The sequence below is a fragment of the Amycolatopsis sp. NPDC058340 genome, assembly GCF_042723975.1.
Taxonomy (GTDB): domain Bacteria; phylum Actinomycetota; class Actinomycetes; order Mycobacteriales; family Pseudonocardiaceae; genus Amycolatopsis.
The window spans coordinates 111,439-168,898 of record NZ_JBHXIB010000013.1 but is presented as its reverse complement, the minus strand read 5'-3'; the positions used below and the strand labels follow the sequence as shown (position 1 = coordinate 168,898).

Here is a 57,460-nt window from a genome sequence, read left to right as displayed (position 1 = left end):
CGCGGCTCTTCGGTCCCGGGAAGCACCAACGCGACGGCGTACTGCTCCCCGGCGGCGTCGCGTTCCTGCGCGATACCGGGGGAGAACCTGCCGATCAGTGTGCGGGCCGCCGGGTCCCAGCCTTCGCAGTAGACGACGTCGAGCGAGGTCCCCTCAGACATGGAGCGAAACCTAGCGGTTACCCCCGACAAAACCCAGGGGCTATTCGCGGATCGCGTAGTCGCCGAAGGCGGGCTCCAGCAGCTCGAAAGCCCGCTGGGTCGCCTTCGTCAGCGCTTCGGCGATCTCGTCGTTGCTCTCGCCGGCGTGGGAACGCCGCAGTACCTCGCGAAAGAGGACACGGTCGATCGCGTTGAGCTCGGCGGCCGCCATGACCGGGGTGACGTCGTCCGCGTCGGCTCCGGTCTCGGTCGCGAGCAGTTCGGCGAGCGCCGCTTCGCGCAGTTCGTGCAGTTCACGCAGCCGCGCGGTCAAGGTCGGGCTCTCCAGCACCATTTTCGCGAAGACCGGCCCGGTGAAGCCGATCACGGGAGAGTGCTCCGCCACCGCGTCCAGGAAGGTACGTCGTAGCGCGGCCAGCGCCGACTCACCCGGCTTCCGGTCGCGGACGGCGTTCGCCAGCCCGGCCGTGAATTCCTCGTGCTGATCGAGTGCCAGGTCCTCTTTGCGCGCGAAGTAGTTGGTGACGGTCTTCTTCGCGACTCTCGCCGCGGCGGCGATCTCGGCGATCGTCGTCTCTTCGAAGCCCTTCTCGATGAAGAGAAGCGTCGCTTGGTCGGAGATCAGCTGCCGTGTCTCCTGCTTCTTGAGCTCCCGAAGGCCCACATCCGCGCTGGTCATGAGCGAAGTTTACCACCGTCGTAAAAATACCCTTGACTTCCGGTAGTTCGGATGTAAACTTACGTCCGTACTACCGACCGCGAGAGAAGAGGCTCCTTGACCGCTCGAATCCCCCAAGGCAACGAAGGCACCAACCGCGCCCAGGTCCGCCGGAACGACCGCCGTCATCAGCAGCCGTTCCCCGGCCGCTCGATGCCGGTGCGCCGCTCGATCGGCGTCCCGCGCCGCCGGTCGTACTGACCGCTCAGCTCGTCCGAAAACTCATCGCCGACCGAAGGGGATCGCCCGTGAACGTCCTTGCCTCCACCATCTCGTTGACCGTCGACGACGTCGCCGCGTCCAGCCGTTTCTTCACCGAGCACTTCGGCTTCGCCGAGCAGATGGCCGCGGAGGGTTTCGTCTCCCTCGGGCACGAAACCGCGAAAGTGACCATCGTCCTGCTTCAGGCGGGGATCGAGGTCCTGCCGGAGAACCTGCGGCAGCGGCGCGCGTCCGGCGTGATCGTGGCCTTCACGGTCGAGAACCTCGAGGCCGAGGAGAAGCGCCTGCGCGACGAAGGTGTCGAGATCACGTTGCCGCTGCGGGAAGAGCCGTGGGGAGAGCGTCTCTTCATGGTCACGGACCCGAACGGTGTGCCCGTGGAACTCGTGGAGTGGGTGCAGCAGTAAGGAAGCGGTCGAGCCTCGTGAGTGGCAAGGACGGTTAGAACCGTCCTTGCCACTCACGAGCTTTCCGTTGCGGGGGTTACTTCATCGTGGCGAGCTGGATCAGGTTACCGCAGGTGTCGTCGAAGACGGCGGTGACCACGGGTCCCATGTCGACGGGGTCCTGGGTGAACTCGACGCCGAGCCCCTTGAGTCGCTCGACCTCGGCGTACACGTCGTCGACGGCGAACTGGGTGAACGGGATGCCGTCGCCGGCCAGCGCTTTCTTGAACGGCTTTGCCGCGGGGTGCCCGTCCGGTTCCAGCAGCAGTTCGACGCCGTCGGGGTTGGCCGGGGAGACCACGGTGAGCCAGCGGGCGTCCCCGGTGGGCACGTCGTGTTTCTTGATGAATCCCAGTTTTCCGGTGTAGAAGTCGAGTGCCTTGGCCTGGTCGTCGACGAAGACGCTGGTGATGTTGATCCGGATCACGGGTTCGGTTCCTCTCGGTCGATGGGCCACCGCTCGACGATCGACCGCAGTGGGCTCGTGTCGATGTGGTGGAACTTGTAGCGGCCCTGCCGCCGGGTGCGCACCAGGCCCGCTTGTTCGAGCATCGCGAGATGCTGCGAGATGGCCTGCCGTGACGAGGTCAAGCCATGCTTCATGGTCAGCCTGCCGCAGATCTCGAACAGGGTCTGACCGTCCTTTTCGGTCAGCTCGTCCAGGATGGTGCGTCGCGTCGCGTCGCCGATCGCCTTGAACAGGTCGCCGTCCACGAACCAGTTATAGGCAAGTCGTCGCTTGCCTGTCAACTCGGGGTCAGGACCCGAGGTAGCGCAGGATGGCCAGGACTCGACGGCTGTAGCCGGCGGTGCTGGTCAGCCCGAGCTTGTCGAAAATGGCGTTCACGTGCTTCTCGACGGCGCTCAGCGAGATGAACAACGACTCGGCGATCCCGGGGTTCGTGTGGCCCTGCGCCATTTTCTCCAGCACTTCACGTTCGCGGACGGTCAGTTTCGCGAGCGGATCGGTGTGCGTGGTCCGCGCGAGCAACCGTCGGACGACCTCCGGATCGAACGCCGCACCACCGGCGGCGATCCGGTCGAGCGCGTCCAGGAATTCGCCCACTTGGGCGACCCTGTCCTTCAGGAGATAGCCGACGCGTTCGCCGTCGCCGGTGATCAGGTCCGCGGCGTAGCGCTTCTCGACGTACTGCGAGAGCACCAGTACCCCGATCTCCGGCCAGCGTTTCCGGATCTCGAGCGCCGCGCGAAGGCCCTCGTCGGTGTGGGTCGGCGGCATACGGACGTCCGTGACGATCACGTCCGGCCTGTGGGCGGCCGTCGTCGAGAGGAGCGCGTCGCCGTCGCCGACCGACGCCACGACCTCGTGTCCTTCTTCGACCAGCAGCCGGACCAGCCCCTCGCGCAGCAGGGTCGAGTCCTCCGCGAGGATCACCCGCACGGCAGCACCGCGGTCACCACTGTCGGGCCGCCGAGTGGACTGTCCACAGTGAACTGCCCGTCCGCCGCCGCGACGCGCATCGCGAGGCCGGAAAGCCCGCCGCCCGACTCTCGCGCCCCGCCCGTTCCGTCGTCGGTGATCCGTACCCGCACCTTGCCCCCGTCCCGCTCCACTTCGATGTCGATCCGCGTCGCCGCGGCGTGCTTGATCGTATTGGTGACCGCCTCGGAAGCGACGAAGTAGATGACGGTCTCGATCGCCGCCGGTGGCCGCCCCGGCAGGTCGAGCCGCAGGTGGACCGGGATGCCCGAACGTTCCGCGAGCGCCTCCAACGCGGGATGCAGCCCGTCCGCGTCCAGCGCGATCGGATACACCCGCCACGAGACTTCTCGCAGGTCCACCAGGGCACGCTGTGATTCCTCGTGCGCTTGCCGGAGCAGATCCGCCGCGTGCTCCGGGTCGGTCGCGCGACGGGCCCGGCCGAGCAGCATCCCCAGCGCGACGAGCCGCTGCTGGACGCCGTCGTGCAGGTCGCGTTCTATCCGGCGGCGCTCACCGTTGACCGCCTCGACCACTTCGGCCCGGCTGGTCGTGAGTTCAAAGAGCCGCCGTCGCAACTGTTCGCTTTTGCTGGGGCCGAAAAAGCGCTTCGCCAGCCTGACGTCCAGCGTCGCGGCTCCGATGAGCCCTTGCAAGGAAAGGAATACGAGTAACCCGCCGAAGAGGGTGGTGGTGAGCGGGTCGTACCAGTCTGCCGGTGCGCCTCCTCCGGGCGACTGACCTTCGAAGAGCTGAGCGGCGATTATCAGCCCGGAAGCGGCGCCCAGCAGGATCATGATGAAGATCGCGGCGCAGAGCAGGCCGATGACGCACCGCGGGACGAGATAGGCCATCGCGCGGCGATCGGTGTAGTTCGTGGCGTTCTCTTCGCCGAAGTACTTCTCCAGCCGTCGCCGTTCCACTTCGGACAGTGCACGCGCGCCGGCGAACACGGGCTGCCGCAGCGCGGGGACCGCGAGCGCGATTCCGCCGAAGAGCACGTAGAAGAACTCCGCGACAGCGGTCATGGCGCCGATCGCCAGACCGAGTGTGCCGCGGAGTGCTTTGCGCAGATAGCGGCGCATCGCTGCCGGAACGGGCATAACGCCAGGTTAGCGGGGTAGCCGAAGATCGGTACTGCGGTTTACCGCAGTGATTTGTGCCGCTTCACCCCAGTGTGCGGAACCCGGGCGATTCGTACGTTCGTTGATATCCGCAGACGACCACGAAAGGCCGCCATGAACCTCCTCCTCGCCCAAACCGCCAGTGAACCGATGGGAGGACTCGCCGGCTGGGCGGTGTCACTGATGGACGCGCTGGGCGGTCCGGGCGCCGCGATCATCGTCGGCCTGGACAACCTCTTCCCGCCGATCCCCAGCGAACTGGTGCTCCCGCTCGCCGGGTTCTCCGCCAGCCAGGGCACGTTCACGCTGGTGGAGGCGCTGGTGTGGACGACGTTCGGCTCGGTGACGGGCGCGATCATCGTGTACTACCTCGGCCTGCTGCTCGGCCGCGACCGCACCCGCCGCTGGATGGCGAAGATCCCGCTGGTCAAGACCTCCGACTTCGACAAGACCGAAGCCTGGTTCCAGAAACACGGCACCAAGGCGGTGTTCTTCGGCAGGATGGTGCCGATCTTCCGCAGCCTCATCTCCCTGCCCGCCGGAATCGAACGCATGCCGTTCTGGCGCTTCCTGACCCTGACCACGCTGGGCAGCCTGATCTGGAACACGGTGTTCGTCCTGGCAGGTTACGGTCTCGGGGAGAGCTGGCATCTGGTCGAGGAATACGCCGGGTTCTTCCAGTACTTCGTGATCGCCGCCGTCGCGGTCGCACTGACCCTCTTCGTGGTGAGCCGTCTCCGCGAGAAGTCCCGCATCGACGCCTGAGCCGTGCGGGGGCGCCGGGCCGTCGGGGCCCCCGCACGCCGGTTTCAGGACCGGAAGGGGCCGGTCACCTCGTAGGTGATCCCGCCCGAGGACGAGCCGGAGGTGCCGCGTTGCGACGAGAAGTACAGCCGATTCCCCGCCGGGGTGAACGCGGGGCCGCAGATCTCCGACGAGCTTTGACCGTTGATCCGCAGGAAGGGGGCCACGATGTCGTTCGGTGTGATGATGCAGATCTCCATGTTGCCGCCGTCTTCGGCGACGTAGAGGTCGCCCGACGAGGTCCCGGTGACGTTGTCGACGCCGGTCAGCGGGGCCGAGCCGGGGCTGACCAGCGAGTCGTCGTAGGCCAGCTCGTAGGTGCTGTTCGTCAGGTTGAGCTGCCAGACGCGGTTGTCGCCCTTGGTGGTGAACCACGCGGTGTCGTTGGCGTAGTGCAGTCCCTCGCCGCCGTTGAACCGCTTCGCACCGGACACCTGGTTGCGGGTGGAGGTGGGGGAGCCGTCGGGGTCGGGGACGTTCGCCCAGGTGAAGCTGCCCGAGGTCGCCGTACCCGCCTTGAGCACCTGCAACGTCCCGGTGGAGAGGTCGCCCCAGGTCGTCGGGACGAAGCGGTAGAAGCAGCCGTCCGAGGTGTCCTCGGTCAGGTAGACGACCTTGCGCACCGGGTCGGCCGCCGCGGCTTCGTGCTTGAACTTCCCCATCGCGGGCCGCTGGACGGCGGCCGTGGCCGGGCCGTTCGGCTGGCATTCGTAGACGAATCCGAGGTCGGTCTCTTCACAGGAAAGCCAGGTGTTCCAAGGAGTCTTGCCGCCCGCGCAGTTCTGGCGCGTGTTCGCCAGGATGCGGTGGGCGCCGGTGATGTTCCCGCTCGCGTCGAATTTGACCGCGCTCGCGCCGCCGCCGGGGGTGATCTCCGAGTTCGACACGTAGATCCAGCCGCTGCCGTCGGCGAACACCGCGCCGCCGTCCGGGGCGCTGTGCCAGGTGTATCCGGTGTTCGCGACCTGCTGGCCGGACCTCGCGATGACGCGGCTGGTGAATCCCGCCGGCAGCTGGATCCCGTTCGCGTCGGCCGCCTGGAGCGCGCCGTACGGGCTGGGTCCGTTCTGGGCGGGCGCGGCGAGAGCCGCTCCCGAGAGCCTGTTTCCGAACGCCGTGACGCCGGCGCCGACCACGGCCGCGCGCAGGAAATTCCGTCGCTTCACTCGTGCCTCCGAGACATCCGCTGATGTGGTGGTGCGGGATGGAGCGGCTCGGAGAGTACGGGCGGAACGGGACATCCAGGTGAATTCGCGGCGTATTCACCGCGAGGAGGGAACTTTCGTAGGGAACCTTCGCGCAGCACTATTTCTTTCGCTTTGCGAAGGCCCGGTGCTTCGGTGCCGCCGCGCTGTGCGGCTATTTCCAGCGCGACGAGTATCCGGTCGAACGGTGCGCATCCGCCATTGCGGTGGTGGCGACGTCCGATCAGGTGACGCCAGTCGGCGAGATACTCGTCGACGCCGAGCTCGTCCGGGACCGTCCTGAGCAGGGCGCGCAACAGGACTCGCATCTGGTTTTCGTTGCCGGGCAAGGTGTTCCGGGCCAGCAGGTCGGCCAAGGTGCTGCGGGACCAGCCGGTCGCGGCGGCCAGCGCGCGGATGCTGAGGCCGCTTCGGTCGCGGAGCTCGCGCAGCCGCGCCATGAACTCCGTTTCCGTGTTCATCGGGGTGCCTTGGCGGGCACGGTGTGACGGAGAACGGTGCCGAACAGGGCGATGGCGATCCCCGCGGCGATAGAGGCGCTGGTGCCGGCGAAGGTCAGCGCCGTGGTGAATGCGGTGAGAATGCTCAGACAGACGATCTGACCGGCCGAAACGCACCTGCGCCTCGGCCGCAACGGGGAAAGAATTCCTTGACTCATGACCTTGCCCTCTCAAGGATCACGCACCCCGGCTGGGTGGCACGCAATCTACGTTATCAAAACGTGATAGGGAGTTTAAGGTGAGTCAATGTCCGGGTTCGTCCGGATCTGGACAGCCGAAAGCCCCGGATCCCGCGAGGGGATCCGGGGCTTCGGCCTCGCGCCGTTACGCCGCTTGGGCGACCGGAGCCGTCGCCGGGGCCAGCGCGATGTCCAGCACGTCGCGGACGTTCGCCACGGCGTGGACCTCCAGCTGTGCCAGCACTTCGGCCGGAACGTCGTCCAGATCGGGCTCGTTGCGCTGCGGGATGATCACCGTCTTCATCCCGGCCCGGTGCGCGGCCAGCAGCTTCTGCTTGACCCCGCCGATCGGCAGCACGCGCCCGGTCAGCGACACCTCACCGGTCATCGCGACGTCCGATTTCACGACCCGGCCCGAAAGCAGGGACGCCAGCGCGGTCGTCATCGTGATACCGGCGCTCGGCCCGTCCTTGGGCACCGCGCCCGCGGGGACGTGCACGTGGATGCCGCGGTCCTTCAGATCGCCGACCGGGAGTTCCAGCTCCGCGCCGCGCGAACGCAGGTACGACAACGCGATCTGCACCGACTCCTTCATCACGTCACCCAGCTGACCGGTCAGCGACAGCCCGGTGGAGCCGGACTCCGGATCCGCCAGCGACGCCTCGATGTAGAGGACGTCACCGCCGGCGCCGGTCACCGCCAGCCCGGTGGCCACGCCCGGGGTCGACGTGCGCTGGGTCGACGCGGGAAGCGAGGACTCCGGCAGGTGCCGCGGACGGCCGAGGTAGGTCTCCAGCCCGTCGGCGTCGATCGTCAGCGGCAGCGCGACCTCGTCCAGCGCGACCTTGGTCGCCACCTTCCGCAGGACCTTCGCGATGGTCCGGTTCGCGTTGCGCACCCCGGCTTCCCGCGTGTACTCGGCGGCGATGCGGCTGAACGCGCCGTCGGTCAGCGTGACGTCGTCCTTGCCGAGACCGGCGCGCTCCAGCTCGCGGGGGAGCAGATGGTCGCGGGCGATGGTGACCTTCTCGTGCTCGGTGTAGCCGTCGAGGGTGACCAGCTCCATCCGGTCCAGCAGGGGGCCGGGGATGGTTTCGAGCGCGTTCGCCGTCGCGAGGAACACGACGTCGGACAGGTCGAGCTCGACCTCGAGGTAGTGGTCGCGGAACGTGTGGTTCTGCTCCGGGTCCAGCACCTCCAGCAGCGCGGCCGTCGGGTCTCCTCGGTAGTCGGCACCGACCTTGTCGATCTCGTCGAGCAGCACGACCGGATTCATCGAACCCGCTTCCTTGATGGCGCGGACGATCCGGCCGGGCAGTGCGCCGACGTAGGTGCGGCGGTGACCGCGAATCTCGGCCTCGTCGCGGATACCGCCGAGCGCGACGCGGACGAACTTGCGGCCCATCGCCTTCGCCACGGACTCGCCGAGCGACGTCTTGCCGACCCCCGGAGGACCGGCGAGCGCCAACACCGCGCCCGAACGGCGGCCGCCGACCGGGCCGAGCCCGGACTCCGCGCGGCGCTTGCGCACGGCCAGGTACTCGATGATGCGTTCCTTCACGTCGTCGAGACCGGCGTGGTCGGCGTCGAGGATGTCGCGGGCGGCGGCGATGTCGTGGACGTCGGTGGTGCGCTCGTTCCACGGCAGTTCGAGGACCGTGTCCAGCCAGGTGCGGATCCAGCCGCCCTCGGGGGACTGGTCGGAGGTGCGCTCCAGTTTGTCCACTTCGGACAGTGCGGCCTTCTTGACCGCGTCCGGCAGCTCGGCGGCCTCGACACGGGCGCGGTAGTCGTCGTCGTTGGCCGTGCCGTCGAGCTCGCCCAGCTCCTTGCGGATCGCTTCGAGCTGGCGGCGCAGCAGGAACTCCTTCTGCTGCTTCTCCATGCCCTCCTGGACGTCCTTGCGGATGGTGTCGGTGACCTCGAGTTCGGCCAGCTGCTCGCGGCTCCATTCGAGGGCCTTTTCCAGCCGTGCGGAAACGTCGAGGGCGGTGAGCAGTTCGAGCTTCTGCTCGGTGTTCAGGTACGACGAGTTGCCCGCGAGATCGGCGAGCGCGGACGGGTCCTCGACCTCCTGTACCGCGTCGATCATCTGCCAGCCGCCACGCTGCTGGAGGATCGCGAGGACGACGCTCTTGTACTCGGAAGCGAGCTTCGCGGAGTTGTCGTCGGTGGTCTCGGTCGCGACCTCGGCGTGGACCCAGCGGGCGGCGCCGGGACCGTCGGCGATGCGGCCGACGACGGCGCGGCGGGTGCCGCGCAACAGCACCGCCGTCTTGCCGCCGGGCACCCGCCCGATGCGCTCGACGGTCGCGATGGTGCCGAGTTCGGCGTACTCGCCGTGGACGCGGGGGACGATCAGCACCTCGGCCTTGGCGGCGGCGCTGGACCGGATCCCCGGGAAGGAAGCCTGGGCAGGCGTGTTGGCCTGGGCGGACTCCACCGCGGCGCGCGTCTCCGTGTCGGCGAGGTCGAGCGGGACGATCATGCCCGGCAGCACGACGTCGTCATCGAGCGGGAGGACGGGCAGGAGGCGGTTGTCGGTCATCTGTGCACTCCTCGGTTAGTTGAGTCTGCCTAGCTCAACTCTCCGATCGACCCGTTTGTTTCCTTCGAGCGTTCGCCGTCAGCGATCACCTACTCATCCGACCTCTGCGCGGAACGCGTCGCCTTTAGCCCGCTAAACGCGACGCGAACCGGCGAGAGGTCGGATGTCAGGGGTGGACCGAGACACCGCACCAGGCGAACGGCCGGGCGCCTTCCTCGTCCCGCCGCAGCTCCCGCACGGGCCGCCAGTCCGGCAGGTGGACGACGCCGGGTTCCAGCAGCGGCCAGTCCCCGAAGAGCGGCACGATCTCTTCCCGGTCCCGCATCCACACCGGATTGCTCGTCTTCCGGTACTGCTCGACCATCCAGTGCAGCCCGTCGGCGTCCTTGCCGGTCTGGCCGCCGAAGCTCATATGCGACAGCCCCAGCCAGCTGCCCGGCGCGAGCGCGTTCCGGTACGTCGCGACCAGCGCGGGCGGATCGTCGTGCGGGCCGGCGAAATGCAGGACGGCCATCATCATCAGGCAGACCGGCTGGTCGAAATCGATCAGCCGCAGTGTCTCCGGATGCCGCAGGACGTCCTTCGGCCGCCGCATGTCCGCCTGGATGATCCCCGCCCAGTCGGTCGCCTCGTGGCGTTCGAGGATCAGTTCCGCGTGCGCCACCGCGACCGGCTCGTAGTCGACGTACACGACCTTCGCCGTATCGCCAGGCTCCAGTTCCTCCTGCACGATCTCGTGCACGTTCCCGGCTGTCGGGACACCGGAGCCCAGATCGATGAACTGCCGGATCCCGGCGTCCAGCGCCGCGCGCACGACCCGGTTCATGAACTCGCGGTTGTGCCGCGCGCCCGGTTTGACCCAGCGCCACTGCTTTTCGAGCGCGCGGGCGAACTCGCGGTCGACCGCCCAGTTGTGTGTCCCGCCGAGGAACCAGTCGTAGATCCTCGCCGCGGACGGCTTCTCGGTGTCGACCCCGGTCGGCGCCACCGGGGCCGCGTCATCGTCCCTCGTCACGGAAAGAAGCCTATCCGGATCACTGGACCGCCGGTCGGCGCTGCCAGTACGTCCAGAGCGGCCGGTAGCCCTGCGCGTACCAGAACGGCGTCGAGCGCGGGTTGGCCAGCGCGTGGTGCAGCAGCACGACCTCGGTGCCGCATTCGTCGAAGACCTGGTGCGCGTGCGCGGCGAGCGCCGTCCCCACCCCGCTCGACCGCGCCGGTTCGGCCACCGCCAGCGACGACAGATAGCCGACGCGGTCGGCCGCGACCCGGCCGCCGATCCACGCCGTCTCACCGGGGAACTGCACCCGCACCATGCCCAGCGGCCGACCGTACAGTTCGGCGATCCACAACGTCGGATTTTCCCGGCCGAGCTGTTTCGACAGATCCGCGGTGATCGTTTCCTCCGCGCCCTCGCGCAAAGTGACAGAACCGAACTGCGCGTCATATCGCTGCAATTCCAGTTCGAGTCCGACGGCGGTTTCGAGATCATCCGCTTCGGCGGGCCGGATGTGCACACCGGGAGTGGCGGGCGGCCCGGTCACGGCGAGCCGGTCGGCGGGGCGGACCGCGATCACCAGCACCGGCGCGAAGCCGCGGCGCAGCAATTCGGCCGAGCCGGGGGAGTCCCGGCTGGGCCGCACCACGGTCGCCGCCGTCTCGACATCCCCAGGTGGGGCCACGGTCTTCAGATGTTCATCCCATCGGGTGAGTAATGCGTCGAGGGCCGCTTCCGGGCGGGGTCCGGTGAGGCGCGCTTCGAGGCGATGCTCGACGAGGGCCCGCCACGGAGAGTCAACAGAATCCGGGCCCGCTTCAGTCCGTACCGACAATCCGGCGGCGGCCGAGTCGCCTGCCGTCGCGGAGAGTGACACGGAGCCCTCGACAGGCTCCAGTGCAGGCATTTCGGGGAGCAGGGCGTCCACGGTGGCGAGCCGCTCGGCATGCCCGGCGGCGATGGCGTGGCTATTCATAGGGCTATTCAAGCCCCTACTGACGGGTCCGCCGGGAACTTCACGAGATTGGCCGGAGCGTGGCGTCAGGTGACTTCCGGTAGTCGGAAGGAACGCGAATAACGCTCCCATTTCACCCCTTGGTCCACGCAGGTCAGCGCGACGCGCCCATTGTTAACCCTGGGGTGATCTCATACTGTCTCGAATGGGACTTGGGTACGCCCTCCGGGGTACTGTATTGCCCTCGTCCCCGAGGTCGCGGTAGGACAAGACCGGTTGGGCAGCCGGGAAGGAAGGTCGGATGCCGGACACGAACGGCAGGCCCGGGAGCGCCGCACAGGCGACAGCGGGCAAGGGAGGCGCCGTTACGGAGGCTCGTACCGACGAGCGACGGTTCCGCGTCTACACCTTCGCGGTACTCACCATGGGCATCGCCGCCGCGGCCGCGGTCAGCCTCTGGCTGGACTTCGAGGCCTCGGACGATCTGCTGTGGATCGGGCCGATCCTCGCCCTCGCGTTCCTGCTCGCCGAACAGCTCGGCATCAACGTCGACGTCCGCAGCGGTATCTCGTGGACGATCTCGTTCACCGAGATCCCGCTGGTCATCGGATTCTTCGTCGCTCCCTTCGAAGTCGTGCTCGCCGCGCATCTCGCGGCGGGGATCGGAACGCTGCTGGCCCGCAAGGTCGCGGGCCGCGTGCTCTACAACGCCGGCGCCTTCCTGCTGGAGATCACCGGCGCGTTCGCCGTGGCAGGACTGGTGAAACAGGCCTCCGGCGCCCACGACATGACCTGGATCGCCGCGCTGGCCGGGACGTTGACCGCGCCGCTGGTCAGCACGCTGCTCGCGCTCGCCGCCGTCCGCGTGCTGCGCCGCCGCATGCGGGTCAGCACCGCGATCCGGCTGACCGGGCGCATCCTCGTCGTCGGCTTCGTCAACGCTTCGGTCGGTCTTTCCGGTTATCTGGTCATTTCCGGGACGCCGAAGGCCTGGCCGCTCGTGCTGGCCGTCTTCCTCGGGCTCACCGCGTTGTACTGGGCGTACTCGGATCTGCTGCGCGAGCAACGCGACATGGAAGCGTTGTCCGACGTCAGCCTGATGGTCGCGCGCTCCGGTCAGCAGGCCGCCGCACGGCCCGCCGGGCGCGCGGACGAACTCGTCGGCGGCGTGGACGTCCGCGAGTGGGCGACCATCGCCGAACGCATCAAGGACCAGCTCGCCGCCGGCCGTGTCGTGCTGAGGCTCCGGCTGGAGCCGAAGGACACCATGCGGATGGTCGTCGCGGGCGACGAACTGCCGCCGGTCGACCCGGCCGCCGACGACCCGTTGCTGCGCCTGCCCGGCGCGCACGTCCGCCACTTCCGGATCACCGAAGCCAATCCCGACGTCCGCTCCGCGTTGCTCGACCGCGGCGCGCAGGAGGCGCTGGTCGTCCCGCTGCGCAGCGCGAACCAGCTCCTCGGCGTCGTCGAAGCGCACGACAGACTGAGCCGCTGGCGTGGCTTCGGCAAGTACGACGTCCAGCTGCTCGGCACGATGGCCAGCCACCTCGCGACGTCGCTGGACAACCGGCGACTGCTCGCGACCCTGCGTCACGACGCGTACCACGACCCGCTGACCGGTCTGCTCAACCGGCCGGGCTTCCGCCAGGTCGCCAAGGAACCGTTGCGGGAACAGGTCGACGCGGTCGTGCTCCGGGTCGATCTGGACGTCTTCTCCACCGTCAGCGACGCCCTCGGCTACGTCTGGGCGGACCGGATGGTCATCGCCGCGGGCCGCCGGATCCGCGACGCGCTCGGTCCCGACGTCCCGCTCGCCAGGCTCGAAGGCGCGTCCTTCGCGGCGCTCCTCGTCGGCTGCGCGCCGGAACGCGCCCAGGCCGCCGCGGAGCTGCTCCGCGCGGAACTCGTCGCCCCGTACCCGGTGGACCGGCTGTCCGTCGAAGCCAACGCGATGATCGGCTACGCCACCTCGTCGGCGGAAGACGACGACCAGGTCGACGTCGACGGGCTCCTGCAGCGCGCCGACGTCGCCGTCCGCGCGACCAAGGGCGGCGAAGAGGTCCGCGGCTACATGGCCAGCATGGGCCAGATCTTCATGCGCCGGTTCCAGATGGTCACGCAGTTCCGGCAGTCGCTCGAAGAAGGCCAGCTGAGCGTCCACTACCAGCCGAAGATCACCTTGCCGAACCGGCAGATCCAGGGCGTCGAGGCGCTCGTGCGCTGGGTGCACCCGGAGTTCGGCAGGCTCGGCCCGGACGAGTTCGTCCCGGCGATCGAAGCGGCCGGTCTCATCGGCGTCCTGACGTCGTTCGTGCTCGAAGAGTCGTTGAAGCGCGTGCGCAAGTGGCTCGACGAGGGCCTGCGCATCTCCGCCGCGGTGAACCTGTCGGTGCGGAACCTGGCCGACGAGGACTTCCCGACGAAGGTCGCGCGCGAACTCGACCGCTTCGGCATCCCGCCCGAGCTGCTCACCTTCGAGCTGACCGAGTCAGGTGTGATGTCCGACCCGCAGAAGGCGCTGCCGATCCTGCGGGAGCTGCACTCGCTGGGCATCGTGCTCGCCGTCGACGACTTCGGCACCGGCTACTCGTCGCTGGCGTACCTGCGGCAGCTCCCGGTCGACCAGGTCAAGATCGACAAGAGCTTCGTCCTCGGCATGGGCACCGACCTCGGCGACCTCGCCGTCGTGCGCTCCATCGTCGAGCTCGGCCACTCGCTCGGCCTCACGGTCGTGGCGGAGGGCGTCGAGGAGGACGTCGCGCGGGATCAGCTCGAGGCGATGGGGTGTGACGTGGCCCAGGGCTACCTCATCTCGCGCCCGCTGCCGGAGGATCGCCTCGAGGCGTGGCTGCAGGCCCGCACGGCGCGTTCGCCCGGACGACACTCCGAGACCGTCTTGACCCTGCTGACCTGAGGTTTTGCGGTAACGTACCCCCCTGTTTCAGGCGCCGGCGAGGACTTGCTAATCTTTCCAAGTCCTCGCGAGAGGCAAGGCCCCTTTAGCTCAGTCGGCAGAGCGTTTCCATGGTAAGGAAAAGGTCTACGGTTCGATTCCGTAAAGGGGCTCGCGACCTCAGCCGCGTCACGCAAGCGTGTCGCGGCCTGGTTCATGTAAGGGCGGTGTAGCTCAGTTGGCAGAGCAAGCGGCTCATAATCGCTGTGTCGCCGGTTCAAGTCCGGCCACCGCTACGCGGTAACCCTGGGTGTCCCAGGCCTAGTAGAGAAGGAAATGCTGTGGCTGCCACTGACGTGCGACCGAAGATCACGCTCGCGTGTGAGGAGTGCAAGCACCGCAACTACATCACCAAGAAGAACCGGCGCAACAACCCGGATCGCCTGGAGATGAAGAAGTTCTGCCCGAACTGCGGTACGCACCGGACTCACAAAGAGACCCGCTGAGCGTCTAGCGGTTCTACCTGTCTTACCGAAGCCGTCCTGGTCACCAGGGCGGCTTCGGTATTTTCCGGGTTCGGTAGCCTGCTCGGGTGGCCTTGGACCAGTCGTTCACCGGGCGGGTGTACCCGCCGACCAGTACCTATGAAGTGAGTCGCGAGAAGATCAGGGAGTTCGCCGACGCGCTCGGCGACACGAACCCGCTCTACCGCGACACCGAAGCGGCGAAGGCGGCCGGCTACCCCGACGTCATCGCGCCGCCGACGTTCCTGACGATCATCAACCTCGCCTCGATCAACGCGATCGTCTCGGACCCCGAGCTGGGTCTCGACTATTCGCGGATGGTCCACGGCGACCAGCGGTTCACCTACACGCGGCCGGTGCACGCGGGTGACGTGCTGTCGCTCACCACGCATATCGACAACATCATGGCCCGCGCCGGGAACGACTTCATCAACCTGCGCGCCGAGATCTCCGGCGCCGACGGCGATCTGATCGCCACCACGAACGCCCAGCTCGTGGTCCGAGGGGAGGACGCGTGAGCACGTTCACCGCCGGGGAAGAACTGACGCCGCTGACCATCGACGTCACCCGCGACCAGCTGGTGCGTTACGCCGGCGCTTCGCTGGACTTCAACCCGATCCACTGGAACGAGGCCTTCGCCAAGGAGGTCGGCCTTCCCGACGTCATCGCGCACGGGATGCTGACCATGGCGCTCGGGGCGCGGCTCGTCACCGACTGGCTGGGCGACCCCGGCCGCCTCGTCGATTACTTCGCGCGCTTCACGCGTCCCGTGGTCGTGCCGAACGAGGGCGCGGCGACGATCGAGTTCACCGGGAAGGTCGCCGTGGTCAACGACGACGGCACCGCCCGGGTCGACATCACCGCCAAGTTCGAGGGCAAGGCCGTCCTCGGCAAGGCGCAGGCGGTCGTCCGCAACTGACCTCAAGCCTCGTGAGTGGCAAGGACGGTTAGAACCGTCCTTGCCACTCACGAGGCCGGCTTGAGCAGCTTCTCGAGGACCTCCGCCATCCCTTCCGCGCCACGGGCGTTCGGGTGCAGCGGAGCAGCGGGCACCGAGGGCGTCGGGCCTTCGACCCATCGCCGGTTCGCGGCGCTGCACATGTCCCGCCCCTTGCTCGCGGTCGACATGTCGGCGAAGCCCGCTTCGTGTGCCTTCGCCCTCTCCTGCAGTGCCGTGTTCAGCCGTTTCAGCGAATCACGGAAGTAGGCGACATCCCCTGCGCCGACCGGCAGGACGGGCCAGCAACCGGCGTCGTCGTCCGGAAGCACGGTGGGGTACCCCACGACCACGATGCGCGCCGAAGGGGCCTTCGCGCGGATCTGGTCCAGGATTCCGCCGAGCCGGCCCGCCGCGGCGGTGATCCGTTCGGCGAGCTGGTCGCGTCCGCCCGCGGTCAGCTGGGTCTTGCAGGGCGAAGCGGTCTGCACCTGCGTCGCGCACTGGCTCGCGAAGCCGGCGAAGCCCACGTCGTTGCCGCCGATCCCGACGGTCACCAGCGTCGTGTCGCCATCGACGGCGTCGAGCTGTGGGGCGTTCGTGCCGTCCCGCGTCTTCTGCTCGCCGGTGAGATGTTGGGTCGTGGCGCCGCCGCAGCTGACGTCGACGAACTCGGCTGGACGCAGCTTCGCGGCGAGCAGGCTCGGATAGTTGTTGTCCGAGCGGTCGCAGCCCGCCGGCGCGCCCACCGGCCGCCCGGTGCCCGGCGAGGCCGTGTAGGAGTCGCCCAGCGCCACGTACCGGCCCGCGCCGTCCGAAGCGGTGACCCCCGCCGGTGTCACCGCCGTTCCACGCTCCCAAAGGTGGTAAGCGATCCCCAGTACGGACAGCACGATCACCAGGAAGAGGCAGCCGCCCCCAGTTCTCCGCTGCGTCACCCGTTCGTTGTACGCGACCTGGGTCACATTTGTCATCGGGCCGACCGTCGGTGAACTGAGCGTGAACGGGTGATCTCCGGTTGCCTGAGACGTGGATCACGTTCAGGGTGGTGCTCGTACCTGCCCCGAGGAAAGGCGAAAACCGTGGGCCTGAACTTGAACAAGCTGGTGGACAAGGCGTGGGAGGACAAGGGCGTCAACGAGCTGCTGGACGCGCCGCCGTCCGCTCTCGAAGGCCTCACCAAGAAGCACGACGAACTCCTCGCCGAACTCAAGATCAAGACGATCCGGGACCTCGGCAACTGGAAGTACGCCGCGAAGGCCCACGCGCTCGTCCAGCTCGCCGACGGCGAATCCTGAGCTCGCTGAAGGCCCTTCCAGGTGAACGGGGAGGGCCTTCAGCCCTTCGGGACGAGGTCGCGCAGTTCGGCGGCGAGATCGAGCGCGTGCGTGACGTCCCGCGCGAGATAGTGCGGGTCGACGAAGGCTTCGGCGATCCCGGTTTCGGCGGCCGCCTCCAGCTGTGCCGCGACGTCCTTGAGGTCCGTTCCCGCCTTCGGGTTGATCCGCAGTACCCGCCGCAGCGTTCCGGGGTCGCGGCCCGCCTTCTCGGCCGCGGTCACCACGGTCTGCCAGAGCTTCGCCAGATACGGCGCGGGCAGACCCGCCGGAAGCCAGCCGTCCGCGCGGCGGCCGACGCGGTCCAGCGCCACCGGGGAAAGACCGCCGAGCAACACCGGCGGATGCGGGCGCTGTACCGGCCGCAGCCCCACATTCGCCGCCGGGATCCGCCAACGGTCGCCTTCGTGCTCGACCGGGTCGCCGGTCCAGAACTTCCGAAGGACGTCGAGAAGCTCCTCCAGCTGTCCGCCCCGCCCCTTCCAGGGCGTGCCTGTCGCCGTGTACTCGTCGCGAAGCCAGCCGATGCCGAGCCCGACGTCCAGACGGCCACCGCTCACCTGATCCAGTGAAGTGAGCATGCGGGCGAGCACGACGGCCGGATACACCGTTCCGGTGAGCGTGCTCGTACCCAGCCGGACCTTGTTCGTGACGCTCGCCGCCACCGTCAGCAGGATCAGCGGATCGGCGAAGGTGACGAATTCGGGCGGGTACGGCCGTTCCGGTGTGCCTCCGGGGTAGAAATCCGACGGCGAGACCGGCGCCAGCACCCGGTCCCCGACCCACAAGGACTCGTACCCGAGCTCCTCGGCGGCCGCGGCGAAACCGGTGACGGCGTCCATCGACGCGAGGGGACCGTACTGCGGAAGAGCGATTCCCAAGCGCATCACGGTCACCGTGCTTCCGCGAGCAGACGGCCCATCCTGGTGATCCCTTCGGTGAGATCGTTTTCGTCCAGCGCATAGGAAATCCGGAAGTATCCCGGCGTCCCGAACGCCTCGCCGGGCACCACGGCGACCTCGGCCTCGCGCAGGATCAGATCCGCCAGCGCCACCGTGTCGGCCGGACGCTCACCGCGGATCTCCTTGCCCAGCAAGGCTTTCATCGACGGGTAGAGGTAGAAAGCGCCGAGTGGCACCGGAGTTTCGACTCCAGGGATCTCGGAAAGCAGCGACAGTGCCTTCTTCCGCCGGGTGTCGAACGCTTCGCGCATGGCGAAAACGGCGTCGAGCGGTCCGCTCACGGCCGCCAGCGCGGCGCGCTGCGCGACATTCGAAACGTTGCCGCACAAGTGGGATTGGTACGCCGTCGCGGCCTTGACCACGTCCTGCGGTCCGAGCAGCCAGCCCACCCGCCAGCCGGTCATCGAGTACGTCTTCGCGACCCCGTTGAGGACGATCGTCCGGTCGGCGAGTTCCGGGACCAAGACCGGCATCGAGGGCGCTTCGGCGCCGTCGTAGACCAGGTGCTCGTAGATCTCGTCGGTGATCACCCAGAGACCGTTCTCGTGCGCCCAGCGCCCGATCGCCTCCACCTGCTCGCGCGGGTACACCGCGCCGGTCGGGTTCGACGGCGACACGAACAGGAGCACCTTCGTGCGCGGTGTCCTGGCGGCTTCGAGCTGCTCGACGGTGACCAGGTAGCCCGTCGTCTCGTCCGCCGTGACCTGCACCGGGACACCGCCGGCGAGGGCGATCGACTCCGGGTACGTCGTCCAGTACGGCGCGGGCAGCAACACCTCGTCGCCGGGGTCGAGCAGCGTCGCGAACGCCGAGTAGACCGCCTGCTTGCCGCCGTTGGTCACCAGGACGCGGCCGGGATCGACCTCGAACCCGGAGTCGCGGACGGTCTTCGCCGCGATCGCCTCGCGCAGCTCCGGCAGCCCGCCGGCGGCGGTGTAGCCGTGATTGACCTTGTCCCGAACTGCCGCTTCGGCGGCTTCGAGCACGTTGGCCGGGGTCGGGAAGTCCGGCTGCCCCGCGCCGAACCCGATCACCGGACGGCCCTGCGCCTTGAGCTCCCGGGCCTTCGCGTCGACGGCCAGCGTGGCCGACGGCGTGATGCCGCCGATCCGGGCCGAAACGCGGGCGGCGGGCGAAGACGAGGGTGCGGGAGCGCTCATGGCGACATCGTGGCACGATCATTGGGTCGGCCGTGGGGGAGTTTCCCCGCGGAAGGCTGCTCCGCGCCGCTTTGAGGGGCGCGGTTGCGAAGCTGTTCGGGGGTTGCCGTAGACTTCTGGTCTCGGAACGCACTACGGTCATCCCCGCCACGGCGGTGGGGACGATGGAATGCGTCCTCGGGAGCTCCAGAGCATCGGGGTTCCAAAGGGGTGTAGCTCAATTGGCAGAGCAGCGGTCTCCAAAACCGCAGGTTGCAGGTTCAAGTCCTGTCACCCCTGCGTAAGCGAACTGGTGAAGGCGGAGGAGTGGTCGTGAGCGACAGCGACGCCAGCGGTGAGAAGGCGCAGGACGGCGCCGGGCAGAAGCCCGACGAGCAGTCCCGCCCGGTGACCGCCGCTGCCCGGCGTGAGCGCCGTGCGTCCGCGCGCCCGTCCGGTAAGGCCGACGCCAAGTCGGACGACAAGACCCGCCCCGCCGGCAAGGCGAAGGCCGGGGACAAGACCGAGAAGTCCAAGGACGCCAAAGGCACGGCGACCCCGAAGCGCGACCGCAAGCCGAAGCAGGCGTCGATCTTCGCCAGGCTCATGCGCTTCATCCGTGAGGTCTGGGCCGAGCTGCGCAAGGTCATCTGGCCGAACCGCAAGCAGATGGTCACCTACACCGCGGTGGTGCTGGTCTTCGTGGTGTTCATGGTGGCGCTGGTGAGCGGCCTCGACCTGGCCTTCAAAGAGGTCGTCGGTGCCGTCTTCGGCAGCTGAGGCAGCCGTCCGCGGTGCCTGAGCGCACCGCACGGTGGCCTGCGCCACGGCAACCGATCAACTGAGAGGACGGAACGTGACCTCCGACAACGGCACAGCAGCCGGTCATGAGCTGACCGAGCTTTCCGACGAGCAGGTGCACGCGGCACTCGGCGACGAGCAGTCCGGGCACCTGGACTCCGTCGAGGTGCCCGCCGCAGGCGACGAGGTCGACGAAGCCGGAGATGTCGCGGAGGCCGGCGAGGCGTCCGTCGAGACCGACGACACCGCCGCCGAGCCCGAGGCCGACGAGGACGTCGACCCGGTCGCCAAGCTGCGCGCGGAACTCAACGCCGCTCCCGGTGAGTGGTACGTCGTCCACTCGTACGCGGGTTACGAGAACAAGGTGAAGACCAACCTCGAGACCCGGACCCAGACGCTGGACGTCGAGGACTACATCTTCCAGATCGAGGTCCCGACCGAAGAGGTCACCGAGATCAAGAACGGCCAGCGCAAGCAGGTGCAGCGCAAGGTGCTGCCCGGCTACATCCTGGTCCGCATGGACCTGAACGACGCCTCGTGGAGCGCGGTGCGCAACACGCCGGGTGTCACCGGGTTCGTCGGCGCCACGTCGCGTCCGTCGCCGCTGACCGTGGACGAGGTGCTCAAGTTCCTCGCCCCCAAGGTCGAGACGGCCGCCCCCGCCAAGCCCGGCAAGGGCGAGGCCGCTTCCGCCGAGTCGCAGCTGGGTGCCCCCGCGGTCGAGGTGGACTTCGAGGTCGGCGAGTCGGTCACCGTCATGGACGGTCCGTTCGCGACGCTGCCCGCGACGATCTCCGAGGTCAACGTGGACGGACAGAAGCTGAAGGTCCTGGTGTCGATCTTCGGCCGGGAGACCCCGGTCGAGCTGTCGTTCAACCAGGTCTCCAAGATCTGACGGCCGCCAGACGGCCGGCAGTCCCCGCGTACTGGCAGGTGTGCGGGGGACTCAAGTCAGTAAGAAGGAACAAACGAAATGCCACCCAAGAAGAAGAAGCTTGCGGCGATCATCAAGCTGCAGATCAAGGCGGGTGCGGCCAACCCCGCGCCGCCGGTCGGCCCCGCGCTGGGTCAGCACGGCGTCAACATCATGGAGTTCTGCAAGGCCTACAACGCCGCGACCGAGTCGCAGCGCGGGGACGTCGTCCCGGTCGAGATCTCCGTGTACGAAGACCGCACGTTCGACTTCAAGCTCAAGACGCCGCCGGCCGCGAAGCTGCTGCTGAAGGCCGCGGGCGTGGAGAAGGGCTCCGGCGAGCCGCACAAGACCAAGGTCGCCAAGGTCACCTGGGACCAGGTCCGCGACATCGCGAAGACCAAGGAATCCGACCTGAACGCGCACGACATCGACCAGGCCGCGAAGATCATCGCCGGCACCGCCCGCTCGATGGGCATCACGGTCGTCGACTGAGTTCCACCCAGCACCACCGTGGGAGAGCCAGTGCTGGCTCCAACACCACACTGATCCGTTGAAGAGTTAAGGACAGAAGCAATGCCCAAGCACAGCAAGGCCTACCGCAAGGCTCTTGAGCTGGTGGACCGCGAGCGGCTCTACGCCCCGCTCGAGGCCGCGAAGCTGGCCAAGGAGACTTCATCCGCGAAGATGGACGCCACCGTCGAGGTCGCCATGCGCCTCGGTGTCGACCCTCGCAAGGCCGACCAGATGGTCCGCGGCACCGTGAACCTGCCGCACGGCACCGGTAAGACCGCCCGCGTCATCGTTTTCGCCGTTGGTGACAAGGCCGCCGAGGCCGAGGCCGCCGGCGCGGACGTGGTCGGCACCGACGAACTGATCGAGCGCATCCAGGGTGGCTGGCTCGAGTTCGACGCCGCGATCGCGACGCCGGACCAGATGGCGAAGGTCGGCCGTATCGCCCGCATCCTCGGCCCGCGTGGCCTGATGCCGAACCCGAAGACCGGCACCGTGACCCCCGCGGTCGCGAAGGCCGTCTCGGACATCAAGGGCGGTAAGATCAACTTCCGCGTGGACAAGCAGGCCAACCTGCACTTCGTCATCGGCAAGGCCTCGTTCGACACCGAGAAGCTGGTGGAGAACTACGCGGCCGCGCTGGACGAGATCCTGCGTGCCAAGCCGTCGTCGGCGAAGGGTCGCTACCTGAAGAAGGTCACGATCTCCACGACGATGGGCCCGGGTGTCCCGGTCGACCCGGCCCGCACCCGCAACCTCCTCTCCGAGGACGCGTGAGTCTGAGTTAGACATCACTGAGAAGGGGGCGGTCCCGCTACGGCGGGGCCGCCCCTTTTTCGTGTTTGCTGGAGAGCATGCCTACCTTCGCGTCCTTCGACGGGCTTCAGCTGAGCTACACCGTGTGGGAAGGCCGTGGGCGCCCGGTACTGCTGCAACACGGTTTCGCCGCCGACACGAACGCCAACTGGATCGCTCCCGGCGTCGTCGACACCCTCCAGGACGCGGGGCTGACCGTGATCAGCCTGGACGCGCGCGGCCACGGACGGTCGGCGAAACCGCACGACGAGGCGAGCTACGGCGACGACGCGATGGTGCGCGACGTGTCGGCCTTGCTCGACGCGCTGGACCTCGACGAGGTGTCGATGGTCGGCTACTCGATGGGCGCGATGATCGCGCTCGGCGCGGTGGCCGCGGACCCGCGGATCCGGTGCCTCGCGATCGGCGGGGTCGGTTCGGGGATCGTCGACTTCGGCGGCGTCGACACCCGCGTCGTCACGCCTGAGGCGATCAGCGAGGCGCTGCTCGCTTCGGACCCTTCGACGCTTCCGCCGTCTTCGGCCCCTTTCCGGGCGTTGGCCGACGCGCTGCGGGCGGACCGGATCGCGCTGGCGGCCGTCGCGCGCGGGACGGCGAATCCGAAACTGGACCTGACGGCGATCGCCGTGCCGACCCTGATCCTGGCCGGGGACACCGACCCGCTGGCCGCGGAACCCGAACGCCTGGCCGCCGCCATCGCCGGCGCCCGCCTCGTCCGCGTGCCCGGCGATCACATGGCCGCCGTCATGCACCCCGCCTTCGGCTCCGCGCTGACCGGCTTCCTCACTTCGCACGACCTCTGACGCGACCCGCGTTTAGCGGGCTAATCGCGATCTGGGGTACCGACCTGCGTTTCGCGGGCTAATCGCGATCCGGAGGGGCGCGTCGCCTTTAGCGGGCTAAACGCGATCCGGTGGGCACCTGCGTTTAGCCCCCTAAACGCGATCTGAGGGTGAAGACGCGCAGGTCAGTTGCCGGTGGGCGGGGCGGGACAGGGGTCGGGGGAGTTCGCGTGCCCGGTGATCAGCCACTGGCCCATCTCGACTTCCTGCAGGGTGAAGCTGCCCAGCAGGGGGCCACCGCGGATGTTGTACCAGCACGAATGGATCGTCAGGTTCTGCCGCGGGACCACGCTCGACATCGGGCGCACCGCGTAGATGTACGGAGTGATGTCGGTGACCTTGGCGTTCAGAGCCGGGACAGCCGTCGCGCAATCCGGATAGCCGAGGTCGCGGGCGAACTGCGCCTGCGCCTGCTCGCTCATCGACAGACAGACCTTCTCGACGCGGGTGGCGGGCGGGTACGGCTTGCCGATCGTGTCGTAGATGGCCCGCACGGCCTCCCACGGGTTGGTCGACAGCACCTGGTTGGTGCGGTGCTTGCCCCCACCGCCCTGGACGAACGTCGCCGTGTCCTCGCCGGCGTCGCTGGGGAAGATCTGCCGGTAGGCGATGGTCGCGCCGATGCAGATCAGCAGGATCACGATCACCCAGGCGAGGAGCTTCCCGCCCAGACGTCGCAGCCAGCGCGGCATACGCGGCCGAGGGGCGGGCACGAGCTCGCCGGGCGGCGGCCCCGGAGGTGCCGGAGGCTGACCTCCGTAGTGCTGGGTCATGGGCTGCGGGGGCTGCGACGGCACCAGGCCCTGCTTCTGCGCCTCGGTGAACTTCAGATAGTCCTGGAACTGCTGAAACTGCTGGAACTGGCGCAGTTGCTCCTCGTCCAGCCGGGGCGCGGGCTGACCTCCCGCCTTGGGCTCGATGTCCGTGCCGGGTTCGCTGCCCGGCTTTCCGTCATCACGCTGCTCCGCCACGTCACCATGATGCCCCGAGAGCCCTCCCGCGCACTCCGCCGGTCGCGTTTAGCCCGCTAAACGCGATCTGGGGGCCCCGTGCGGAGGGCGGGAGAGGGTCACGTACTCTTGTCAAGGTTCTACCGAAGACCGCTGGTCTTCTCCTGGTCATCTGGCCCGGAGAACGAAGGCCCCGCTAGGGCGGGCGACCCGCGCAGGAGGAACGAGGCTCGCTCGCGACGTACTCCGTCGCGCGCCCTGACGCCCCGCGCCTGTCTGCGCTGGGGCGTTTCGTCGTTTCAGGGCTCTCAAGGCCAGTGGACCACTAGCCAAGAGAGGAGGCGACCATGGCGAAGCCCGACAAGGAGGCGGCCGTCGCCGAGATCGCGGAGCGTTTCCGCACCAGCTCGGCCACAGTCGTTACCCAGTACACCGGCCTCTCCGTGTCCCAGCTGTCCCAGCTGCGCCGCGCTCTCGGCACCAATGCCAAGTACCGGGTCGCGAAGAACACCCTCGTCCAGCGTGCCGCCACGGACGCCGGAATCGAGGGTCTCGAGGACCTGTTCGTCGGCCCGACCGCGATCGCCTTCGTCGAAGGTGAGCCGGTTGACGCCGCGAAGGCGCTTCGCGACTTCGCGAAGGACAACAACGCGCTTGTGATCAAGGGCGGCTACATGGACGGCAAGACGCTGTCCGTGGACGAGATCACCAAGATCGCCGATCTCGACAGCCGTGAGGTCCTGCTCGCCAAGGCGGCGGGCGCGTTCAAGGCGAAGCTGTCCCAGGCCGCCGCGCTGTTCCAGGCGCCGGCGTCCCAGGTCGCCCGCCTGGCTGCCGCGCTGGAGGAGAAGCAGCGCAACGCCGGTACCGAAGCAGCCGAAGCACCCGCCGAGAGCTGAACACCCCCACCCCCGAACTTTTAGTTCGTTTCAGAGAGGAAAGCCACCATGGCGAAGCTGAGCACCGCCGAGCTGATCGACGCCTTCAAGGAGCTCACCCTTCTTGAGCTGTCCGAGTTCGTGAAGGAATTCGAGGAGACCTTCGACGTCACCGCCGCCGCCCCGGCCGCCGTCGTCGCCGCGGCCCCGGCCGCCGGTGGCGCTGCCGCCGACGCCGGTGCCGAGCAGGACGAGTTCGACGTCGTCCTCGAGTCCGCCGGTGACAAGAAGATCCAGGTCATCAAGGTCGTCCGTGAGGTCGTCTCCGGTCTGGGCCTGAAGGAGGCCAAGGAGCTGGTCGAGGCCGCTCCCAAGGCCCTCCTGGAGAAGGTCGACAAGGAGGCCGCCGACGCCGCCAAGGAGAAGCTCGAGGCCGCCGGCGCCAAGATCACCATCAAGTGATCCCGGGCGCGTCAGCGCCTAACGCAGCACCGCCGAAGGGGCGGGCATCCACCCGGGTGCCCGCCCCTTCGCTGTCTCCAGCCTCCCGCCCCGACCTGCGTTTAGCCCCCTAATCGCGACGCGTAGCAAGGCTAAGCATTCCGGCGCGCCCAGGGCACCGGATCGCGTTTAGCCCGCTAAACGCGATCTGTGCGGAACGGAGGGCGGCAGGGGCCCTGACCTGCGTTTAGCGGGCTAAACGCGATCCGGCCTGGGCAGGGGCAGGTCGTGGATCTGCGCACAGGAGTGACGTGCACTACGGTGCTGCAAGCGGTGCACGGGCAGGCGGCGGGCTGCGCGAAAAGTTACCCGCGGGTCTGGCCAGAAAAGAAAACTGGTGAGTAACCTGTTCGCACTCAGCTCGTTGCACCTGGTTGACGCGGGTATCGCTGCGCGAACGCATGCGTCCTCTCGGGCCAGTGGCACGGGAAGGCAGTGCGCGACGACGCGGAACAGCTCCTGGAGGTGCGATGGGTGCCGAGGTGGTCATCGAAGGTCTTTCGAAGTCCTTCGGTAAGCAGGCCATCTGGCGGGACGTCACGCTGACCCTGCCTCCGGGCGAGGTCTCGGCGATGCTCGGTCCGTCCGGAACCGGTAAGTCCGTCTTCTTGAAGTCGATGATCGGTCTGCTCAAGCCGGACCGTGGCCGTTGCATGATCAACGGCGTCGACATCGTGACGTGCTCCGAACACCAGCTCTACGAGGTGCGCAAGCTCTTCGGCGTCCTGTTCCAGGACGGCGCGCTGTTCGGTTCGATGAACCTCTACGACAACGTGGCCTTCCCCCTGCGGGAGCACACGAAGAAGTCGGAGACCGAGATCCGCCGGATCGTGCTCGAGAAGCTCGAGATGACCGGTCTCAACGGCGCCGACAAGAAGCTGCCCGGCGAGATCTCCGGCGGTATGCGCAAACGCGCCGGTCTCGCCCGCGCGCTGGTGCTGGACCCGCAGATCATCCTGGTCGACGAGCCGGACTCCGGTCTCGACCCGGTCCGCACCACCTACATCTCCCAGCTCTTCCTGGACGTCAACGCGCAGATCGACGCGACGTTCCTGATCGTCACGCACAACATCAACCTCGCCCGCACCGTCCCGGACAACCTTGGCATGCTCTTCCGCAAGGAACTGGTCATGTTCGGCCCGCGCGAGGTGCTGCTGACCAGCGAGGAGCCGGTCGTCAAGCAGTTCCTCAACGGCAAGATGGACGGCCCCATCGGCATGAGCGAGGAGAAGGACTCGGCCCAGCTCGCCGCGGAGCGCGCGATGTTCGAGGCCGGTCACCACGCGGGCGGTGTCGAGGACGTCAGCGGGGTGCCGCCGCAGATGCAGCCGACGCCCGGCGTGCCGACCCGGATGGGCGCGGTCCGCCGCAAGGACCGCGTCATGCAGATCCTGCACGGTCTCCCGCCGGAGGCGCAGCAGAGCATCATCGAGTCGCTCTCTCCGGAGGAGCAGCAGCGCTACGGCGTCCGCCCGCAGCGCCTCGCGACCGCCGGCCACCGGTCGGCGCCCGTCGAGAGCTCGATTCCGAACCACCACCAGGGCCAGCTGCCCGACGATCAGGTCGCCCACATCCCGCACCCCGGGAGAGCGGGCAACCACCGCTTGCGGCCACAAGATCCGGGGTCAGGTGGCGCGTGAGCTCTTCCGCTTCATCGGCGAAGATTCCAGGGATCGGCATGTTGCGCGAGACCGGGAACCTGTTCGCTCTCGGCCTCGACATCGTTCGTGGCATTTTCCAGCGCCCGTTCCAGCTGCGGGAGTTCATCCAGCAGGCCTGGTTCATCGCGAGCGTGACGATCCTGCCGACGGCGCTCGTCGCGATCCCGTTCGGCGCGGTCATCTCGCTGCAGTTCGGTTCGCTCGCCCGCCAGCTCGGCGCCCAGTCCTACACGGGCGCCGGGTCGGTGCTCGCCACCGTGCAGCAGGCCAGCCCGCTGGTCACCGCGCTGCTGGTCGCGGGCGCCGGCGGTAGCGCGGTCTGCGCGGACATCGGCGCGCGGACCATTCGGGAAGAGATCGACGCCATGGAGGTGCTCGGCGTCTCCGCGGTGCAGCGGCTGATCGTGCCGCGCGTGCTCGCGATGATGCTGGTGGCGCTCCTGCTGAACGGCATGGTCAGCGTCATCGGCGTGCTCGGCGGTTACTTCTTCAACGTCGTCCTCCAGGGCGGGACGCCGGGCGCGTACCTGGCGAGCTTCTCCGCGCTGGCCCAGCTGCCGGACCTCTGGGTCGGCGAGCTGAAGGCGCTGATCTTCGGCTTCATCGCCGCGGTCGTCGCCTCGTACCGGGGACTGAACCCGTCCGGCGGCCCGAAGGGCGTCGGCGACGCGGTGAACCAGTCGGTCGTCATCACGTTCCTCATGTTGTTCGTGGTGAACTTCGTGATCACGCTGATCTACCTGCAGATCGTGCCCGGAAAGCTGGACTGACGCATGACCTTCCTCCAGGGCGCCAAGCGGGTCGCCAATCGTCCATTGCAGACACTGGATCAGCTCGGCGACCAGATGTCGTTCTACGGCCGCGCGTTGCTGTGGACGCCGAGGACGCTTCGCCGCTACATGAAAGAAGTTCTGCGGCTGCTCGCCGAAGTGAGCTTCGGTTCCGGTTCGCTCGCCGTCATCGGCGGCACGGTCGGCGTGATGGTCGGCCTGACCCTGTTCACCGGTGTCCTCGTCGGTCTTCAGGGCTACTCGGCGCTGAACTCGATCGGCACCTCGGCCTTCACCGGCTTCCTGACCGCGTTCTTCAACACCCGCGAGATCGCCCCGCTGGTCGCCGGCCTCGCGCTTTCGGCGACCGTCGGCGCCGGGTTCACCGCCCAGCTGGGCGCGATGCGGATCTCGGAGGAGATCGACGCGCTCGAAGTCATGGGCGTGCCCAGCCTGCCGTACCTGGTGACCACCCGGATCATCGCCGGTTTCGTCGCGGTCATCCCGCTGTACGTCATCGGCCTGCTGAGTTCGTATCTCGCGTCGCGGTTGGTCGTTATCTACATCTACAACCAGTCAGCGGGTACCTACGACCATTACTTCGACCTGTTCCTACCACCACAGGATGTGTTGTATTCGTTCATCAAGGTGCTGTTGTTCAGCGTCTTGATCATCCTGTCGCATTGCTATTTCGGTTACCGGGCCTCCGGTGGCCCCGCCGGTGTCGGCGTGGCCGTCGGTAAAGCGGTCCGGCTGAGCATCGTCACGGTGTCCATCATGAACTTCTTCATCGGTTTCGCGATCTGGGGAACCGACGTCACGGTGAGGATCGCAGGATGATCGCGACAATCCGGCGCAGGCTGCTTGGCCTGCTTCTGGTCGCCGTGCTCATCGGCGGAGTGGCGCTGAGCATCGCGCTGTACCAAAGGGCGTTCACGCCCGTCGTCAGCGTGAAGCTCCAGTCGGGCAACATCGGGAACCAGTTGCTGAAGCAGTCGGACGTGAAGGTCCGCGGGCTCATCGTCGGCTCGGTCAAGGAGATCAACGCGACCCCGGACGGCGCCGAACTCACGCTCGCGCTGAATCCGGAGTCGGCGAAACTGATCCCCCAGAACGTTTCGGCGCGATTCCTGCCGAAGACGTTGTTCGGTGAGCGTTTCGTTTCCCTCGAGATCCCGGACGTGCCATCGGAGAAGACGATCGCGGAAGGCGACGTGATCACCCAGGACCGCACGTCCGGCGCGGTCGAGCTGGAGCAGGCCTTCGCCCATCTGATGCCGGTTCTGCAGGCCGTTCAGCCGCAGAAGCTGTCGAGCACGCTTTCGGCGATCTCGACCGCGCTCAACGGCCGCGGTGACCAGCTCGGCGAGACCCTCGCGCAGCTCGGCAGCTACGTCGGGGAGCTGAACCCGCACGAGCCGAAGCTCCAGGAGAACCTCAAAGAGCTCGCGAAGTTCTCGGACAACCTCAACGCCGTGGCCCCTGACCTGGTGCAGACCTTGGACAACCTGAGCACCACCACCCGCACCGTGGTCGACCAGAAGATGAACCTGGCGAACCTCTACGGCAGTGTCACCCAGGCCTCGGTGGATCTGCAGACGTTCCTGCGGAACAACGCCGACAACCTGATCCGGCTCGCCGACACGGCCCGCCCGACGGCGGAGCTGCTCGCGAAGTACGCGCCGGAGTATCCGTGCGTGATCGGGCAGATGGCGGACAACCTGCCGAAGATCGACAAGGCCCTCGGCAAGGGCACCGACCGGCCCGGCCTGCACGCGACCATCGAGGTCACCGTCAACCGCGGGCCGTACCTGCCGGGCAAGGACGAGCCGCGGTTCGAGGACAAACGCGGTCCGCGCTGCTACGACCTGAAGCAGTTCCCGGACCCGTTCCCGCAGTACCCGCCGGACGGTCCGATCAAGGACGGCAGCACGGTCAAACCGCCGGCACGTTCGGCGAACGACGGCCTTTCGCCTTCGAACGGTTTCGCGAACGTCGGCGGTTACAACGGCGGGGGAGCGCCCGGCGGCAGCCCGTCCTACAGCGCGTCCGAATCGGACTTCCTCGCGCAGCTGGTCGCCCCGCAGGTCGGCATGACCGCCTCGGAGGTGCCCGGCTGGGGCTCGCTGCTCGTCGGTCCGCTCTACCGGGGAGCGGAGGTGCACGTCCAGTGAGGGGATTGCTCGCACCGCTGATCAAACTCGGCGCCTTCATCGTGGTCACCGTGCTGTTCACGACCATCCTCGGGATCAGCATCGCCAACGTGAACACCACCAGCACCAACGCCTACAAGGCGCGGTTCAGTGACGCGACCCTCGTGCTGCCCAACGACGACGTCCGCATCGCCGGGGTCCGGGTCGGGCAGGTCAAGGAGGTCCGCATCGTCGACCGGCGCCAGGCCGAGATCGAGTTCGAGGTGGACGCCGGCCGCAAGCTGCCCGCCGGGGTGACCGCGCAGATCAAGTTCCGGAACCTGGTCGGCCAGCGTTACCTCTCGCTCGGGCAGGGCACCGACACCTCCGGCAAGACGCTGGAGCCCGGCGGGAACATCCCGCTGGAGCGGACCACGCCCGCGCTCGACCTGACCCAGTTGTTCAACGGGTTCAAGCCGCTGTTCACCGCGCTCAACCCGGACGACATCAACAAGCTGTCCTACGAGGTCATCCAGGTCCTGCAGGGCGAGGGCGGCACGGTCGAAAGCCTGTTGAAGCACACCGCGTCGCTGGCCACCACGATCGCCGACAAGGACAAGGTGATCGGCGAGGTCATCGACAACCTGAACTCGGTGCTCGACACGGTCAACGCGCATACGCCGCAGCTGAACGACCTGATCGTCAAGCTGCAGCAGCTGGTCTCCGGGCTGGCCGCGGACCGCGAGCCGATCGGCGACGCCATCGACTCGCTCGGCACCCTCGCCAAGACGACCTCCGGTCTGCTCGGCGAGGCCCGCGAGCCGCTCAAGCAGGACATCGCCGCGCTCGGCACGCTGTCGAAGAACCTCAACGACAGCCAGCCGATCGTCGAGCATTTCATCCAGTTCCTGCCGCAGAAGGTGACGGCGCTGACCCGCACCGCCGACTATGGCTCCTGGTTCAACTTCTTCGCCTGTGAGATGACGGGAGCCGTCGCCCTGCCTCCGCTGATCAACGAGCCGATCAACCTGCCGCTGCTGCCGGTGAACCGGGCGAGGTGCACGGCATGAAGTCGTTCCAGAAACGCAATCCGATCCCGATCGCGCTGGTCGGCATCTCGGTGCTGCTGCTCGGTTTCATCGCCGCGCTGAACTCCGACGACCTGCCCGTCATCGGCGGCGGGACCACCTACAGCGCGGACTTCAGCGAGGCTTCGGGCCTGCAGGAGGACAACGACGTCCGCGTCGCCGGTGTGAAGGTCGGCAAGGTCTCGGAGATCAAGCTCGACGGCGACAAGGTCCGGATCTCGTTCAAGGTCAAGGACGCCTGGCTCGGCGACAAGACGAGTGCGGCGATCAAGATCAAGACCGTTCTCGGCCAGAAGTACCTGGCGCTCGACCCGCAGGGGCAGCGCACGCTCGACCCGAGCGCGACCATCCCGCGTGAGCGCACGGCGTCGCCGTTCGACGTGCTCGACGCCTTCCGCGGCCTTTCGCAGACCGTCGACGACATCGACACGACGCAGCTGGCGAAGAGCTTCGACGTGATCACGGAGACTTTCGCGGACACCCCGGCCGACGTGAAGGGCGCACTGACCGGTCTTTCCCGTCTCTCGGACACCATCGCCAAGCGGGATACGCAGCTGTCGAGCCTGCTCGCGAACACGCGTCAGGTCTCGCAGACGCTCGTCGACCGCGACGCCGAGTTCCAGAAGCTCCTGGCCGATGGCAACAAGCTGCTCGGCGAGGTGGCCAAGCGCAAGGAGGCGATCTCGGCGCTGCTGGACGGCTCGCGCAACCTCGCCACCCAGCTCAAGGGCCTGGTCGACGACAACGACGCGCAGCTCGACCCGGTGCTCGCCCAGCTCGACCAGCTGACCTCGATGCTGCAGCGCAACCAGGACGCCCTCGGCCAGGGCATCGCTCGGTTCGCGCCGTTCATCCGGGTGTTCACGAACACGATCGGCAACGGCCGCTGGTTCGACAACTACATCTGCGGGCTGGTCCTGCCGTCGTTCGGCCCGATCAACGAGAAGGGGTGCTACGACAAATGAGTACCCGTCTCGGAGCCGGCCTCGCGCGCGGTTTCACCATCGCGATCGTGCTCGCGTTGGTCGTCGCCGGCGCGCTGTGGTGGACCCTCAAGGACGCGGGCCGCAACCACGTGACCGCGTATTTCGCCGGCACGGTCGGCCTTTACGAGGGCAACAGTGTCCGCATGCTCGGCGTGGACATGGGCACCGTCACCAAGATCCAGCCGATGGGCAACCAGGTCCGCGTCGAACTCGAATACGACCGGTCGGTGCCGGTGCCAGCGGACGCGAAGGCGATCATCGTGTCGCCGTCTCTGGTCAGCGACCGCTACGTGCAGCTCGCCCCGGCCTACAAGGGCGGTCCGCGGATCGCCGACGGCGCCGTCATCGGGCTCGACCGCACCGAGGTGCCGCTGGAGGTCGACGAGCTCGCCGCCAGCCTTTCCCGGGTCAGCAAGTCGCTCGGGCCCAACGGCGCCAACAAGAACGGTTCGCTGTCGAACCTGCTCGACACCGCCGCGAAGAACTTCGACGGCAACGGGCAGGCGCTGCACGACACGATCACGAAGCTCGGCCAGGCGGCGGGCACGTTGTCGGGCAACAAGGACGACCTGTTCAAGACCGTCGAGAACCTCGGCTCCTTCTCGCAGACGCTGGTGAACAGCGACAAGCAGGTCCGTGACTTCGAGCGGCAGCTCGCCGACGTCAGCGGATTCCTCGCGGGGGAGCGGGAGAACCTCTCGGCCACGGTGAAGCAGCTGTCGGACACGCTCACCGCGGTGCAGGCGTTCATCGAGAAGAACCGCGACCGGCTCAAGTCCAATGTGGACAAGCTGGCCAGCGTGACCAAGGTGCTCGTGGACCAGCGCGGCGCGCTCGCCGAGATCCTCGACGTCGCCCCGGTCGGCCTCGGGAACCTGGTCAACACCTACAACGCCTCGTCGGGCACGCTCGACGCGCGAGCCAACCTCAACGAGCTCACCCAGCCGCCGCTGGTGATGGTGTGCAACCTGCTCAAGCAGACCCCGGAGGCGCTCGACGCGCTGGGCGACGCGTGCAAGGGGGTCGCCGGACTGGTCGACGGGCTGGTGCCGTTGCCGTCCATCGCGCAGGTGATCCAGTCGTCGCAGGCGGGCCAGCTGCCGCCGCTGCCGCTGCCGATCGCCGGTCAGCTCTACGGAACGGCGGCCAAGTGATGAAGAAGATCGCTCTCCTCGCCTCCGGGACGGTCGCGGCGCTGACGTTGAGCGGCTGCGGGTTCAGCGGGATCTACGACGTCCCGCTGCCCGGTGGCGCCGAACTCGGCGACCACCCGTACACCGTCAAGGTGCAGTTCCGCGACGTGCTCGACCTGACCCCGCAGGCCGGGGTGAAGGTCAACGAGGTCGCCATCGGCCGGGTCGAAGCGATCGGCCTGACCCCGGACGGCTGGAACGCCGAAGTCACCCTTCGGGTCAACGGCGACGTGAAGCTGCCGGCGAACGCGCTCGCGAACGTCAAGCAGTCGAGCCTCCTCGGCGAGAAGTACGTCGAGCTGGCCGCGCCCGCCGACGGACAGGGCAAGCTCGCCGACAACGCGGTGATCCCGCTGGCCCGCACGAATCGCAGCGTCGAGGTCGAAGAACTGCTCGGCGCGCTTTCGCTGCTGCTCAACGGTGGCGGGGTGGAACAGCTCAACACCATCACCAAGGAACTCAACAACGCCACCACCGGCCGCTCGCCGGAACTCAAGGCGCTGCTGAACAACACCAACGAGCTGGTCACGAACCTCGACAAGCAGTCCGCGAACATCACGCGGGCGCTCGACGGGCTGAACCGGCTCTCGCTCACCCTGAACGGCCAGAAGGACAAGCTGGTCGGCGCGGTCGACAACCTCGGCCCCGGCCTCGGCGTGCTGGAGCAACAGCGCGGCCAGCTGGTGACCATGCTGAACGCGCTCAACCACCTTTCCGGTGTCGCCGTCGACACGGTGAACAAGAGCAAGGAAGACCTCGTCGCCGACCTCAAGGCACTGCAGCCGACGCTGCAGAAGCTCGGCGAAGCCGGCTCGGATCTGCCGAAGGCGCTGGAGATCCTGTTGACCTTCCCGTTCAGCGACGCCGCCTACGACGGAGTCAAGGGCGACTACTTCAACCTGTTCGCGAAGATCGACTTGAACCTGAACGAGATCCTCAAGAACCTCGGCCGCAGCCGTGAGAACCCGCTCAAGGACGCCATCCCGGTGCCGGGCCTGACCGGGGGCACGGAGGGGCCGGGAGCGAATCCGCCGCTGCCGATCCCGGACAGTGTCGGCGGTGTCGCCGGTGGCCAGGCGAGCGCGCCGCAGGGTGGCGGGCAGCCGCAACAGACCGGTCCCGCCGGTATCTTCGGCGTGCTGTCGGGAGGTGCCGGCTGATGCTGGTCCGTAGGACGAAGATCCAGCTGGTCGCGTTCGCGATCATCTCCGTGGTCGCCATCGTGTACGCGCTGATCCGGTTCGCCGGGCTCGGCCAGGTCTTCGGCGACGAGGGCTACACGGTGAAGCTGCAGCTCAAGCAATCCGGCGGCATCTTCACCAACGCCGAGGTCACGTACCGCGGCTTCAACATCGGCCGGGTCGGCGAGCTGCGCCTGACCAAGACCGGGCTGGAAGCCGACCTGAACATCGCGCCGGACGCACCGCAGGTGCCCGCCGATCTCGACGCCGTGGTCGCGAACCGGTCGGCGGTCGGCGAACAGTTCGTCGACCTGCGGCCGCGGAGCGAGAAGGGACCGTTCCTGAACTCGGGCTCGGTCATCCCGGCCGACAAGGTCAAGACGCCCGTGCCCACCGAGCAGCTCATCGGCGACCTCGACAGCCTCGCGGCCTCGGTGCCGACCGACTCGCTGCGCAAGGTCGTCGACGAGTCGTACAACGCCTTCAACGGCACCGGCCCGGACCTGCAGCGGCTGCTCGACACCGCGCGGAGCTTCACCACGACCGCGCAGGAATACCTGCCGCAGACGATCCAGCTGCTGGAAAAGGGCGGGCAGGTCCTCGAAACGCAGAACGACATGTCGAGCTCCATGAAGTCGTTCAGCGCGGACCTCAACAAGCTCTCGGGCACGCTGAAGAACTCCGACGCCGACATCCGGAAGCTGATCGGGATCACCCCGCAGGTGGCGACCCAGATCAGCGAGGTGCTCGCCGAATCCGGACCGGGGCTGGGCGCGCTGACGGCGAACCTGCTCACGACGTCGAACCTGCTGGTGACCCGGCTCGACGGGCTCGAACAGGGTCTGGTGACGTACCCGATGCTGGCCGCGGGCGCGAACACCGTCGCCAACGACGGCACCGCGCACCTCGGGCTCGCGCTCAACCTGTTCAACCCGCCGTCGTGCACCAAGGGCTACCTCGGCCTCGACCAGTACCGCGAAGGCACCGACACGACGCCGCGTTCGCCCAAGGACAACGCGTACTGTGCCGAGCCGAAGGGCAGCCCGATCAACGTGCGCGGTTCGCAGAACGCGCCGTACAACGGGGTCCCGCAGATCCCGTCGGAAGGCGACGTCGCGGCGAACGCGGGCCGCTCGGCCGAGGAACTGGCCAGCCTGCGCGCGGCGCAGGGCATGCCGAGCGTCCTGCAGAGCCCCGGGGTCAGCCTGCCCACCCTCGGCACGCTGCTGGGCCTGCCCGGCTGAGCCCGAGACCGTATACCTACCCTGGAGTGTCATGAGTTCTTCTCGATCGCGGACCCTGGTACTGGGGGCGGCGGCGTTCGCGCTGGCCGCCTTCCTCGCCGCGGCGATCTTCGGTGTCATGTGGGCCGTGGCCGCGTCGGACGACAACGCCGACCTGGCGCGCTCGCGGGACGACGTGGTCAAGGCGGGCGGCACCGCGATCAAGGCGTACACCGAGGTCGACTTCGAGAAGCTCGACGAGTTCTTCAGCAAGCAGAAGGCCGTCTCCGACGAGAAGATGAGCCAGCAGCTCGCCCAGCTGGAGCCGACCTACCGCAAGGCGCTCGGCGACGCGAAGACCAAGGTCGTGACCACCATCCAGGACATCGCGGTCGAGGAACTCGACGACCACGAGGGCAAGGCGAGTTTCCTCGCCGCCATCTCCACCCAGGTCACCCAGGGCGACAAGGCGAGCTCGAAGGCGTTGCGCCTGGAGGTCTCGATGACCAGGGTCGGCGATGAGTGGAAGCTGTCCGGGATCGACAACGTGCCCCTCGTCGCGGCCGGTCAGTAAGAGCGTCACCTAGAACGGAGCCACGTAGTGCCCCCCTCCCGTCGCCAGCCCCCTCGCAGCACTCCGCCGGTGCGCCGCCCCCGGGTGGCCGGCCTGCGACGGCCCGGTGCGTCTCCTGCTCCCGCTTCTTCTCCCGAGGCGCCCACCTCGGAGGTCGAGGTCGACGAGACGCCGGTGGCGAAGCCGGCGCCGGTCCGTCGTCCTTCGCCGCGGCCGGCTCCGGTTCCTGCGCCTGTCGAGCCTGTCGAGGTCGCTGAGGACGCTGCTGTCGAGGCTCCTGAAGAGCCTGAAGCCCCCGAAGCTCCCGAAGAAGAGGTCGTCGCGAAGCCGACCCCGCGTGCGAAGACCCGCAAGGTCGCCGAGGAGAAGCCGGACGACCTCGAAGAGGCCGAAGCCGAGGTCGACTCCGATGAGACTGAGGAGTCTTCGGAGACCGAGAAGAAGCCGGGCTCGAAGCAGCTGATCCTGGCGGGCGCGCTGGTCGTCGTGGGATTGCTGCTGGCCGCGACCGCGGTGCTCTTCAAGATCCAGGCCGACGAGGTGTCCAGCTCGACGAACAACACGGCGCTGCTGGACGTCGCGAAGACCGCGCAGGTCAAGGACCAGGTCGCGAAGGCGACCGAGGCGCTGTTCTCCTACGACTACAACAACATCGCGAAGACCGAGTCCGCGGCTGCCGATCTGCTGGTCAACGACGACGTTCGGGCGAAGTACAACCTGCTGATGGGCGAGGTCAAACGGCTGGCCCCGCAGCAGAAGATGGTCGTGACCTGCAAGGTCACCCGCAGTGCCGTCATCCGGCTGGAAGGCGACCGGGCCGACGTGATGGTGTTCGTCGACCAGAGCTCGACGCGGGCCGACACGAACAAGACCACCGCCGGGAGCGCGCAGCTGCATTTGAACGCGGAACTGCAGGGCGACAAGTGGAAGATCACGGCGATGAACACCTACGCCGCTCCGCCGAACCCGGCCGCCTCGTCGGCTCCCGCCTCACCCCCGGCCTCCCCGGCCCCCTCGAAGTGACCCCGGCCCGGCCGGATCGCGTTTAGCCCGCTAAACGCGATCCGTGCGTCCCGTTCCGTGAAGGCCTCCTTGAGGGACCCAGAGTCCCTCAAGGAGGCCTTCACGGCTTTCCGGTCTCCCGCCCCGCTGACCTGCGTTTAGCGGGCTAATCGTCACGCGTCGGCGCGCTGCCTGACCCACGCGAAGCGTCCACAAGGGACACTGCGTGCCGATCGAATGCCCGGTTTGGGCATTTATGCGCGGTTTCGCGTGCGGTCGTGAGCGGCAAAGAGGGTTAGAACGATCATTGCCACTCACGACCCCCGCGCAAAGCGCCCAAATCGGGCATCGAATGAGCTCTGAGGTCCCCTGTGGACGGTTCAGCCCTACAGGTCGGTCCCGGCTTGCAATAGGCCTTCGCGGCCCTCCGGTCTCCCGCCCCGCTGACCTGCGTTTAGCGGGCTAAACGTCACGCGTCGGCGCGCTGACCAGGTGGTCGCCCGCCGCCGCTCGACCGGAGCTTGAAACTCGCCGTCCGCGCCTTCTTGGCCATCTTCGGGTCCGGATGGTCCGTGCCGACGACGTTCAGGAGTTCGAGCCGGTCCGGGTGGCCGGAGGACGTCAGCAGATCCACGATGTCGAAGCGGTCGTCCATGTCGGCGAGTTGATGGACGAACGCGCCGAGCGCGTGCATCGCCGCGTAATGGTCGGCCATCCCGACGACGACCTCGTCGCGGGTGACCGTTTCCCGGTCGACCGCTCCACGTTCGGCCAGCCACATCGCGGCGGCCGCGCCGACCAGACCGCCTTCGGCTCGGACGCCCACGGCGGTCTCGAGGCCGATATCGCCGGTCTCCCCGAGCGCGATCAAGGCGAAAAGCCGTTCGACCGGGAGCTGTGCCGCGTGGAGGAACGCGCTCGCTTCGGCCGCCGCGTCGGAGGGTGACCGGTGCCGCACCCAGGCCTTCAGTTCCGCGTCGATGATCTCCGGCGCAGCCCCGACGAGGCGTGGGCCCAGCTCGCCGAGACTCTCTTCCGCGGCGTCACCGATGGCCGGCGCGTTCACGCCGGCCGCGCGAAGCTCCCGGTTGAGCGCCCAGGCGGCGAGCGGGGTGAGGCTGACTACGAACGGGGAGGGATCGGGCTTGCCGGAGATCTCGGCGACCGTCGCGAGTACGGCCGGGTCCGCGGTGGCCCGCTTGATCGCGCCGAACCGCTCCAGCAGGTCCAGCGTGGCGGCTATCGAGTACCGCGTCGACTCGTCGGGCACCTGACCGAGATCGGCCACCTGAGCCAAGACGTCGAAGAGAAGCTCGACCGGCACCGGGACCGGACCCGACTGATAGAGCGTGATGGGGATCGACGCCACAAGGCGGGTGAACGGCAGCCCGAAGGTCTCCGGGGCCCCGGCTTCACCGATCGTCGAAAACATCCGCTCCCAGAGCCGGAGAGGGTCGTCGACGAGCGTCGCGTTCTCCTCGACGGGCACGTGCCTGCCCTCGAAGACCCGGACCAGCCCGGACACCTCCGCCCACCGAGGGATCAGCGGATCGTCGGCGCTCGACCCGGCGACGTAGCCGCGTACCTCGTCGAGGAGGGGGCTCCGTTCCGCGGCCTGCCGCAGCTCGGCTTCCGGCCTCAAGAAGACCGGGGGCATCGTCACCTCGGCACTGGCGTCCTGCTCCCACGTTTCGCGCACGGGGCCCAGTCTGGCAGCGACGGCCGGATCGCGTTTAGCCCGCTGAACGCAAGTGCGTCGCCGTGCCTGTGCGCCGCCCCAGAAGGCCCACCGGTCACAACGGTCACACGGGCCGACTTCGCCCGGGGGACCCGGCCGGCCGCCTGGCCCGACCCGGTGACCCTCTCGGCGGCCCCGCCGGCCGGATCGCGTTTAGCCCGCTAAACGCAGGTCGGCGCGCCAGCGCCGTCACCTGCGGGTACCGGGCGGTAACCAGGATGATCGTCCTGTGAGGCCCCCGGCGCGGAGGTTCTTCGACGCTGCGCCAACCGGCGGGACCACCGCGCGGCATCTTGACTCAGAGCCCCTGTGGGGTCACGCTTACTGGCAACGGTGAGAACCGGCGGTGCCCTTGCGGGAGGGACGGGCCGGGGAGGCCGAGGAGAGGCATACCTGAAGACGTTGCGATGCAGGCTGGGCCCCATCGGGAGCGCCCCCTGGACAGACCGCGACGTTCGGGCTAGACTGCTTCTTTGCGCTGCCCTCTTTCAGGCTGCCCGGAGCCGGTAGTTAGGATAGTGGGCACACGGCACCCTTGACAGACCGCATCAGCTGTTGCTGACGCGGCTGCTCACCGCTCATTGTCCCCGGAAGGACGCATCTTGGCAGTCTCTCCCGCGAACCAGGCCACTGCTGCGACCACCTCGGCTGTATCTCGCTCGGAGTCCACGGGAATCCCGGGAGCCCCCAAGCGGGTCTCCTTCGCAAAGATTCGCGAGCCGCTCAGCACCCCGAACCTGCTCGACGTGCAGATCAGGTCCTTTGAATGGTTCACCGGCGACGAGGCGTGGTTCGAACGCCGCGTCGAAGAAGGTGAAGAAAACCCGGTCGGCGGCCTGGAAGAGGTCCTCAACGAGATCTCGCCGATCGAAGACTTCTCCGGATCCATGTCGCTGTCCTTCTCCGACCCGCGCTTCGACGAGGTCAAGGCCTCCGTCGAGGAGTGCAAGGACAAGGACATGACGTACGCGGCCCCGCTGTTCGTGACCGCCGAGTTCGTGAACAACAACACCGGCGAGATCAAGAGCCAGACGGTCTTCATGGGCGACTTCCCGGTGATGACCGACAAGGGCACCTTCGTCATCAACGGCACCGAGCGTGTCGTCGTGTCCCAGCTGGTCCGTTCGCCGGGTGTGTACTTCGACACCAGCGTCGACAAGACCACCGACAAGGACGTCTTCAACGTCCGCGTCATCCCGAGCCGGGGTGCCTGGCTGGAGTTCGACGTCGACAAGCGCGACACCGTCGGCGTCCGCATCGACCGCAAGCGCCGCCAGCCGGTCACCGTGCTGCTGAAGGCGCTCGGCTGGACCACCGAGGCGATCCGCGAGCGTTTCTCCTTCTCCGAGACGCTGCTCGCCACCCTCGAGAAGGACCACACCGCAGGCACCGACGAGGCGCTGCTCGACATCTACCGCAAGCTGCGCCCGGGCGAACCGCCCACCAAGGAGAGCGCGCAGACGCTGCTGGAGAACCTGTTCTTCAAGCCGAAGCGCTACGACCTGGCCAAGGTCGGCCGGTACAAGCTGAACAAGAAGCTCGGCCTGACCACGCCGTACGACACCGGGACGCTGACCGAAGAGGACATCGTCTCGACGATCGAGTACCTGGTCCGCCTGCACGCGGGCGAGGACAAGGCGACCGTCGGCGACCAGGTCATCCCGGTCGAGACCGACGACATCGACCACTTCGGCAACCGTCGTCTCCGCACCGTCGGCGAGCTCATCCAGAACCAGATCCGCGTGGGTCTGTCCCGGATGGAGCGCGTCGTCCGTGAGCGGATGACCACCCAGGACGTCGAGGCGATCACGCCGCAGACCCTGATCAACATCCGTCCCGTCGTGGCGGCGATCAAGGAGTTCTTCGGTACTTCGCAGCTGTCGCAGTTCATGGACCAGAACAACCCGCTGTCGGGGCTGACGCACAAGCGTCGTCTGTCCGCCCTCGGCCCGGGTGGTCTGTCGCGTGAGCGCGCCGGCATGGAGGTCCGTGACGTCCACCCGTCGCACTACGGCCGCATGTGCCCGATCGAGACGCCGGAAGGCCCGAACATCGGCCTGATCGGTTCGCTCTGCTCGTACGCGCGGGTCAACCCGTTCGGTTTCATCGAGACCCCGTACCGCAAGGTCGTCGAGGGTCGCGTCACCGACCAGGTCGACTACCTCACCGCGGACGAGGAAGACCGCTACGTGAAGGCGCAGGCGAACGCGCCGATCTCGGAAGACGGCACCTTCGTCGAAGACCGCGTCCTGGTCCGTAAGAAGGGCGGCGAGGTCGAGCTGATCGACCCGCTGGACGTGGACTACATGGACGTCTCGCCGCGGCAGATGGTCTCGGTCGCGACGGCGATGATCCCGTTCCTCGAGCACGACGACGCGAACCGCGCGCTCATGGGCGCGAACATGCAGCGTCAGGCCGTTCCGCTGCTGCGCAACTCGGCCCCGCTGGTCGGCACCGGCGTGGAGCTGCGTGCCGCGGTGGACGCCGGTGACGTGCTCGTCGCCGAGCAGGCCGGTGTGGTCGAGGAGCTCTCGGCCGACCTGATCACGATCATGCACGACGACGGCACGCGGAAGAGCTACGGACTGTACAAGTTCCGTCGCTCGAACCACGGCACCTGCTTCAACCACCGCCCGATCGTCAACGAGGGCGACCGGGTCGAGCAGGGTCAGGTCATCGCCGACGGCCCGTCCACCGAGAACGGTGAGATGGCGCTCGGCAAGAACCTGCTCGTCGCGGTCATGCCGTGGGAGGGCCACAACTACGAGGACGCGATCATCCTCTCCGAGCGCCTGGTGCAGGACGACGTGCTCACGTCGATCCACATCGAGGAGCACGAGATCGACGCCCGCGACACCAAGCTGGGCGCCGAGGAGATCACCCGGGACATCCCGAACGTCTCCGAGGAGGTCCTCGCCGACCTCGACGAGCGCGGCATCATCCGCATCGGTGCCGAGGTCCGCGACGGCGACATCCTGGTCGGCAAGGTCACGCCCAAGGGTGAGACCGAGCTGACCCCGGAGGAGCGCCTGCTCCGCGCGATCTTCGGCGAGAAGGCCCGCGAGGTCCGCGACACCTCGCTGAAGGTGCCGCACGGCGAGACCGGCAAGGTCATCGGCATCCGCGTGTTCTCGCGCGAGGACGACGACGAGCTGCCCCCGGGCGTCAACGAACTGGTCCGCGTCTACGTGGCACAGAAGCGGAAGATCCAGCCGGGCGACAAGCTCGCCGGCCGCCACGGGAACAAGGGTGTCATCGGCAAGATCCTCCCCGCCGAGGACATGCCGTTCATGGAGGACGGCACGCCCGTCGACATCATCCTGAACACCCACGGTGTCCCGCGTCGTATGAACATCGGCCAGGTCCTGGAGCTTCACCTGGGCTGGCTGGCGTCGCAGGGGTGGAAGATCGAGGGCAACCCGGAGTGGGCGAAGAACCTCAACGAGGAGCTCTACGACGTCGACCCCGGCACGAACACCGCGACCCCGGTGTTCGACGGCGCCAAGGAAGAGGAGCTCACCGGGCTGCTCGGCGCGACCAAGCCGAACCGCGACGGCGAGCGCATGGTCAAGCAGAACGGCAAGGCCACGCTGCTGGACGGCCGCTCCGGCGAGCCGTACCCGTACCCGGTCTCCGTCGGCTACATGTACATCCTGAAGCTGCACCACCTGGTCGACGACAAGATCCACGCCCGGTCCACCGGTCCGTACTCGATGATCACGCAGCAGCCGCTGGGTGGTAAGGCGCAGTTCGGTGGCCAGCGGTTCGGCGAGATGGAGTGCTGGGCGATGCAGGCGTACGGCGCCGCATACACCCTGCAGGAGCTCCTGACGATCAAGTCGGACGACGTGGTCGGCCGCGTCAAGGTGTACGAGGCCATCGTCAAGGGGGAGAACATCCCCGAGCCGGGTATCCCCGAGTCGTTCAAGGTGCTCCTGAAGGAGCTCCAGTCGCTCTGCCTCAACGTCGAGGTGCTGTCCAGCGACGGCGCCGCGATCGAGATGCGCGACTCCGACGACGAGGACCTCGAGCGTGCCGCGGCCAACCTCGGCATCAACCTGTCCCGCAACGAGTCGCCCTCGGTGGACGACGTCGTGCACTGACCCGCGATGAGGCGGGAGCCTGCCTCCCGTGGGCTCCCGCCTCCGCTCGCCAACTCCTCTAGTCGCATCAACCCCAAGGGGATGTAAAGACGTGCTGGACGTCAACTTCTTCGATGAGCTCCGCATCGGCCTCGCCACCGCCGACGACATTCGTCAGTGGTCCTTCGGCGAGGTGAAGAAGCCGGAGACCATCAACTACCGGACGCTCAAGCCCGAGAAGGACGGCCTCTTCTGCGAGAAGATCTTCGGCCCGACCCGGGACTGGGAGTGCTACTGCGGTAAGTACAAGCGGGTCCGCTTCAAGGGCATCATCTGCGAGCGCTGTGGCGTCGAGGTCACCCGCGCCAAGGTGCGCCGTGAGCGGATGGGCCACATCGAGCTGGCCGCTCCCGTCACCCACATCTGGTACTTCAAGGGTGTTCCCTCCCGCCTGGGCTACCTGCTCGACCTGGCGCCGAAGGACCTCGAGAAGATCATCTACTTCGCGGCCTACGTGATCACCGGTGTGAACACCGAGCTGCGGCACAACGACCTGCCGACCCTCGAGAACGAGATCGGCGTCGAGCGCAAGAACCTCGAGACCAAGCGCGACGCGGACATCGAGGCACGGGCGCAGAAGCTGGAAGCCGACCTGGCCGAGCTGGAGGCGGAGGGCGCCAAGTCCGACGTCCGCCGCAAGGTCAAGGAAGGCGGCGAGCGCGAGATGCGTCAGCTGCGTGACCGCGCCGGTCGCGAGCTGGACCGTCTCGAGGAGGTCTGGACGACCTTCACCAAGCTCGACACCCGTCAGCTGATCGCCGACGAGCTGCTCTACCGCGAGCTCGTCGACCGCTACGGCGAGTACTTCACCGGCGGCATGGGCGCGGAGGCCATCCAGAAGCTGGCCACCGAGTTCGACGTCGCCGCGGAGGCCGAGAGCCTGCGCGACACCATCCGCAACGGCAAGGGGCAGAAGAAGCTCCGCGCGCTGAAGCGGCTCAAGGTCGTCGCGGCCTTCCAGGCCACCGGCAACGACCCGCGCGGCATGGTGCTCGACGCCGTCCCGGTGATCCCGCCGGACCTGCGCCCGATGGTCCAGCTCGACGGTGGCCGTTTCGCCACCTCCGACCTGAACGACCTCTACCGCCGGGTCATCAACCGGAACAACCGGTTGAAGCGGCTGATCGACCTCGGCGCGCCCGAGATCATCGTGAACAACGAGAAGCGGATGCTGCAGGAGGCCGTCGACGCGCTGTTCGACAACGGCCGCCGCGGCCGCCCGGTCACCGGTCCCGGTAACCGCCCGCTGAAGTCGCTGTCCGACCTGCTCAAGGGCAAGCAGGGCCGGTTCCGTCAGAACCTGCTCGGCAAGCGTGTCGACTACTCGGGCCGTTCGGTCATCATCGTCGGTCCGCAGCTGAAGCTGCACCAGTGCGGTCTGCCGAAGGACATGGCGCTCGAGCTGTTCAAGCCGTTCGTCATGAAGCGGCTGGTCGACCTGAACCACGCGCAGAACATCAAGTCCGCCAAGCGGATGGTGGAGCGCTCGCGGCCGCAGGTGTGGGACGTGCTCGAAGAGGTCATCACCGGCCACCCGGTGATGCTGAACCGTGCGCCGACCCTGCACCGCCTCGGTATCCAGGCCTTCGAGCCGCAGCTGGTCGAAGGCAAGGCCATCCAGCTGCACCCGCTGGTCTGTGAAGCGTTCAACGCGGACTTCGACGGTGACCAGATGGCCGTGCACCTCCCGCTGTCCGCGGAGGCGCAGGCCGAGGCCCGCATCCTGATGCTGTCGGCGAACAACATCCTTTCGCCGGCGTCGGGCCGTCCGCTCGCCATGCCGCGTCTGGACATGGTGACCGGTCTGTTCCACCTGACCCGGTTGAACGAGAACGCCGACGGTGCGGGCAACGCCTACTCGTCGCCCGCCGAGGCGATCATGGCGTACGACCGCAAGGCGCTGAGCCTGCACGCCCCGATCAAGATCCGCGTCACCGACCGTCAGCCCGCCAAGGCCGACGAGGCGAGGCTCGCGGAGAACGGCTGGGAGCCGGGCAAGGCGTGGCTGGCCGAGACCACCCTTGGCCGCGTGCTGTTCAACGAGCTGCTGCCGGCGGACTACCCGTTCATCAACGAGCCGATGCCGAAGAAGCGTCAGGCCGCGATCGTGAACGACCTCGCCGAGCGCTACTCGATGACCCAGGTCGCGCAGACCCTGGACCGCCTGAAGGACGCCGGTTTCTACTGGGCGACCCGTTCGGGTGTCACGGTCGCGATCTCCGACGTGCTCGTCCCGGCAGGCAAGAAGGCCATTCTGGACGAGTACGAAGGCAAGGCCGACCAGGTCGAGAAGCGGTACCAGCGTGGTCAGTTGTCGCACGCCGAGCGCAACAACGAGCTCGTCAAGGTGTGGACGCAGGCCACCGAAGAGGTCCACAAGATCATGGAGACGGCGCTGCCGGACGACAACCCGATCGCGATGATCGTGAAGTCGGGCGCGGCGGGCAACATGACGCAGGTCCGGTCGCTGGCCGGTATGCGTGGTCTGGTGTCGAACCCGAAGGGTGAGTACATCCCGCGTCCGATCAAGGCCAACTTCCGTGAAGGCCTGTCGGTGGCGGAGTACTTCATCGCGACGCACGGTGCCCGTAAGGGTCTGGCGGACACGGCGCTCCGTACCGCCGACTCGGGTTACCTGACCCGTCGTCTGGTGGACGTGTCGCAGGACGTCATCGTCCGCGAGATCGACTGTGGCACCACCCGCGGTATCAACATGCCGATCGGCGAGGACATCGGCGACGGCAAGGTCCTTCGCGACCAGCACGTCGAGACCTGCGTGTACGCGCGGAACCTGGCGACCGACGCGGTCGACGCCAAGGGCAACGTCGTGCTCAACGCCGGTGACGACATCGGTGACCCGGCGATCGACAAGCTCATCTCGAGCGGGATCTCCAAGGTCAAGGTGCGTTCGGTGCTGACCTGCGAGTCGGCCGTCGGTATCTGCGCCACCTGCTACGGCCGGTCCATGGCGACCGGTCAGCTCGTCGACGTCGGCGAGGCCGTGGGTATCGTCGCGGCCCAGTCGATCGGTGAGCCGGGTACGCAGCTGACGATGCGTACGTTCCACCAGGGTGGTGTCGCCGGTGACGACATCACGACCGGTCTGCCCCGTGTCCAGGAGCTGTTCGAGGCCCGGGTCCCGAAGGGCAAGGCGCCGATCGCCGACGTCGATGGCCGCGTGCGCATCGAGGAGAGCGAGCGGTTCTGGAAGATCACGCTGATCCCGGACGACGGCAGCGAAGAGATCGTCTTCGACAAGCTGTCCAAGCGTCAGCGGCTCGCGAACACCCCGAACGGCCCGCTGGGCGACGGTGACCGTGTCGCGGTCGGCCAGCAGCTGCTCGAAGGCACGCCGGACCCGCACGAGGTCCTGCGGGTCATGGGGCCGCGCGAGGCGCAGATGCACCTGGTGGACGAGGTCCAGAAGGTGTACCGGGCGCAGGGTGTGTCGATCCACGACAAGCACATCGAGGTCATCGTGCGGCAGATGCTGCGCCGCGTGACGATCATCGACTCCGGTGCCACGGACTTCCTGCCGGGCGAGCTGCCCGAGCGGACCAAGTTCGAGGCGAAGAACCGCGCGTCGGTCGCCGAAGGCGGCGAGCCGGCCTCGGGTCGCCCGGTGCTGATGGGGATCACGAAGGCCTCGCTGACCACGGACTCGTGGCTGTCGGCGGCCTCGTTCCAGGAGACCACGCGTGTCCTGACCGACGCGGCCATCAACGGCCGCTCGGACAAGCTCGTGGGCCTCAAGGAGAACGTGATCATCGGTAAGCTGATCCCGGCCGGTACCGGGATCAACAAGTACCGCAACATCCAGGTGCAGCCGACCGAGGAGGCGCGGGTCGCCGCTTACGCGATCCCGTCCTACGACGACGGCTACTACACCCCGGACGTGTTCGGCTCCACGCCGGGCGCCGCGGTGCCGCTGGACGACTACGACTTCGGCCGCGACTTCCGCTGACCGAAGCGAAATCCACGAGAAGGGCCCTCGCCGATCCGGCGGGGGCCCTTCCCGTTTTCCGGGTCACCCGAAATGGGTACTGGCTCCTGACGAATCCGGTTAAGGTGATCCGGTTCTACGCGATTCGGGGGCTATGCGCATTTCCATCTGGTAATCAGGGGTGACTCTGCGTGAACAAATCGCCAAGTGGTAGATCGGGCTCGCGTACTGGGGCTGTCTATCTCGCGACCTTCGCTGTCGCGGCGGCTTTGACCGGCGTCTTCGCCGCGCCCGCCGGAGCGGATCCGGCACCTTCGTCACCGGCGTCGAGTGCGCCGTCGACATCCGAAGCACCGGCGAGTTCCGCTGCGCCGCCTGGTTCGTCCGTTGCGGAAAGCGCGCCTCCGGCGCCGCCGAAGCGGCAGGCCGAGCGGGCGAAAGTCGAGGCGTCGGTCGTCTTCGACAAGGCGTCCTACCGGACCGACGAAGACGTCCGGTTCACTTTCAAGATCAAGAACGTCGGCGACACTCCGGCGATCGGCTTGTGGGTTTCGCAATCCTTCAGTGAGCCGACCGACCTGGTGGTTCCCATCGAATCCGGGTGGGGGCCGTTCAGGGCCGCCAAGGGCGGGAAGAACCTCGAACCGAAAGAGAGCTTCGAGCTGCCGGTCACGGGGAAGATCCGTGACATAGCGAAAGACACGACCGTTGTGCAGGGGATCGTCTTCGACGCGACCGGCTTCAGCGTCGGCGAGTTCTTTGCCGAGGCGAAGGTCACCAAGGAGACCAGCCGTGTGGCGGGAGTCGTCTACGGCGACAAAAACGGCAACGGCGGGCTCGACGACGGTGAGAAGTTGGGCGGGATAACCGTCACGCTGCAGTACAACAACGGCCCCACCAAGTACACCGCGACGAGCGACTCCGACGGGCGAATCGAGTTCGGTGACCTGCCCGCCGCCGAGTACCGCTTCGGTGGCGAGGAGATCAAGGGCTGGCACTTCCCGTCCGAGAGCGTATGGGTGGGGCGGGACACGAAAGACTTGTTCATCCGAGGGGTGCCGCCGCTGAACGGCGCGTTGAAGGCGTCGATGGCCTTCACACAGGACAGCTACAAACCCGGCGAGCTCGCGCACGTCTCCGTGACCTTGACCAACTCCGGTTCGACTCCGCTCACGGGCATCGTTTCCGGTTGTGACCGTTATGGCGCAGACTGGGCCCTGAAGGGCGGCGAGAGCTGGGGTGACCTCGGCAATCGCGGTAAGGGTGTGACGATCGCGCCTGGCGAGACGCGCAAGATCGACGTGTCCGAGAAGGTGCCCGATGCCGCCCTGAACCGCGGATTCGTCTCGGTGAGCTGCGACTTCGGCTATCGCGAGGTCGATATCGAAGGTCATGCTCAGGCCCGTGACCAGGCGGCGGTCCCAGGTGGTTCCGCCACCGTCGTCGGTGACGTGGTCCACGTTGTCGGTCAGAACGAGCCGAAGGGTGTCGGCGGAGTCAAGGTCGTGCTCGTCTCCGACGGGAAATGCCCCGTCATCGGCGAGCGGACGACCGATGCCGAAGGACGCTTCGAGTTCCGCAAGGTGGTGCCGGGGCCCGAGTACAAGCTGTACTTCCTGACGCCGCAGGGTTGGCGGATCCAGGGTGAGAACCCGATGCAGATCCAGGCTGTCGGGCCGGAGGACAAGCCCTTCCCGATCCGGACCTTGGCCGAGACCGGCGAGGCGCCCGCGCCGACCGTGCCCACGCAGCCCGCGGACTGCGGCAGAGCCGAAACCCCGGCTCCGACGACCGCGCCCGCCGGCCAGGGCAGCGGCGGCGGCCAAGGTGGTTCGGGGCTGGCCAGCACCGGCGCCGACGTGATCTGGCTCGGCGCGCTCGCGCTCGCCGCGCTGGGCCTCGGAGCGGTTTTGGTCTTCGGCGCCCGCCGCCGTCGCCGGCCCGCCGCGTAACACCCCGAGAAGCCCCCGGTCCATCCCAGACCGGGGGCTTCCTCTTGCCCGGCCGACCTGCGTTTAGCCCCCTAATCGCGATCCGGCCGACGATCGGTGCGGTATCCGCCCGGATGCGCGACGGATGGCGGGCGATCCCGGTACCGCCGGTCGAAAGGATGGCCGATATGGAATCCCTTGTGACAGAAGAGAACTCGGCCACAAAGAAGCTGCGGACCGCCTTGGACGACGTCCACCGGGCGGGGGTGCCCGGGGTGTTCGCCGAGGTGCGGGCGGGTGGGCGGATCTGGCGCGGCGCCGCCGGAGTCGCCGACCTCGAAACCGGTCGCCCCGTCGAGACCGGGATGCGGCAGCGCGTCGGCAGTGTCACCAAGACCTTCGTCTCGGCCGCGGTTCTGCGTCAGGTCGAGGCGGGGCGGCTCGACCTCGACGCGCCGATCGGTGACTTCCTGCCGCGGCTGGTCCCCGGTGAACGGGGCTGGGCGATCACGATCCGCATGCTGCTCAACCACACCAGCGGCCTCGCCGAGTACCTGCCCTACGCGTTCCCGTCGCTCCAGAAGCTCGCCCCCGAGAGTCTCGACGACAACCGGTTCCAGGAGTTCCGCGCGGCCGAGCTGATCGCGCTCGGTGTCGGCGCACCCGCCACCGGCGAGCCGGGCGGCACTCCCGGGATCTACTCCAACACGAACTACCTGCTCCTGGGCGAACTGCTGGCGCACCTGACCGGCGTCCCGATGGAGGAGCACATCTCGCGCGCCATCATCGAACCGGCGGGTCTCTCGAACACCGGCTTTCCCGCCGGTCCCCGGATCGAGGAGCCGCACTCGCGGATGTACGAGGCGCTGTTCGGCGCGATCGATCCGCCGCGTGACTACAGCGTCTACGACATGTCGTGGGTGATGGCCGGTGCCGGCCTGGTCTCCACCGTCGACGATCTCAACCGCTTCTACCGCAAGCTGATGGAAGGGGAGATCGTCAGCCTGTCCTCGCTGGCGGAGATGCAGCGTCTGGTCCCGGTCATCGCGCAGGACGGGCGGCTGATCGACTACGGGCTCGGCCTGTACAGCACCGAGATCCCGGGGCACGGCGTCTTCTGGGGTCACGACGGCACGGTCTGGGGAGCGATGACGATGGCGTGGTCCAGCGCCGACGGCGAACGGCAGTTCTCCGCCGCGATGAACGTCGTGCGCTGGCGCAAGCCGGACGGCGAAGGAGCCACGCACCCCATCGACGACGCCCTGGCGACCCTGAAGCACCAGGCCCTCTGCGGCCCCGCCTGACCCCGCCGCCGACCTGCGTTTAGCCCCCTGATCGCGATCCGGAGCGGGTGGACGCAGGTCGGGACCCGGGGGAGTTCCCGGGATTGAGTAACGAACTCATAACGCCATTGTGAGGGTCGCGGACGGGTTACTGGTCCGTTGTGACCTGCGGTAGTGCCGCCAAGTGGGCTAATTCCCACTGCTCGGAAAACCGCCACCCGTTCGGCCCAATGGCCCATCCGCATCGTGGGAAATTCACCCTGCCGTGGCATGTCCCATTCTTTGATCACGAGATTGACACTCCGGCGGGTTCACACGAGTATTTCGCCCATGCAATCCCCAGTCGCCTTGGTGTGGCGCCGGCACGTTGACTTGCGGCAGCAAGCCAGCGCGCTGTGTATGGATTCCTGACCTATTCCGGGTTTGTCGCGGCGCAGGTGTATTCGCGTATCCGAACGGATGCGCCCGTTCCTCGCGCGCTGACGTTTTCCACTGTGCCGCAACGGTTCCCTGTGCGAACCGGCGGTTGATTGATTTCCCCTTCGATCCGTGCGGTGAAGCCTGCGCGAAATAGGGGAGAGATGTGCCGATTGTCTGGCGCTTCGGTAGCGAAAACAGGGAGAAAGAATGCTATCCAACTCGCCAAAGTGGCGAAAAGTGGTGATAGGCGCCTTGGCGGCGGCACTCGCCGCGGGCACGGTGACCTATACCGGCTCGTCGACGAGTGCCTACGCCGACGTCCAGGTCGTCAAGGACGCGAAGAAGGCGGCCGACGGCAAGGAGTACTGGGTCCAGAACCATCTGGTGTCGAAGGACGTCGCGGCGTCCCGGAGCGCGGACGGCAAGCGCAAGAAGTGGCTGCTGGTCTGGGCCGGTGACGAGAACATCGCCGACACCCTGGTCAAGGACGTCAAGAATCTGCCGGGTTCGCTCGGCGGCGGTCTGAACAAGATCAAGAACGCGTTGCCCGGTCCGGACTTCCTCGCCGTGATCGACGCGACGCAGGGTTCGCCGACCTACGGCAAGGTCGTCAACACCGCCACCGTCGGCCCGCTCGTCGAGAACGAGCCGCACCACATGCAGTACGTGTGGCACAAGGGCGACACGATCTATGCCGGCGCGCTGTTCGCCGCCGCGACGTACGCCTTCGACGTCTCCGCGTTGCCGCAGCTGAAGCTCAAGGGCGTCAGCCTCCCGACCCAGACCCTCGGCGGTTCCGTGCCGGACGCGTACTGGGTGCTCAAGGACGGCACGGCGTACGGCACGTACATGGGCGGCCCGGTCGTGCCCGGCCCGCACACCTACGCCAACGGTTCCACCGTGGTGGGCAACGGTTTCGCCGGCAGCCCCGGCGAGGTCGTCCGCTTCGACCAGAACGCGCAGGTGCTTTCGGAGTCACCGGCGGCAACGCCGCAGGGCGACAACAAGAAGCTGTGCGACAACCTCCCGCAGCTCGACAAGCCGACCTGCGCCAACCCGCACGGCATCCAGGCCCGCGAGGATCTCAATACCCTGGTCACCAGTGACTACGCCGAGCCGCGCAACATCATCCTCGACCCGGTGAAGCAGCCGTCGCCGTATCTGCGCCGCCCGACCGTCCGCACCTGGGACATCTCCGACCGCAACAAGCCGAAGCTCAAGGCGGTCTCGTACCTGCCGGACGGCCCGAGGGCCGATCCCGCGGACCCGCTGCACGCCGAAAGCCGTGCGGTCATGGAGACCACGGTGACCAACCTGCCGGGGCACAAGGGCGCGTTCGCCCAGACCATGCAGGGCGGCGCGGTGTTCTACACACCGGACATCACCGCCAAGGAGCCGCACTGGATCCAGGTGTTCGACGACGGTGCGGCGAACAAGGCGATCCACCCGAACAACGACTCCAACGGTGGCGGGTCGAACGGTGGCTGGATCCAGACCAGCCCCGACGACAAGTACCTCTACCGCGCGATCACCGGCCGGTCCAAGGGCGCGCTCGGCCCGGACGACCCCGGCACCACCGGTGGCGTGTACGTCCTCGACATCCAGAAGCTGGTCGCCGCCGGCGACAAGGTCGAGAACATCAAGGGCCGGATCGACACGAAGGAGAAGTCCCAGCAGGGCGGTGGCGGCGACCTGCCGACCGTCGTCGGCGCGGCGCCGATCAACCCGGGCACGCCCGGCGGCGGCCCGCACTGGGGCGCGTACGACAACTTCGTGCTCGGTGACGACGGGTACTACCACGAGACCGACAAGCCGCAGCACCTCGCGGTGTCGAACTACTTCGTCGCACGGTCCGGTTTGGACGGTGACCACAAGGTCAACCTGCTGAACCTCGGCGAGGACGGGAAGGTCGCGGTCGACCAGAACTTCCGGGACGAGTTCACCGGGCAGGTCGGGATCAACTTCAACCGGAAGACCTGGCCGCACGGGTCCTTCGGCAACGCGAAGCCGCACTCCGAACTGTTCGTCGTGGCGGACGCGGATCTCAAGTAACCCTGTTCGGCGCGGAAGGTCGTGGGTGGCGGGCACACTCCGCCACCCACGGCTCCGCCGATCTCCTCGGAGAAGGTCCCCATGGATCACCACGTCATACCGGCGAGCTCTGGTTCGGCCGGAGCCGACATCGCCCTCGTCCTGCTCCGGCTCGGACTTCTGTTGGCGACCGCTTTCCTCGCGGGCACAGGGATTCTGCGCCCGTTGGTGGGTGAACCGCCGAAGCGTCTTCGTCTCGCCATCGCCGCCCTCGGCGGGGTTTCCGCCGTGCTTGCCGCGGTTTCCGCCTTCGCGACCGACGTCAACGTCATCGCGCTGACCGTGCATCTCGTGCTGGCACTGGCGATTCCCGTCCTGATCCGCTGGCCGTCGGCGGGCCGCTGGGCCTCGCTCGCGCTCGCCGCGTTGGTGGTGCTCGAAACCTCGCTCGGGCGGACAGGCGTCGAATTCGCCATCGACACCGTCTATGTCGCGGCCGCGGCCTTGTGGTTCGGTGTCACCGTCCTCTCCATCTGGGTTCCCGCGGAGAAATGGCGGCAGACGAACTTCCGGCTCGGCCCGCTTTCCCTGACGCTGGGCGGGCTTCTCGTCGTCGCGGGCGCGGTCCAGCTGTTCTCCTCCGGCCTGGGTTTCGATCGCCGGATCTACGGCACGCTCTTCGGGCTCACGTTGCTGGTGATCGCGCTTCTGCCGATCGTCGCGACCGTCGTCGCGGGTTTCTTCCTCGCGGACAAGGAATCCACGCGCGCTTATCGGTTCGGTGCGGCCGCCGTGGCCGTCGGTTTCGTCGCCTGGAGCGCGCTCGCGGCCATTCCCGAACCGCCCGAACTTCCGACTCCCGGTGTCGCGCTGCTCGCCGACGCCGCCCTCGGCGAGCAGCGATTCCCCGTACTGGTGAGCCCGCAGCGGCCAGGCAAGAACCTCGTCCACTTTCCCACGAGCGCGGGAGAAGACCTGTCCGCCGGAATCGAAGGCGGCCTGATCGGCAAGGCCATCGTGCGCCCCGGCGCCGAGGGCACCTGGGCCGAGGTCGACCTGCCGAAAGGCCGCAGCGACCTGATCATCAGCCGTGGCGGGGAACAGACGAAGATCGAGGTCGACGCGGGGGAGGAGCCGGGCCTCGCCATCGAGGACGCGGACGCGCCCGAATGCGCTTCGGCCGCACTGGGCGGCTTGATCGCCGACCGCCGCGAAGTCCTCACGTCCTGCCCCGCGGACGCGCTTTCGAGTGAGGACAGTGGTTCTCTCGTCAAACTCGTCGAATTCCTCGCCGGGCGCAAGCCTTCCGCGCTCACCCTCGTCGAGGACGCTTCGCCGCGCAGTGTGGCCGCCGCGAAGCTGGTCCGCGAGACCGCCGCCAAGACCGGTCTGCCGGTGCAGGCCGAGGCGGGGCCGAACACCGCGCTGCTCGTCGTGTCCGGCTGGGCGGGCGGCTACACGGCGATGACCCGCGCGGCCGAGTCCCAGCGGCTCAAGCCGACCCATCAATACGGCCTGTATCTGGCGCCCTGGCTGCTGAACGGGCCGATCGTCAACTCCGTCGCGAGTTCGTCGGTGCCGCTGAGGTTCGACCCGCGTGAGCAGGTCGCCGTCAGCTTCGCCGTCGCCGCGGGCAACGCCTTCGGCGGCGAAAGCCCCACTCTCGGCGGGTTCCGGAGCTGGCTGGGCGACCAGTGGCGGTCGATCAACGGCGACGTCCAGATCTTCGCGGCGGCGCAGGTCAACGCCATGCCGATGTACCCGGGCGAACCGCACGCCGTCGGGATGATCGCCGACCGGAACTACGCGGGGCAATGGATCCCCGACGGAACGATCGTGCCGATCAGCTCGGTACTGCGGTGATTTCCACAAAAGAATGGGAGAAGAAATGAAACGAATCGCGGCCCGTGTGCTGCTTCCGCTCGCCGTCGCGGGCGCGCTGTCCGGACTCGCCGGAGGGGTCGCCTCGGCCGACCCGCTGCCGGGTCTGCCCACCGGTGGCGGCGGCCCCGCGGTCTGGCTGATCCCCGGCCTCGACCTCGGCGGCCTGCTCGGACCGACCGTCCCCGTGCCCACCGACGTCCTCGCCCCGATCTACGGGATCATCACGCCCATTTCGTAAAACCGTTACCAGTAAAGGAGAATCTCATGAAGAAGAGCTTCGTCCGCGCGGTCACCGGCGCCGCGCTCGCGGGCCTCGTCGTGCTCGGCTCGGCGGTTCCCGCGCTCGCCGCGCCGAACGATGTCGTGGTCGTCGACGAACCGGACACGAGCAACCTCGACAACATCTGGACGTTCGCGCCGCTCGGCGTCCCGGTACTGGGGCTCATCCAGTCGCTCAACGGCGTCCCCGGCCGGCTGCTGCCGTCCTGACTTCCGCGGCGGCGCGGCTCACGGGCCGCGCCGCCGCCTTCGGCGAGGAGGACCGATGGCCGACAGACAACTGATCGGGCGCATCGCCATCGCGGGGATCGTGGTGGCCGCGCTCGCGACCTGTGTGGTGCTGCTCAACGGCGGTGAGGAACCGCGGGCCGAGACCGTGGCCGTGGTCGGCGAACCGACCGAGGCCGCGCCGTCACGCGGACCGGACCGCACGATCACGCGGACGCTCAGCCAGCCGCGGCCGGTGTCGAACGACTGGCGGATCGCGTACGAGCTCGCCGGGACGGGGACCGCGACCGTGGTCTACGACTCCAACGGGCTGGGGCTCGTGCATCAGGAGCTGCAGGTGACGCTGCCGTGGCGCAAGGAGCTCACGTGGAAGAACACGGGCACCCCGCCGACCGTCCAGCTCATGGGGCAGGGCGAGGGCGCCGTCGAATGCCGGGTGGCCGTTGGCGGCGCCGTGGTCACCTCGGAGAAGTCCGCCCCCGGCGAGGTCGCGACCTGTGCCGGCCGCCTCGCCCCCTCCTGACCTGCGTTTAGCGGGCTAAACGCGATCCGGCGACGGGGCGAAAACCGGTGGCCAAGGTCGGCAGAATGTGACCATGACCTGGAGCTTCGAAGTCACCCCCGTCGATCACCCGGACGCCGCGCGGCTGCTGCGCGAGTACCTCGACGAAATCGCGTCCCGCTTCTACGAGCGCCAGGTCACCGAAGCGGAGCTCGACGGCTTGCTCCTGGAGCACCACAGCCGTGATCTGGCCCCGCCGACCGGCACCTTCCTCCTCGCGCGGCGCGACGGGGTGCTCGCCGGTTGCGCCGGGCTGCGGATCGTCTCGCCCGAGATCACCGAGCTCACCCGCGTCTTCCTGCGGAAGTCCGAGCGCGGCAACGGCGGTGCCGCCCTGCTCGTGGCCGCCGCCGAAGACGTCGCCCGCGGCCTCGGCGCCTCGCTGATCCGTCTCGACACCCGGCGCGACCTGGTCGAGGCCAGGGCCCTGTACGCGCGCCTCGGCTACGACGAGGTCGAGCCCTTCAACAACGAACCCTTCGCCCACCACTACTTCGCGAAGTCCCTGGAAGTCCCGGATCGCGTTTAGCCCGCTAAACGCGATCCGTGCGGCGCGGGCGGCCTGACCTGCGTTTAGCGGGCTAAACGCGATCCGGCGGGGTGGCGGTGAGCGGGGCCCGGTCGGCGACGTCGGCCAGGTAGTCCAAGGTGCGCAGAAGCTGCTTCCCGCTCGGCAGCACCTTCGGCACCACCGCCACCGTCCGCCCGGACGTGTGGAACTCGCGGCACCGGCCCGCGTTCCCCGTCAGCCAGTCCCGGACCTCGGGGCGCAGGACGAACGCGGGATTCGAGCAGTCCACTTCGGACCCGCTGATCGAGAGCGTGCAGTCCGGCATGGCCGCGCTGACCTCGACGTGCACGACCGTCCGCAGCGAACCGGACTCGCGGGTGCCGTCCTGACGGAACCCGGCGCCCGGCCGGTGATACCGGTAGACACCGAACGGCTTCCCCCGGTGCGTGCCCACCACCGCCTGGTCGATCGACTCGCCGGCCCGCCGCAGCGGGGCGGGCGCGCGGCTCGTCGCCGGCTGCTCGTGCCGTCCGCCGGCGGCACCGAGCCGGGCACCGGTGTAGAAGTCCCAGCCCCGCTCCCGCGCCAACGTGGCCAGACCGCGTTTCTTCGCCGCCCCGGCGAGGATCCACCAGACGGCGAGCACGATCGGCAGCGCCACCGCGACGATGGCGATGATCCACGCGGTCACGGCTCAGAAGTCCAGGTTGTCGGAGGCTTCCTCGGGTGTCTGTTCGTCGTCACCCACGGAACCGTACTGGCCCGCCTTGATCCCGCCCGACGTGTACGTGCCGGCCTTCCCGGCGACACCCGCCGCGACCTCACCCTTTTCGCGGCCCGTCTCCGGCGTCTTCCAGCTGCCGTCCGGATTGGTGGCCTTGCCGAGCCCGACGGTGTTCAGAGCGGCCTTCTTCGTGGCCGACGTCATCCGCTCGCCGAAGCCGTCCGCGAGCCTGCCGCCCATGGCGCCGTCCTTGGAGGCGAACTTGCCCCACGCGGACGCGCCCGGACCCGCCGCCAGCTGCGCGGTGGACTTGTTGTGGGCCATCAGCTCCTTGTAGTTGCCCTTCCACTTGCCGAAGAACTCCTTGAGCTTGCCCAGGAACTGCTTGATCTTGTCGAGCAGCTGGCGGAGCTTGTTCAGGAACTTCTGCACCTTCGACGTCGTGGAGACCGCGCGGGTGGCCGTCAGCCCGCCCGCCGTCGCCGTCGAACCGCCGCAGGTCGGGACGGCCGCGGCCAGCGCCGGGATCCAGATCATGATCAGCCAGGTGATGAACTCGGTGAGGATCGCCTTGATGAACTCCTCGATCACCGTCATGACCATGCTGGAGATCTGCAGCAGCTGGGCGATGTCCCCCGCCTGCGCGGCGATCCCGTCGATGCCCT

The 57,460-nt window shown here is 67.8% G+C and carries 54 protein-coding genes and 3 tRNA genes (2 of these 57 running past the window's edge); 39 read left to right on the top strand and 18 right to left on the bottom strand.

Annotated elements, in window-relative coordinates; translation table 11 throughout:
- Both ACFWIW_RS18170 and ACFWIW_RS18165 read right to left on the bottom strand, forming a co-directional pair.
- A protein-coding gene (locus ACFWIW_RS18170; RefSeq protein WP_378369470.1) for a DUF4241 domain-containing protein crosses the window boundary here: on the bottom strand, positions 1-161 show its 5' end (the start). It extends 1,054 nt beyond the left edge of the window; 161 of the gene's 1,215 nt are visible here — the first part of the coding sequence; its start codon is at positions 159-161; its stop codon lies beyond the left edge, outside the window.
- 40 nt (positions 162-201) lie between these two features.
- Positions 202-840 (bottom strand): TetR/AcrR family transcriptional regulator, encoded by a 639-nt coding sequence (locus ACFWIW_RS18165; protein ID WP_378369469.1) that lies wholly within the window; start codon positions 838-840, stop codon positions 202-204.
- 96 nt (positions 841-936) lie between these two features.
- Between ACFWIW_RS18165 and ACFWIW_RS18160 the strand changes: the two genes are divergently transcribed.
- Together ACFWIW_RS18160 and ACFWIW_RS18155 are read left to right on the top strand one after the other, a co-directional pair.
- Complete coding sequence (locus ACFWIW_RS18160) at positions 937-1,080, top strand: hypothetical protein (protein WP_158073309.1); 144 nt, start codon at positions 937-939, stop codon at positions 1,078-1,080.
- 47 nt (positions 1,081-1,127) lie between these two features.
- Positions 1,128-1,508, top strand: coding sequence for a VOC family protein (locus ACFWIW_RS18155; protein ID WP_378369468.1), 381 nt, complete (start codon positions 1,128-1,130; stop codon positions 1,506-1,508).
- A gap of 76 nt (positions 1,509-1,584) precedes the next feature.
- Here the strand turns inward: ACFWIW_RS18155 and ACFWIW_RS18150 are convergent, their stop codons facing one another.
- The 4 genes from ACFWIW_RS18150 to ACFWIW_RS18135 are packed head-to-tail and all read right to left on the bottom strand — an operon-like array spanning position 1,585 to position 4,091.
- Positions 1,585-1,974 (bottom strand): VOC family protein, encoded by a 390-nt coding sequence (locus ACFWIW_RS18150; protein ID WP_378369467.1) that lies wholly within the window; start codon positions 1,972-1,974, stop codon positions 1,585-1,587.
- Entirely contained in the window at positions 1,971-2,261 is a 291-nt protein-coding gene (locus ACFWIW_RS18145) for a helix-turn-helix transcriptional regulator (protein ID WP_073847289.1), read from the bottom strand. Before ACFWIW_RS18145 ends, ACFWIW_RS18150 begins: the two co-directional genes overlap by 4 nt.
- A gap of 43 nt (positions 2,262-2,304) precedes the next feature.
- A complete protein-coding gene (locus ACFWIW_RS18140; protein WP_378369466.1) occupies positions 2,305-2,949 on the bottom strand; it encodes a response regulator in 645 nt (214 codons plus the stop codon).
- Entirely contained in the window at positions 2,940-4,091 is a 1,152-nt protein-coding gene (locus tag ACFWIW_RS18135; protein WP_378369465.1) for a histidine kinase, read from the bottom strand. The genes ACFWIW_RS18140 and ACFWIW_RS18135 overlap by 10 nt, the downstream gene beginning before the upstream one ends.
- 135 nt (positions 4,092-4,226) lie before the next feature.
- On the opposite strand from ACFWIW_RS18135, the gene ACFWIW_RS18130 reads away from it, so the two are divergent.
- Positions 4,227-4,877, top strand: coding sequence for a DedA family protein (locus ACFWIW_RS18130; protein ID WP_378369464.1), 651 nt, complete (start codon positions 4,227-4,229; stop codon positions 4,875-4,877).
- A 44-nt stretch (positions 4,878-4,921) separates the two neighbouring features.
- Here the strand turns inward: ACFWIW_RS18130 and ACFWIW_RS18125 are convergent, their stop codons facing one another.
- The 5 genes from ACFWIW_RS18125 to ACFWIW_RS18105 form a co-directional block, all read right to left on the bottom strand.
- On the bottom strand, positions 4,922-6,082 hold the full coding sequence (locus ACFWIW_RS18125) for an alkaline phosphatase PhoX (protein WP_378369463.1): 1,161 nt from the start codon (positions 6,080-6,082) through the stop codon (positions 4,922-4,924).
- On the bottom strand, positions 6,079-6,582 hold the full coding sequence (locus tag ACFWIW_RS18120) for a helix-turn-helix domain-containing protein (protein ID WP_378369462.1): 504 nt from the start codon (positions 6,580-6,582) through the stop codon (positions 6,079-6,081). Before ACFWIW_RS18120 ends, ACFWIW_RS18125 begins: the two co-directional genes overlap by 4 nt.
- A gap of 363 nt (positions 6,583-6,945) precedes the next feature.
- Entirely contained in the window at positions 6,946-9,348 is a 2,403-nt protein-coding gene (lon, locus tag ACFWIW_RS18115) for an endopeptidase La (protein WP_378369461.1), read from the bottom strand.
- A 166-nt stretch (positions 9,349-9,514) separates the two neighbouring features.
- The gene (locus tag ACFWIW_RS18110; protein ID WP_378369460.1) at positions 9,515-10,363 is read right to left on the bottom strand and encodes an SAM-dependent methyltransferase; all 849 of its coding nucleotides are present in this window, start codon (positions 10,361-10,363) and stop codon (positions 9,515-9,517) included.
- A 19-nt stretch (positions 10,364-10,382) separates the two neighbouring features.
- Complete coding sequence (locus tag ACFWIW_RS18105) at positions 10,383-11,321, bottom strand: GNAT family N-acetyltransferase (RefSeq protein ID WP_378369459.1); 939 nt, start codon at positions 11,319-11,321, stop codon at positions 10,383-10,385.
- A gap of 280 nt (positions 11,322-11,601) precedes the next feature.
- On the opposite strand from ACFWIW_RS18105, the gene ACFWIW_RS18100 reads away from it, so the two are divergent.
- The 6 genes from ACFWIW_RS18100 (at position 11,602) to ACFWIW_RS18075 (ending at position 15,639) form a co-directional block, all read left to right on the top strand.
- The gene (locus ACFWIW_RS18100) at positions 11,602-14,217 is read left to right on the top strand and encodes a bifunctional diguanylate cyclase/phosphodiesterase (protein ID WP_125788784.1); all 2,616 of its coding nucleotides are present in this window, start codon (positions 11,602-11,604) and stop codon (positions 14,215-14,217) included.
- A gap of 79 nt (positions 14,218-14,296) precedes the next feature.
- A tRNA-Thr gene (locus ACFWIW_RS18095) sits at positions 14,297-14,369 on the top strand.
- Positions 14,370-14,419: 50 nt separating this feature from the next.
- Positions 14,420-14,492: transfer RNA gene (locus ACFWIW_RS18090), tRNA-Met, on the top strand.
- Between the two features lie 45 nt (positions 14,493-14,537).
- Positions 14,538-14,702, top strand: coding sequence for a 50S ribosomal protein L33 (rpmG, locus tag ACFWIW_RS18085; protein WP_005152047.1), 165 nt, complete (start codon positions 14,538-14,540; stop codon positions 14,700-14,702).
- 86 nt (positions 14,703-14,788) lie between these two features.
- The gene (locus tag ACFWIW_RS18080; RefSeq protein ID WP_378369458.1) at positions 14,789-15,238 is read left to right on the top strand and encodes a MaoC family dehydratase N-terminal domain-containing protein; all 450 of its coding nucleotides are present in this window, start codon (positions 14,789-14,791) and stop codon (positions 15,236-15,238) included.
- Positions 15,235-15,639: a MaoC family dehydratase gene (locus ACFWIW_RS18075; protein WP_378369457.1), complete on the top strand. Its 405-nt coding sequence runs from the start codon at positions 15,235-15,237 to the stop codon at positions 15,637-15,639. Before ACFWIW_RS18080 ends, ACFWIW_RS18075 begins: the two co-directional genes overlap by 4 nt.
- A 47-nt stretch (positions 15,640-15,686) precedes the next feature.
- Here ACFWIW_RS18075 and ACFWIW_RS18070 read toward each other — a convergent pair whose 3' ends face one another.
- On the bottom strand, positions 15,687-16,622 hold the full coding sequence (locus ACFWIW_RS18070) for an SGNH/GDSL hydrolase family protein (protein ID WP_378369491.1): 936 nt from the start codon (positions 16,620-16,622) through the stop codon (positions 15,687-15,689).
- A gap of 117 nt (positions 16,623-16,739) precedes the next feature.
- Between ACFWIW_RS18070 and ACFWIW_RS18065 the strand changes: the two genes are divergently transcribed.
- Positions 16,740-16,955, top strand: coding sequence for a hypothetical protein (locus ACFWIW_RS18065; RefSeq protein WP_378369456.1), 216 nt, complete (start codon positions 16,740-16,742; stop codon positions 16,953-16,955).
- 38 nt (positions 16,956-16,993) lie between these two features.
- Here ACFWIW_RS18065 and ACFWIW_RS18060 read toward each other — a convergent pair whose 3' ends face one another.
- On the bottom strand, positions 16,994-17,890 hold the full coding sequence (locus ACFWIW_RS18060) for a TIGR03619 family F420-dependent LLM class oxidoreductase (protein ID WP_378369455.1): 897 nt from the start codon (positions 17,888-17,890) through the stop codon (positions 16,994-16,996).
- On the bottom strand, positions 17,887-19,116 hold the full coding sequence (locus ACFWIW_RS18055; protein WP_378369454.1) for a pyridoxal phosphate-dependent aminotransferase: 1,230 nt from the start codon (positions 19,114-19,116) through the stop codon (positions 17,887-17,889). The genes ACFWIW_RS18060 and ACFWIW_RS18055 overlap by 4 nt, the downstream gene beginning before the upstream one ends.
- Positions 19,117-19,322: 206 nt before the next feature.
- Between ACFWIW_RS18055 and ACFWIW_RS18050 the strand changes: the two genes are divergently transcribed.
- The 6 genes from ACFWIW_RS18050 (at position 19,323) to ACFWIW_RS18025 (ending at position 22,941) form a co-directional block, all read left to right on the top strand.
- A tRNA-Trp gene (locus ACFWIW_RS18050) sits at positions 19,323-19,395 on the top strand.
- A gap of 27 nt (positions 19,396-19,422) precedes the next feature.
- Complete coding sequence (secE, locus tag ACFWIW_RS18045) at positions 19,423-19,875, top strand: preprotein translocase subunit SecE (protein ID WP_007031001.1); 453 nt, start codon at positions 19,423-19,425, stop codon at positions 19,873-19,875.
- Between the two features lie 76 nt (positions 19,876-19,951).
- Complete coding sequence (nusG, locus tag ACFWIW_RS18040) at positions 19,952-20,791, top strand: transcription termination/antitermination protein NusG (protein ID WP_378369453.1); 840 nt, start codon at positions 19,952-19,954, stop codon at positions 20,789-20,791.
- Between the two features lie 78 nt (positions 20,792-20,869).
- Complete coding sequence (gene rplK, locus ACFWIW_RS18035) at positions 20,870-21,304, top strand: 50S ribosomal protein L11 (protein ID WP_005152062.1); 435 nt, start codon at positions 20,870-20,872, stop codon at positions 21,302-21,304.
- An 81-nt stretch (positions 21,305-21,385) separates the two neighbouring features.
- Positions 21,386-22,099: a 50S ribosomal protein L1 gene (rplA, locus tag ACFWIW_RS18030; RefSeq protein ID WP_378369452.1), complete on the top strand. Its 714-nt coding sequence runs from the start codon at positions 21,386-21,388 to the stop codon at positions 22,097-22,099.
- 77 nt (positions 22,100-22,176) lie between these two features.
- Positions 22,177-22,941: an alpha/beta fold hydrolase gene (locus tag ACFWIW_RS18025; protein WP_240595842.1), complete on the top strand. Its 765-nt coding sequence runs from the start codon at positions 22,177-22,179 to the stop codon at positions 22,939-22,941.
- Between the two features lie 164 nt (positions 22,942-23,105).
- Here the strand turns inward: ACFWIW_RS18025 and ACFWIW_RS18020 are convergent, their stop codons facing one another.
- A complete protein-coding gene (locus tag ACFWIW_RS18020) occupies positions 23,106-23,951 on the bottom strand; it encodes a hypothetical protein (protein WP_378369451.1) in 846 nt (281 codons plus the stop codon).
- Between the two features lie 326 nt (positions 23,952-24,277).
- Here ACFWIW_RS18020 and rplJ point away from each other — a divergent pair, with 326 nt between their 5' ends.
- The 13 genes from rplJ (at position 24,278) to ACFWIW_RS17955 (ending at position 37,140) form a co-directional block, all read left to right on the top strand.
- Positions 24,278-24,829, top strand: coding sequence for a 50S ribosomal protein L10 (rplJ, locus tag ACFWIW_RS18015; protein ID WP_378369450.1), 552 nt, complete (start codon positions 24,278-24,280; stop codon positions 24,827-24,829).
- Positions 24,830-24,877: 48 nt separating this feature from the next.
- A complete protein-coding gene (gene rplL, locus ACFWIW_RS18010) occupies positions 24,878-25,270 on the top strand; it encodes a 50S ribosomal protein L7/L12 (protein WP_126733326.1) in 393 nt (130 codons plus the stop codon).
- Between the two features lie 509 nt (positions 25,271-25,779).
- The gene (locus ACFWIW_RS18005) at positions 25,780-26,949 is read left to right on the top strand and encodes an ABC transporter ATP-binding protein (protein ID WP_378369449.1); all 1,170 of its coding nucleotides are present in this window, start codon (positions 25,780-25,782) and stop codon (positions 26,947-26,949) included.
- 38 nt (positions 26,950-26,987) lie between these two features.
- Positions 26,988-27,740, top strand: a complete 753-nt coding sequence (locus ACFWIW_RS18000) for an ABC transporter permease (RefSeq protein WP_020633292.1) — start codon at positions 26,988-26,990, stop codon at positions 27,738-27,740.
- Between the two features lie 3 nt (positions 27,741-27,743).
- A complete protein-coding gene (locus ACFWIW_RS17995; protein ID WP_378369448.1) occupies positions 27,744-28,580 on the top strand; it encodes an MlaE family ABC transporter permease in 837 nt (278 codons plus the stop codon).
- Positions 28,577-29,914, top strand: a complete 1,338-nt coding sequence (locus ACFWIW_RS17990) for an MCE family protein (RefSeq protein ID WP_378369447.1) — start codon at positions 28,577-28,579, stop codon at positions 29,912-29,914. Before ACFWIW_RS17995 ends, ACFWIW_RS17990 begins: the two co-directional genes overlap by 4 nt.
- On the top strand, positions 29,911-30,942 hold the full coding sequence (locus tag ACFWIW_RS17985; RefSeq protein WP_378369446.1) for an MCE family protein: 1,032 nt from the start codon (positions 29,911-29,913) through the stop codon (positions 30,940-30,942). Before ACFWIW_RS17990 ends, ACFWIW_RS17985 begins: the two co-directional genes overlap by 4 nt.
- Positions 30,939-31,925, top strand: a complete 987-nt coding sequence (locus ACFWIW_RS17980; protein ID WP_378369445.1) for an MCE family protein — start codon at positions 30,939-30,941, stop codon at positions 31,923-31,925. The genes ACFWIW_RS17985 and ACFWIW_RS17980 overlap by 4 nt, the downstream gene beginning before the upstream one ends.
- Positions 31,922-33,100 (top strand): MCE family protein, encoded by a 1,179-nt coding sequence (locus ACFWIW_RS17975; protein ID WP_378369444.1) that lies wholly within the window; start codon positions 31,922-31,924, stop codon positions 33,098-33,100. The genes ACFWIW_RS17980 and ACFWIW_RS17975 overlap by 4 nt, the downstream gene beginning before the upstream one ends.
- Complete coding sequence (locus ACFWIW_RS17970; RefSeq protein WP_378369443.1) at positions 33,100-34,299, top strand: MCE family protein; 1,200 nt, start codon at positions 33,100-33,102, stop codon at positions 34,297-34,299. Before ACFWIW_RS17975 ends, ACFWIW_RS17970 begins: the two co-directional genes overlap by 1 nt.
- Complete coding sequence (locus tag ACFWIW_RS17965) at positions 34,299-35,564, top strand: MCE family protein (protein WP_378369442.1); 1,266 nt, start codon at positions 34,299-34,301, stop codon at positions 35,562-35,564. Before ACFWIW_RS17970 ends, ACFWIW_RS17965 begins: the two co-directional genes overlap by 1 nt.
- Positions 35,565-35,595: 31 nt before the next feature.
- Complete coding sequence (locus ACFWIW_RS17960; protein WP_240595835.1) at positions 35,596-36,117, top strand: hypothetical protein; 522 nt, start codon at positions 35,596-35,598, stop codon at positions 36,115-36,117.
- Between the two features lie 84 nt (positions 36,118-36,201).
- Positions 36,202-37,140 (top strand): hypothetical protein, encoded by a 939-nt coding sequence (locus tag ACFWIW_RS17955; protein WP_378369490.1) that lies wholly within the window; start codon positions 36,202-36,204, stop codon positions 37,138-37,140.
- A gap of 448 nt (positions 37,141-37,588) precedes the next feature.
- On the opposite strand, the gene ACFWIW_RS17950 is transcribed toward ACFWIW_RS17955, so the two are convergent.
- Positions 37,589-38,818 carry a hypothetical protein gene (locus ACFWIW_RS17950; protein WP_378369441.1) on the bottom strand — a complete coding sequence of 410 codons (1,230 nt, stop codon included), beginning with the start codon at positions 38,816-38,818 and terminating at the stop codon, positions 37,589-37,591.
- Positions 38,819-39,459: 641 nt separating this feature from the next.
- Between ACFWIW_RS17950 and ACFWIW_RS17945 the strand changes: the two genes are divergently transcribed.
- From ACFWIW_RS17945 to ACFWIW_RS17900, 10 genes are all read left to right on the top strand, one after another.
- The gene (locus tag ACFWIW_RS17945) at positions 39,460-42,960 is read left to right on the top strand and encodes a DNA-directed RNA polymerase subunit beta (RefSeq protein WP_063274326.1); all 3,501 of its coding nucleotides are present in this window, start codon (positions 39,460-39,462) and stop codon (positions 42,958-42,960) included.
- A 91-nt stretch (positions 42,961-43,051) separates the two neighbouring features.
- The gene (locus tag ACFWIW_RS17940) at positions 43,052-46,963 is read left to right on the top strand and encodes a DNA-directed RNA polymerase subunit beta' (protein ID WP_378369440.1); all 3,912 of its coding nucleotides are present in this window, start codon (positions 43,052-43,054) and stop codon (positions 46,961-46,963) included.
- Between the two features lie 170 nt (positions 46,964-47,133).
- A complete protein-coding gene (locus tag ACFWIW_RS17935; protein WP_378369439.1) occupies positions 47,134-48,894 on the top strand; it encodes an SdrD B-like domain-containing protein in 1,761 nt (586 codons plus the stop codon).
- 179 nt (positions 48,895-49,073) lie between these two features.
- Positions 49,074-50,177, top strand: coding sequence for a serine hydrolase domain-containing protein (locus tag ACFWIW_RS17930; protein ID WP_378369438.1), 1,104 nt, complete (start codon positions 49,074-49,076; stop codon positions 50,175-50,177).
- 606 nt (positions 50,178-50,783) lie between these two features.
- Positions 50,784-52,628, top strand: coding sequence for a hypothetical protein (locus ACFWIW_RS17925; RefSeq protein WP_378369437.1), 1,845 nt, complete (start codon positions 50,784-50,786; stop codon positions 52,626-52,628).
- Between the two features lie 81 nt (positions 52,629-52,709).
- Positions 52,710-54,470 (top strand): hypothetical protein, encoded by a 1,761-nt coding sequence (locus ACFWIW_RS17920; protein ID WP_378369436.1) that lies wholly within the window; start codon positions 52,710-52,712, stop codon positions 54,468-54,470.
- A gap of 25 nt (positions 54,471-54,495) precedes the next feature.
- Positions 54,496-54,729, top strand: a complete 234-nt coding sequence (locus ACFWIW_RS17915) for a hypothetical protein (protein WP_378369435.1) — start codon at positions 54,496-54,498, stop codon at positions 54,727-54,729.
- Positions 54,730-54,755: 26 nt separating this feature from the next.
- Positions 54,756-54,980, top strand: a complete 225-nt coding sequence (locus ACFWIW_RS17910) for a hypothetical protein (protein ID WP_378369434.1) — start codon at positions 54,756-54,758, stop codon at positions 54,978-54,980.
- Positions 54,981-55,035: 55 nt separating this feature from the next.
- A complete protein-coding gene (locus ACFWIW_RS17905) occupies positions 55,036-55,521 on the top strand; it encodes a hypothetical protein (RefSeq protein ID WP_378369433.1) in 486 nt (161 codons plus the stop codon).
- 73 nt (positions 55,522-55,594) lie between these two features.
- On the top strand, positions 55,595-56,089 hold the full coding sequence (locus ACFWIW_RS17900; protein WP_378369432.1) for a GNAT family N-acetyltransferase: 495 nt from the start codon (positions 55,595-55,597) through the stop codon (positions 56,087-56,089).
- Positions 56,090-56,141: 52 nt separating this feature from the next.
- Here the strand turns inward: ACFWIW_RS17900 and ACFWIW_RS17895 are convergent, their stop codons facing one another.
- Complete coding sequence (locus ACFWIW_RS17895; RefSeq protein ID WP_378369431.1) at positions 56,142-56,762, bottom strand: hypothetical protein; 621 nt, start codon at positions 56,760-56,762, stop codon at positions 56,142-56,144.
- Between the two features lie 3 nt (positions 56,763-56,765).
- A protein-coding gene (locus ACFWIW_RS17890; protein WP_240595822.1) for a hypothetical protein crosses the window boundary here: on the bottom strand, positions 56,766-57,460 show its 3' portion. It continues 493 nt past the right edge of the window; the window shows 695 of its 1,188 coding nt (coding positions 494-1,188); its start codon lies beyond the right edge, outside the window; its stop codon occupies positions 56,766-56,768.

Coding starts and splice junctions, on each gene's coding strand:
- ACFWIW_RS18165 (WP_378369469.1), bottom strand. CDS start 840: ATGACCAGCGCGGATGTGGGCCTTCGGGAGCTCAAGAAGCAGGAGACA.
- ACFWIW_RS18135 (WP_378369465.1), bottom strand. CDS start 4,091: ATGCCCGTTCCGGCAGCGATGCGCCGCTATCTGCGCAAAGCACTCCGC.
- ACFWIW_RS18130 (WP_378369464.1), top strand. CDS start 4,227: ATGAACCTCCTCCTCGCCCAAACCGCCAGTGAACCGATGGGAGGACTC.
- ACFWIW_RS18120 (WP_378369462.1), bottom strand. CDS start 6,582: ATGAACACGGAAACGGAGTTCATGGCGCGGCTGCGCGAGCTCCGCGAC.
- lon (WP_378369461.1), bottom strand. CDS start 9,348: ATGACCGACAACCGCCTCCTGCCCGTCCTCCCGCTCGATGACGACGTC.
- ACFWIW_RS18105 (WP_378369459.1), bottom strand. CDS start 11,321: ATGAATAGCCACGCCATCGCCGCCGGGCATGCCGAGCGGCTCGCCACC.
- ACFWIW_RS18100 (WP_125788784.1), top strand. CDS start 11,602: ATGCCGGACACGAACGGCAGGCCCGGGAGCGCCGCACAGGCGACAGCG.
- ACFWIW_RS18055 (WP_378369454.1), bottom strand. CDS start 19,116: ATGAGCGCTCCCGCACCCTCGTCTTCGCCCGCCGCCCGCGTTTCGGCC.
- rplK (WP_005152062.1), top strand. CDS start 20,870: ATGCCACCCAAGAAGAAGAAGCTTGCGGCGATCATCAAGCTGCAGATC.
- rplA (WP_378369452.1), top strand. CDS start 21,386: ATGCCCAAGCACAGCAAGGCCTACCGCAAGGCTCTTGAGCTGGTGGAC.
- ACFWIW_RS18025 (WP_240595842.1), top strand. CDS start 22,177: ATGCCTACCTTCGCGTCCTTCGACGGGCTTCAGCTGAGCTACACCGTG.
- rplJ (WP_378369450.1), top strand. CDS start 24,278: ATGGCGAAGCCCGACAAGGAGGCGGCCGTCGCCGAGATCGCGGAGCGT.
- rplL (WP_126733326.1), top strand. CDS start 24,878: ATGGCGAAGCTGAGCACCGCCGAGCTGATCGACGCCTTCAAGGAGCTC.
- ACFWIW_RS18005 (WP_378369449.1), top strand. CDS start 25,780: ATGGGTGCCGAGGTGGTCATCGAAGGTCTTTCGAAGTCCTTCGGTAAG.
- ACFWIW_RS18000 (WP_020633292.1), top strand. CDS start 26,988: ATGTTGCGCGAGACCGGGAACCTGTTCGCTCTCGGCCTCGACATCGTT.
- ACFWIW_RS17995 (WP_378369448.1), top strand. CDS start 27,744: ATGACCTTCCTCCAGGGCGCCAAGCGGGTCGCCAATCGTCCATTGCAG.
- ACFWIW_RS17990 (WP_378369447.1), top strand. CDS start 28,577: ATGATCGCGACAATCCGGCGCAGGCTGCTTGGCCTGCTTCTGGTCGCC.
- ACFWIW_RS17980 (WP_378369445.1), top strand. CDS start 30,939: ATGAAGTCGTTCCAGAAACGCAATCCGATCCCGATCGCGCTGGTCGGC.
- ACFWIW_RS17975 (WP_378369444.1), top strand. CDS start 31,922: ATGAGTACCCGTCTCGGAGCCGGCCTCGCGCGCGGTTTCACCATCGCG.
- ACFWIW_RS17970 (WP_378369443.1), top strand. CDS start 33,100: ATGAAGAAGATCGCTCTCCTCGCCTCCGGGACGGTCGCGGCGCTGACG.
- ACFWIW_RS17965 (WP_378369442.1), top strand. CDS start 34,299: ATGCTGGTCCGTAGGACGAAGATCCAGCTGGTCGCGTTCGCGATCATC.
- ACFWIW_RS17960 (WP_240595835.1), top strand. CDS start 35,596: ATGAGTTCTTCTCGATCGCGGACCCTGGTACTGGGGGCGGCGGCGTTC.
- ACFWIW_RS17925 (WP_378369437.1), top strand. CDS start 50,784: ATGCTATCCAACTCGCCAAAGTGGCGAAAAGTGGTGATAGGCGCCTTG.
- ACFWIW_RS17920 (WP_378369436.1), top strand. CDS start 52,710: ATGGATCACCACGTCATACCGGCGAGCTCTGGTTCGGCCGGAGCCGAC.
- ACFWIW_RS17915 (WP_378369435.1), top strand. CDS start 54,496: ATGAAACGAATCGCGGCCCGTGTGCTGCTTCCGCTCGCCGTCGCGGGC.
- ACFWIW_RS17910 (WP_378369434.1), top strand. CDS start 54,756: ATGAAGAAGAGCTTCGTCCGCGCGGTCACCGGCGCCGCGCTCGCGGGC.
- ACFWIW_RS17905 (WP_378369433.1), top strand. CDS start 55,036: ATGGCCGACAGACAACTGATCGGGCGCATCGCCATCGCGGGGATCGTG.
- ACFWIW_RS17900 (WP_378369432.1), top strand. CDS start 55,595: ATGACCTGGAGCTTCGAAGTCACCCCCGTCGATCACCCGGACGCCGCG.